The following is a 57,671-nucleotide window of genomic DNA, read 5'->3' as shown; positions in this document are numbered from 1 at the left end:
TACTTATGCTGCCGCACTTAGGTGCTAGTACCAACGAAGCAGAACAAAACTGCGCGGTGATGGCGGCTAGGCAGCTTATTGATTTCCTAGAGAATGGCAACATTCATAACTCTGTAAACTTTCCTAATATTAAGCTCAGCCGCACTGAGGGCTTCCGTATCGCTTTTGCTAACGATAATGTACCCAAAGTACTCAGCAATGTATTAGCTTTGCTCTCAGACATGGATATTAACGTTATCGATATGTTGAACAAGAGCCGCAACGATATTGCTTATACCTTGATGGATATTGCCACGCCTGCTACCCAAAGCTTATTAGACGCCATTGCCGGCGTAGAACATGTATTCCATGTGAATGCGATTGGAGAGCACGCTTAAGGCTTGTGCTGTTGTTTACGAATTTCCCGGTTTTGCAGCTTCGATAGTGTAAAACTGGGAAACCTTAAGTCCAGCTCAATGGCTAGAATGCGCAACAAAAAGGCTGCTCCACTCGATAGCAATATATTGGTTAACTCTGGTGCTTCAAAATACCCCAGCACAACATAACTAACACTGCCTAACAGGCAGGCTGTTACATAAATTTCCGGTTCAAATATCACTAGCTTGGTCTGTAGCATTAAGTCTCGAATGGCCGAGCCTAGGGTTGAACTAATCACTCCCATCAATATGGCTACCAAAGGCGCAACCTCATAACTTAAGGCTTTGCTGGTGCCTAACACCGCGAACAATGCAATGCCAGCACCGTCCATCCACAGCAAGATGCGGTCAATTTTGATTACCCAGTGGGCAAAGAAATAAGTCATTACCGAGGCAACAATGCACACAGTTAGGTAGCTTGGATCGGCTATCCAGAAAATGTGGTCTGCACGCAGCAGTAAATCACGAATCGTGCCGCCACCAATGCCGGTGACGATACCAACAAATACAAAGGCTAAAATATCTAGCTCGCGCTTGGCAGCAGCTAAAGCGCCTGTTAAAGCAAATACAAAAACAGCAATTAAGCCAAATTGATACAGCGTGGAGTGAAAATCTAAAGTCATTGTTAAGTCGTGAGCTAGCTAAAAACCGCTAAAGTATAGTGGGCTAACGCTAATCAGGCTTTGATTTTTAACAATTGAAGCCTAGCTGTTTTGAGCGTAATTAGATTAGAGCTGATGACTCTCTAGGTTCAGCTATTCTCTTAAATCATGCCCATTAAGGCGGCTTTTACTGTTGCAGCAGTTTTATTTACTACATCGAGCTTTCGCATAGCCTGACTAATATGAAAATTAACAGTGCGAGCCGTGATATTAAGAATAGTGGCAATTTCTTCAGCGGTTTTACCGTCGGCAGTCCATTTCAGCATTTCCAACTCGCGCATGCTTAAATCAGGCATGTCTATTTTCTCAGTGGTAATTCGTGAAGAAAGACCATGGTGGGCAACCTGAGTTAACCATAATAATTGATAGCGGTAACGTTCTAGTTCTGCGGGGGTAAGCATGTCTGCGGAGCGAGCTAATGTGAGCATTCCAACGGTTCCGTTGGCTTGGCGAGAGGACTGAGCCCAACCATACTCCAATCCAAAAGCGCGAGCATCTTCCATTAATTCAGGCGCTTGAGAAAAAACTTGGTCGCTCCATACAATCGGCAACTGTGAGCTCATTCCATGATGAACCGTAGGATCTACCGTTAAATAATTTTTGGCCTGGTAGGTCTGCTGCCAGATGGTGGGGTAGTTATTGAGCATTTCTGTGCGAGGGGCAGATAGGGGATAAGGAACTCGCAAGCCGTACGCACAAAAATCAAAACCTAAAGCATTGGTAATTTTTGATAACTCTTTAAAAAAGGCATCGCTAGAACCTTGAGTCTCTAACAAGCAGAATTGTTCTTCTAACCAAGCTTCCATGAGCGGGCTATCATCTCCTAGTTATGCATATATTGAGCATAATCATTTTGTTGTAGAGTAACCAGTATAGCGCAACTGTTAATGTTGACAATTGAAGCCTTGCCGTCAGAATGCTTTGATGAGGGAGAGTTCAAACAAATAAACAAAAAATATTATGAAAACACAGGCAAGTGTACAGAATGTAATCGATTCTGAGAGATATCAGGTAGTTCCTTCTGGCGATGGATTAGTCAGAATTACGATCGAACAACTCAGCGTACTAAATTTTAGCCATATCATCTCTGGCTTAGATAACATTAGCGCTGATGATTTTAATAGTGAACATGCAAAATTTACCGGCTATACCGAATGGTTATTCGAAAGCGTTAGCGCTATTACCATAGGTTGGGACTGGCATTGGGTGTGGAAGAATGGCGCAATGAAATGCTGCTTAAAAGATCTTCCGCGCAGTAATTTGCAGCTTCAAGAAAGCGGCTTTGACGTTAGCCCAAGGCGTAATGATCAATTATTAAAGCAGGCAATTGAACAGTTTTCATGGCAGGCAACAACTGCAGCAGCGATAAGAAATCGCTACCGCGAGTCACCTATGAACAACTATTAAGTGATATCGATGTAGCAGGCAAATAGCGCGTAACCGTTTATTATTTTTGGTGGTCCTGCTCGGTGATAGCGAAATCCTGCATTGCGCAGCATTCGCTCAATACCTAAAGGCGAAACTGATATTAAGCGTTTTGCTCCGTGTTTCTTAGCGCATTCAATTGATGCGGTTAGTAACGCTAAAGCGTCGCTCGACATGAGTTGAGTGGGTGCTTGGCTGTGGTTGTCAAAATCGACAGCCGCAAAGCGAGACAGCTCCCATGTGTCATTATCTTTGGGGCATGCAAGGCCATTAAGCAATTCTGGAAACACTTCCTCAAGCAAGTAAGGTTGAGTGGTGGGTAATAGTCTTGCACAGCCACTAATATGCTGTTGGTCGTTTTGAGCGATGACATATACCGTGTCTTCACGGTCAAATTGATCTTGTTCTATGCCTTCTGGGGTATCAAGTTCCCAGCCGAGCATTTCTACAAATACTTGATGACGGTAGTGATTTAGGTGTTGGAATGTTGAGGGTGTAAGTTGTTCTGCAACGCCGTTAACAAAGTCCATTAGCATCTCTCCCTTGGTGATGATGCTATGAGTACAATCCAGCTTGCTCACATTTTAAACTGTCAAACCTAACAGCTAGCTAAGCGCTTTAAATTCAGCTATGGCTTTGTTTTTGTTGAATTTATCAATTGAAGCGACCTCGTTTTATTTCTCATTCCGTTAAAAAATTAAACTTATTGGAATTCAATTAGCTAGCGTAGCACCTCACCATTTTGGTGAAGTGCAGTTCTACATTCTTCGATTAAAATATTAGGGAATTGACGGTAATCAGGGTAGGGAGTGAGATAAATATTGGGCGGTAAAAAAAGCCATGTTTTTTGACTTAATTCACCTTTGTTAGCGTTCAAATGATCAAACCTACACCAGTTATTTTTGCCTGCAATGATGTGTGTTGTTGCTTCTTTAACCAAACTAGCATCAAAGTGAATCTGGTTTTCGCTCAATAACTTAGTGTGTAAATGGTTTCGCCAATCTTCATTTGGCGCCGTTAATTTTGCGTAAATGGTGAGTATTTTTCGCCAATTATTATTATTGTTTTGCAAAATCTCTTGGCTTAGTTGAGCTGGCGCTAATTGTTGATAGTTAAGCGGCAGCTGAGGGGGCTGACAATTCAAATATAAAACGGCCTTGGGGCGTTCACTGCCTATCATCACCTAAATTCCTTTTTAGTGTTTAGCTTTTAGCATATTTGTCTCTAGCTTTACGCTGATTCCCTGTCATACAACTGCCATAAAATTGTTGCTTCTTTGTCACGTTCTACTTCTAGCCTAACGGCGAATAGAGGGAGAGAGCAATGATTTCAGCGCAGCAGGTACTTAACCAACATTACCCCAGTTTGTCACAGCATCCGCGACGTTATTCACTTGCCAAGTGGTTTTTTTCAAAAGTGTTATTTGAAGATGAGTTTCAATCATTTGGGGAAAAACATCCACACCTCAAAGGGGTTGCTTTTATCGACCAGGTGTTTACCGAGCTCAATATAAGCTATCGAGTAAGCCAAAATGAGCGTGAGCGGATCCCAAGTGAAGGGCGCGTAGTGATAGTGGCTAATCACCCTATTGGTTCCATTGATGGCCTCGCATTGCTGCACCTAGTTAGCCAAGTGCGTAAAGATGTAAAAATTGTTGCTAATGAAATCCTTTCCGAAATTAAACCCTTAGATGACTTATTACTGCCAGTAGATAATATGCGTCGCAATAGCCAACGTAAGCAGCTTAATGCGATTAAAGACTTATTAGATGAAGAAGGCGCGGTAATAATTTTCCCGGCTGGTGAAGTGTCTCGTTTAAAGGGAGTTAAGGTTCAAGACGGCAAATGGACCAAAGGTTTTGTCAGCATCGCTAAAAAAACCAATACGCCTTTACTGCCCATTTGTGTAAAGGCTAAAAATAGTCACCTGTTTTATTTAAGTTCTTTTATCTATCGTCCTTTGTCGACTCTGTTGTTGGTGAAAGAACTATTTTTTCACCGCAACAAAGTGTTCTCAATGGTGGTTGGCGAGCAAATACCGGTTAAAAGCTTTGGCTTAAGTGGCCTCGATCGTTCCACTCAGGCGCAGTTAATCAAAAAGCATTTGTATCGCATTGGTAATAACAAAAAAGGTCTGTTTCAAACTGAAGCCGCTATTGCTCATCCTGAGCAACGCTTAGCGTTAAAGAAAGCCATAAAGCAGCTAGAGAAGATAGGCGAAACGCCAGACGGGAAACAAATTTGTATTTGTTATGGCAATTCCCAACCGTTGATTTTGTCAGAACTAGGGCGCTTGCGTGAATTAGCTTTTAGAGCGGTTGGCGAAGGAACCGGGCGACGTACTGACACCGACAAATATGATGCTAATTATCTGCATCTCATATTGTGGGATGCTGAACAACTAGAGATCGCCGGTGCTTATCGCTTTGCAGATACCAAGCGTTTAATTGAAGAACAAGGCATTAATGCTCTTTATAGCCATTCCTTGTTTGAATATGATGTAGATGCTAGTCACTTTCTTGAATCAGGAATAGAACTAGGCCGCAGCTTTGTTCAACCTAAGTATTGGGGAAAGCGCAGTTTAGACTATTTGTGGCTAGGTATTGGTGCGTTTCTCGCACGGAATCCGCAGTACCGTTATCTATTTGGCCCGGTGAGTATTAGCGCGGCGATGCCAGAAGCAGGACGAGATTTACTGATTCATTTTTATCAGACCTACTTCCCCGCAACTAACAATTACGCGCGGTCTCGCCAGCCTTACCAATTGGCTAAGCAAATCAAAAATAGCATCAATATGTCGTTTAGTGGTGACGACTACAAAGCAGATTTTGCCCAGCTTAAAAGCGCGTTAGCCAGTATGGGCACAGCCGTACCTACCTTGTATAAGCAATATACTGAACTATGCCAACGTGGTGGTGTTCAGTTTATTGATTTTAACGTAGATCCCGATTTCAATCAGTGTATTGATGGCTTGGTATTGGTGGACTTACACCAACTTAAAGACAAGAAAAAAGCCCGTTATATTGATGCCCACTTAGAAGACGCCTAGAAAGAAGGCGGCATTAAGCCGCCTTTTAGAATCAACCATAGTGAGCGTTACTTACGGCGAAGCATCACCAAAATCGCTACCGCGGCCAAGAACATTGGGTACCAAGCCGCACTTACCACCACTATTGGGCTTAACGAGAATAACGAACCTATTAACAGTGCTTGCGCGCCATAGGGAATTAAACCTTGAATGACACAAGCAAAAATATCCATTAGGCTGGCGCTTCGCGCCGCTTCAATCTCGTTTTCTTTGGCTAATTGTTTAGTCAAATCGCCGGCCACTAAAATGGCTACGGTGTTGTTAGCTACTGCTAAGTTGGTGAGCGCAGTAATTAAAGCAATGCCGTTTTGTGCGGCAAAAGAACGCGACTTAGCTTTGTTTACTCGGTTCCCAACCCATTGTTGAATGAAGCGTAAGCCACCCTGTTCGCGCATTAGCGCACTTAAACCGCCAATGAACAATGACAGTAGAAAGATTTCCTGCATGCCACTAAAGCCCGTATAAATGTCTTTACCAAAGGTTAATAGTGGGTAATCACCCGACAGCATGGCTGTACCGCCAGCTAGCACAATACCACTGAACAAGACCACAAATACGTTCACCCCAAAAACTGCCATTAGCAAGATCACGAGATAAGGCAAAGCACTTAAAGGGTTGTTTATTGGCAGGCTTTCTAATTGTGCACTGTCATTTAACACAAACAATAGAACGATGGTGAGCAAGGCTGCAGGTAAAGCTATCCCTAGGTTTTGCCTAAATTTATCCTTCATCGCACAACCTTGGGTGCGAGTGGCAGCAATAGTGGTGTCAGAGATAATCGATAAATTGTCACCAAACATAGCGCCGCCTAATACGGCACCGGCCATGTAAACTGGGTCAATTTCAGCGGTTTGGGCAATGCCCAAGGCAATAGGGGCAACTGCTGCTATGGTGCCCATAGAGGTGCCCATGGCGGTGGCAATAAGCCCAGCTACAACGAATATACCAGGTAGTAAAAACCAACTAGGTACGCCATTTAAGGCAAGGTTTACCACTGCTTCTGCGCCACCACTGGCTTTTGCTACCGCACTGAATGCGCCAGCTAATAAGTAAATCAAACACATGGTGATTATATTGTGGTTAGACATGCCCCCTACAAACTGTTCTATGGCTTGGTTGATATTGTGCTTGCTAAGTATTATCGCCAATACAATGGCTGGAATAATCGCAATAGACGCGGGCAGTTGATAAAAAGCAAACTCAACCCCCTGCCAATGCAAATAGCTGCCTACACCAATAAATAGGCATAAGAACAACATAATTGGCAGTAATGCGCGCGCTGAAGCAGGGGCTTCTTGGGAATTTGAAGGTAACATTAGAACAACACTCTGAAATAGTAAGAGCGTTTAGTGTAATGAATTACAGAGCTCTGTCAATCTAGATGGCTAAACGTCTTTACCTCTTTTTGAAAGAGCTAAAGACGTTTAGTTTGTTTAGCCGCTAGCTAGGCTTTGTTGCATTACCGTGGCTAAACGAATGACCGCTTGTTCTAAGTCCTTACTGTCTAAAGCAGTAAAGTTCAAGCGAATAGCTTGGTCGTTTACTGTTGAACGAGCAGGCCAAAACTCATCACCAGGAACTATAGCCACCTTAGCTTTTAGAGCCGCCGTTGCAATGTGTTGGGCTTGGTGTTGCTTTAAACGACACCAAACAAACATGCCTCCTTGCGGTACTGCAAAATCTACATAGTCGCTTAAGTGTTTTTGTAAGGCGCTTACTAGCGCATCGCGACGGCTGCAGTAATGGGATTTAAGTTGTTCAAGGTGCAGGCCAAAGTCTGGATGACTAATGGTTGATAGCAACATTTTTTGCATAGGCAGTGCCGAGTGAAGATCGCTGGCCTGTTTTACTTTTATGAGTGGAGCCAGCAGAGGCTTAGATGCCATAGCATAACCAACACGCATACCTGGGGTCGCTATTTTTGAAAATGAGCCTAAGTAAAAAGCATCGCCTTTACACAATTCGGTCACTGTAGCTAAGGGTTCTCCTTCGTAACGCAGTTCACGATAGGGCGCGTCTTCCACAAACGCGACTTTATATTTTGCCAGTAAATCCGCCACCGCTTGTCGTTTAGTCAGACTCCAACAGCAGCTGCTGGGATTTTGAAAGTCGGGCACTGCGTAAAAGAATTTAACGTTGTTGGCTGCAAGTACTTGTTCGAGGTGGGCTAAATTCGGCCCATCTTTTTCGCTATCAACAGTTAAGGTTTCTGCTTCCGCTAAGTCAAAAATCTGTAGCGCTCCCAAATAGCTTGGCGTTTCACACAATACTTGGTCGCCGGGGTTTAGATAACAGCGAGCAATTAAATCTAAGGCTTGTTGAGAACCGCTGGTAATAATTACTTCTTCGGCGAAGGGTTTACTGGCGAGAATAAACTCTCGCAACTCTGTTAATCCTTCGGTAGCGCCATATTGGTAGATGCTTGGCTGGTTGGCTAATTCCGCCGCAGCTTCAGCCAGAATAGATTGTGGAAATCGGTGAGCATCTGGTAGGCCACCTGCCAACGACAACATACCGGGTTGTTGGATGACTTTTAATATATTACGAATGTAAGACTCTTTAGTGTGTTTTACTCGATTGCTTGGTTCTATCATGTGTGCTCAGTTGCATTAGGCATGCTGTGTATTTGAGTTGACACAATAGCGAGATTGCAAAATGTAGGTCTTAGTATTTATGTGCAAATACTTGTCCATTTGTGCTAATTTTTGAGACTTGCCAAGATACACAAGTGCCAGGAAGAGCGGTGTCGCTGAATACAGAGCTAAATAGACAAAGTCGAATAAATGATGTGTTGTATCATATCCATCAAACTATTTCTGAGCCGCAAAGTGCGACTGAATTGGCGAAAATTGCTGCTTATTCAAGGTTCCATTTTCACCGTTGTTTTAAGCAACTTACTGGCGAAAATGTTAACGACTATATTCGTCGTACTCGCCTAGAACGTTGCGCTAACATATTGATCTTTTCTCCCGGCCTTACTGTGCAGGATGCGGCACTTCAATGTGGCTTCCAATCTCCGGCCTCTTTTTCTCAAGCATTTAAAAAGCACTTTGGCCGTTCGCCTAAGCAATGGCGAGATGGTGGTTATGACGATTACAGTCGTAATAATTACCAGCAAAGCTGGAGCGAAGAGTTGCAACAGCGAATGCAACATGCCAAGCAACTATCATTGCCTACAGTCACTATTCAGCGCTTAGCACCACAAACTGTGGCTTATGTTAGACATCAAGGTTACGGCCGCAGTATTCGCCAAGCTTATGAAAAGCTGCAAATGTGGGCCGATAACCAAGGCCTTGAATGGCACCAGAATAGACTCTTAGGTTTGTACCATTCTAATCCTGATATCGTACCTGCCCCATTGTGTCATTATGTTGCGTGTTTAGCGGTAGACGTACCAGTTTTGCGAAGAGGCCCGGTGAGTTGTTTAACCATTCCAGGTGGAATGCATGCCACTTTAAATCTGTCTGGACAATACGGTGAACTGCTACCGATGTTGCACAAGTTTTATGTTGAGTGGCTGCCAGATAGTGGTTATCGGCTAGGTGATATTCCGGCGTTTGTGCGCTACCAACGTTGTCAATTTATTGATAAGGATGAATTATTTGATTTACAACTTTGTGTTCCTATCTCTTTGTAGTTAAAAGATTTTACTTTTTGTTGTTATCGTTTTTGTTGTTTACCATTCTTTTTTAACATAATTGTTATTGTCATATTTATGTCACATCACGGTCATAAAATCTTCGCCCAATTTGGAGCCTAATAAGGCTCCTCTCAGGGAAGAATGCAGATTTCATTTAATGAACTGCTATTGGAGTTTTTATGCGCGTATCTCGATTCTCTCGGTTGTCGGCCTTTGTGTTATTGGCTGTTAGTGCAGTGCTCATTGTTGCGTTGTACTTTTCATTAGTTGAATTGTCTGTCTCAAATCAGCAATTACAAAACTATCAATCTCTTAAGTCTCAATTTAACAGCCAGCTAGTGGCTAAGGTAAATAACTACCTCAACACCGGGAATACCTTGCAACTAAGCGAAGCTGAAAGCTTACTCGAGGCCCTAGTTGAGCGGTCAAAACAGCAGCAACTTAGTGGTTTATCGGTAATGCTTGAAGAGTTACTCACAGCTCTTCAGGAGCGTTACCTTGCCTTAGGTAAATTGAGCGGAAATGAACAAGGTCTATTGATTAATGCCGAGCGAGAAATGTTGGGCTGGGCCGATAGCACTGTGGATTACGGCTTAAAAGCGACGGGAAGCGACGCTACCGCTTATATTCAAAATGGCAGTGAATTAATGAATGCCTTAGTGAGCCTAGCCATGCAGCGCAATCGCTATTTCTCTCATCCGAGTGATGTTAGCAAATTGGCTTACGATGATGCGTTTGCCCAAGTGAGTGAATACGCGGAGGCGATTAACCGCCTACCTTTGCTGGGTGTGATGAGCGAAGTTGAGGTGGATGAGTTTGCTTTAGGTGACCCTGAAGAGGCCAGTGATTTAGCTGAAGAGCTAAGAGGCGAACTACTGAGTTTGAGCCAGCGCTATCCAAGAGAGTTGCAATCAACCAACGCGCTGATTGAGCAACGGCTGGTATTACGCAGTGCTTTAAGTGCCGACATAAAACAATTAACGCAGCAAATCTCTCAGGCCGAACAAGGCGTGATTGAACAAAGAAACATGGTGATGGCAAGCGTAGAAATAACCTTGTATAGCGTGGCTGGACTCATTTTATTACTGGCCTTTGTTATGCAGCTAGTCATGCAAACAGCGGTGCTTAAACCACTTCGCGAGCTGCGTAATGGTTTTGCGTTGTTGGTTGAAAACGGCAGTATTCAACGCTTACAAGTACGCCGAAAGAATACCGAAATCGGCGAAATCGCCACTTTCTTCAATCAACTTTTAGCTAAACAAGGTGATCTTGAAGAGCTTAAAAATCAACAATTGTCGGTTGTTTCTAGCTCCTTAGATTCAGTTTCAGAACAAGTTCGCCAAGTTTATTTAACCTCAGAGCAAACGGATCTGCAGGTGGCTGAATCACAGCAATTGATGGAGCAGTTACGCGCGCTAACAGAACAGTTAAACCAAGTATCAAGTGATGTTGAAGACAACGCCAACGCTACTAAAAATGCCATGAACGAATCGCAGCAAGACGTTGAGCAAGTTATTAGCGCCAGTAAACGTACAACGGCCTCGGTGGTAGAAGGGCGTGAATCACTGGCTACTCTGGTTACCGCCGTTACAGACGTAAGTGCCATTTTAGATGTGATTCGCGGCATTGCCGAGCAAACCAATTTGTTGGCACTAAATGCTGCGATTGAGTCGGCACGAGCAGGCGAGCATGGCCGCGGCTTTGCGGTAGTCGCCGATGAAGTACGTACCTTATCGATGCGTACTCAAAGCTCTTTAGAAGAAATTACCGGTATTTTAAATCAACTTAAACAGTCATCTAATAGCTTAGAAAACAATATTGGTGGCATAGAAGAAGCCAGCGAGCATCAACAGTTGATTTCCTCCAAGCTGATGGAAACCACTCATCAAGTACGTGAACAGGCCCAAACTTCAGCCAATGTTGCTCACCAAGCCAGCGAGTACATTCGAGAGCAAAGTGAGCATGTCGGCAGTTTTACCTCGAAGATGAATACAGTAAAAACGCAGGTAGAATCGGCCTACAAGCTAGCCACTAAAATTGAGTCAGATGTAAGCCTGCAAGTTACTACCATTGTGAATACCCTTAAACCCGCGTAAACAATAAAGCTAAGGGCTTATTGCCCTTGGCATGTTATACTGCAATATTGGCTCAGTTGGGGCCTATTGCATGCGAAAAGAGAGTGAAAATGCTAGAAATTGGACGCCTTAATCAATTAGCCGTGATTGAAATGGCTGACTTAGGTGCCTACCTAGACGGTGGCGAATTTGGTGACATACTGTTGCCCACTAGAGAGCTTAGTCCTGAGCTGGGTATAGGTGATGAGCTAGAAGTCTTTGTTTATCGAGATGGTGAACGAAATTTATTAGCCACTTTGAAAAAGCCACTGGTTCAGGTGGGTGAGTGCGCCAACCTACAAGTTAAAGAAATTAACGATGTAGGCATTTTCCTTGATTGGGGCTTAGACAAAGATTTGTTCCTGCCGTTTAGCGAACAACAGCAACCAATGGAAGTGGATCGCCATTATGTTGTATACGTTTATTTAGACAATGAACAGCGTATTGCCGCCAGCAATAAGCTGGATCGCTTCATTGATAAATCTGACCACAAATATACGCGCGGCGAAAAAGTTAACTTATTAGTCGCTGGGCGTACCGAGCTAGGTTACAAAGTGGTAGTGAACAACCTGCATTGGGGCGTGTTGTATTACGACCAAGTCTTTAAACGTATTCGAGCTGGCTACGCGTGTACCGGTTATATTCAAAAAGTACGTGAAGACCAAAAGCTTGATCTCAGTTTAGAGCCGATTGGTATTCAAAAAGCGATTGATATTGGCGATAGCATTATTGCCAAATTACATGAAGAGCAGGGCTATTTAGCGCTTAGCGATAAAAGCTCACCTCAAGCAATCTCTGCGATTTTTGGCGTGAGTAAAGGCACCTTTAAAAAGGCTATTGGCAAGTTATATAAAGACGGCTTAATTACCATTAGTAAAACCGGTATTGTGCTTAACGAGAAAGACTAATTTCGGCAGATATTGAGTTTAATAGCCCGCTTATGCGGGCTTTATTGTAAGGCTAAACCCTAAAAAGCTTCTTCAAAGTTATGCTCAGTCACTTCACCAGCAATCACCGTTAGTTCAACGTCTTGGTCTTGTGGGTCTGCAATGGCAATAGCATCATAAAGTTCTGGGTCATCATCTACTGCGCTACAGCTAAAAGCCAGCGTATAGTCGCCAGCGGGAAGGTGAGCAAAGCTATAGCTATATAAGCTGGTTTCACTGTCTTGCTGAACCATTTTTGATGAATAAGGCGCAACGATGTCAGTGGGTACCTCGGTATCAACTTCTGGGTCATACTCATCACCCAACACAGAAAACCCATCAATCGGTTGATTATATAAATAAACAACGTTGCCAGTATCGGCTTGGCAATCTCCCGCTGAAAGCAGGTTTGGGTCAATGTAGCCAGAAATCTCGCCGACAGTGGTATTGTCAACAATAGTGACACCATGTGGTTTGAGGTTATAGCTTTGTCCATTGGCGGTGCTGACTAAAGATTTTCTTAAGTTAAAGTCAATGGTATAAGCTTGAGTGCCTTCGGTGGTCACTGTAAAACCGCCAAGACGCAGTTTGTTGCTAGGTGTCTTAAGTGGCAAAGTAGCATTGGAATCTTCCACTACATTACAAAACTCAGTGCTCCCATTTTGATTTTGAGGACATTCAAAAGTATTGATGATTAATTCTCTATAATCACCCACTGGCAGCTCTGTATCACTTAGTACAAGTAGACTTTCCCCGTTTTGGTAGTCGAGCAAATTAATCGTGATAGGGTCGCCATTGTCATCAACGATTGGCAGTTCTATATCGTCTTCCCCTGTGCGCTGTAGGGTGATTGATGTATAACTCACATTTACTTCTGCAGCGCTATCCACCGGTGCATCTGCTATTGAAAACGACACCTTTGCAGTGCTTGGTGGAGTAATATCTGAGCCGCCATCGCCTCCGCAGGCAATTAAACTAAGCGTTAACGACGCAATAAGCGATACCTTGAAAGTATTTTTCATCGGGAATTCTCTATCTAGCGTTTAAACCTGAATATGCGTGGTCTAGTTAGTTTTTGTTATCTCGCCTTTAAGTATAGTTTTGTTGGCGATTCTCGCTATTTTTACACAGTAAATACTAACTTATTTTGTATGTTGAGGAGCTGCTATTGGGGATAAAAAAAAGCCCAAACGATGTAGTTTGGGCGAACAATTGCAGTTAAGAATTACAGACTATAACGAAGCTTTAACTCGCTAGGGTGAGGGGCTAAATAGGCTTGTTTTGCCACATAGTGTTTTGGGTGCTCACGCAAATAGTGTTGAATAAGGCTAATTGGCACCAGTAGTGGCATTAAACCTTCACGATATTGATGAATCCGCTCAGACAGTTCTTCACGCTGTTGTGAACTTAGGTCGCGCTTGAAGTAACCTTGCAAATGTTGCAATACATTACAGTGATTTTTGCGGCTGCAGTTATGTTTGAGTATTCCCATAAAGCCTTCAATGTAAGCAGCAAAACCATGCTGGTTTTTATTGCTTAAACTGGCCACCAAGGGGCCTAGTTCACGGTATTTGGCAGGGTGATGCGCCATTAAGAGGTACTTAAACTTAGCGTGAAAGGCTTGTACTTTAGCGACCGTTAAACCCTCATGCTCCATGGTTTTCCACTCATGGAAGGCAAATACTCGGTTTACGAAGTTTTCGCGTAGCACTGGGTCGTTTAAGCGGCCATCTTCTTCTATTGGAAGCAGTGGATAAGCCTCCATTAATTTGGCAGTGAACAAACCTACGCCCTCTTTGCTGGCGTTGTTTTTTGCAGGAGAATATACACTTACCCGCTCCATGCCGCAGCTAGGTGACTTAGCTGCCACCACATAACCACTTAAATGACCAAGCTGAGGTAGGCGGCGGTCGGCGTAGTTGTTCATCTTTTCGCTAACATCAAAGCTGCCATCGCTAGCTTGAAGGCTAATCACGTCTTCATGTTGAACTAAGCGAATGGTTTTACGAGGAGTGCCCATACCAATGGCCATTTCTGGACAGGTAGGTTCAAAATCAAAGTAGTTGGCTAACTCGGTTCTGCAAAAGCGAGATTGTTTGTGGCCACCGTCGTAACGTACTTCTTGGCCAAGTAAGCAGCTGCTAATTCCTACTGAAATTTTGTCGCTTGAGAATCGGTTCATAATGGCATCCCATGAGAGTATTATTTAGTATTACGTGGCTCAGTGTTTTGCGATCACTATGAGTGAAATTATTTTTCAGTTTGTTGTAGCAAGTAGCTGGTTAAGCTTGCTGGCGAGTCTAGTTCCGGCGCGCATTAGTTGTCTCTCGAGGCTTGAGCGGTGTTGCTCGGCATATTCATCAGCCAACTTGATGCTGGAGAACTGGTAAGCTGCGGGCACTAAGGCACGAGTTTCTTTTAGCCAGTCTTCATAACTACCTTGAGTGTTTGTTCGCGGATAATTTCGTGTCAAATATTGCGCATATTGCTCTACTGAACCGTGTTTAGTATCAAGCAGTTGGGTATCCCATATTCGGTGTAAATTAGAGGTTTTTCCGTACCATTTTACTCTTGTACTGTTCCCACCACGATCTTTGGCGTAGGCAACATGCAAGGGCTGGTGTAAATCGCCAACAAAGTGAATGAAAAACCTTAAGGCTTGTTGGCGCTCTTCATTGTTTGAAGTTTGATCTAGCAAAGTGCTTTCAAAGTACTTAAGTTGACTTAATACATCGCCCTTACTGCTGCGTTTAGCTTGCTGAAGGCTTTGTCCTTCTGGAATGTTTATGTAATGCCAAGGTCCAGTATGCTTCCATAAAGCGGTTCTGCGTGCTTGGTCTGCCCAGGTTGAAACGTTAACCAATGACTGCCCATCAAGTAGCAGCTCAATCTGATGGTTTGCTTGTGGGGTTAGTTGTTGCTGAGCGATATAGGCAATGAGCTGATGCCCAAGCACTCCAAAGGCATGGCTAGGTAAGCTAATGAGGGTAACAATGAAGAGTAAGGTTAAGCGGTTCACATAACATCCTTGAAAATAAGAAGGCGCTAGGGCGCCTTCTCAACAAGTTTATAATAAACTTAGAATAGTCTCAGCACTGCTTGCTTCAAAGCTCTTAGCCTGCTCAACATTAACAGTGCTAACGGTTAAATCATCGATGATGATGGCGTAACGCTGTGAACGAACGCCACCAAATCCTGCAGTGTCCATTTCCAAGCCAAGGGCTTTAGTGAAGCTGGCATCGCCATCACCCAACATCATTATTTGCTCTGCATTTTGGGCTTCGCCCCAGGCATTCATCACAAAGGCGTCGTTTACCGATACGCAGGCAATAATATCTACGCCCTTGGCTTTAATGTTGTCGGCTAATACCACAAAGCCTGGTAGGTGGGCCTCGGAGCAGGTGGGCGTGAAGGCACCGGGCACTGCAAATAACACTACTTTTTTTCCTGCGAATAGCTGGTGAGTTGAATGGTTTTGCATACCTTCTTGGTTTAGCTCGGCAAGATTTGCTTCTGGAATGGTTTGACCTACTTCAATCATGTTGCTCTCCATGTGTTGTTGGATACATCGTATTTTTCGTAATAACTTTTAAGCGCGGCTTTAGCCTAGAGCGAATAAGCGCAGCTCGCAAGTTACTGCCTATTATGGTTCGCAGCAGGCTAACAACTGCTCATTAAGGTACGTTTGATCAAGGGCTTGCGAGGTAATCAGCTCGATGCGATTTTCTTCACTGGGCGCCAAGGTTTGTAACTTACCTTGGCCGTTAACTTGATTAATTAGTAATGTGGCTTGTGGCGTTTGTAACACCGCTTTACAGCGTAATAAATCTAAAGATTCGAGCCAAGTGAGCAGTGCAGTTTGCTTAAAACGAGTGTTAGCAGGAAACTGCCAACCCAGCGAATAAACACCATCTTGATGATGCTGCTTAACGGCAAAGGGCTGCGGTTCCCCAGCAATTTCTGGGCTATCTTCAACCCTTGGAGTGGCGATTGAATTTGCAGTGAGCGACCAAGGCTTTAATTGGGGGGATAGCTTAGCTACTGGGCTCAATAACACTCTCATATCTAATTGGCCGTGTTGGCTATATACAAGGGGTTTATCTTGCAGGCCTTGGCGGTGTAGGTAATTGGTTAAGGTAAGCTTGTCTTGCGCTTGATACAAGTCGTTTTTACTTGCCACAATAGCGTCGGCAATGCTTAACTGCGCCGGAAAGTTCTCGTGTTCAGTGTAACGTTTATCGGTTAATACGCGCGCGTCAACTAAGGCTAAGCTTGTCCCTAATTGAATGGTACCTTGGTTAGCCAGCTGTTCTAAACGTTGCTTAATATTGATCGGGTGCCCTAAACCGGTGGGCTCTATGATTAAGCGTTGCGGCTTAGCCAGTTTGAGTAGTTGGTTTAAGGCGACTAGAAAAGGTACACCGGCAGCGCAGCATAAACACCCTCCGGGAACTTCTTTTATAAACACATCTTGTTGCGGTTGTTGGGCTTCTAGTAAGGCTGCATCTAAGCCTATTTCGCCAAACTCATTGCTCAGCACAGCCCAGCGCTCATGCTTGGGTTTGTTCGCCAATAAGTGCTGAATTAAGGTGGTTTTTCCTGAGCCCAAGAAGCCACTGACTAAATGGCAAGGAACGGCATCAGCAATAATTTTCACGCCAGTTTACCTACATTAAGTATCTAAATATTCGTTAATTTACAGTAACACAGTTAATGCGAAGATTAGCCTTGGCTGGAGTAAGGGTAATGGTTTATTTGAGCTTAGTGGGTCACGTTTAATCGGTAAAATGTAGATTGAACAAAGTCTTCTGCCTGGTCGGATTTTTTCTAACCATACACAGCCGCTTTGAAATACATATACTGACCACCTTCGTCGTGGTCACTGCCTAACATGTCGACTTCTTGGTATAAATCAGCTTTACCTGGGCGGGTAATGGTGACAATTAGTTTGTTATTTTCTACTTGGATGCGGTAGCTCATGGCTGTTGCCTTTAAGGGGGCGTGGGCAAAGTAAATTGAGTCCATTTCATGATGCGGTAATAAAAACGAATAAGCTCATCTTTATTAGGGCGGAACTGACAATAGTTACGCGACCTGTTTGTCAGTTTTCGCCGGTATGTCTTATTGTAAAAATTGTATCAAGCTTCGCTACTATTCATAAAATACTTCCCCTTCTGCGCTACCTGCTAGCCTCTTCAGCTTGTTGTACTTTTTCACATATATACTGAGCGATTGGGAATGCTGAAGTAGCTGCTGGTGAAGGCGCGTTGCAAACATGTAGGCTGCGTGGGCTATTAGCAAATAAAAAGTCATGCACTAAACTGCCATCTTTTAGCACCGCTTGTGCCCTAATGCCCGCTGGGTAGGGGCGTAAATCATGAATGTTTAAACTGGGACAGTACTTCCTTACTCGTTGTAAGTAGCCTGATTTAAACAAAGAGTCCTTTGTTTCCTTAAAGCCACTGCCTAAATGCTGTTTAGCCACTTTCCAAAAACCGGGGAAGCTCAGCATTTGTTTGGTATCGGCTAAGTTAAAAGAGGCTTTGTTATAACCCTCTCGTGACCAGCCTTGCACTGCGTTTGGCCCAACCGTTACCGTTCCATCAATCATTTTAGTCAGGTGCACCCCCAAAAATGGCAATTCGGGATCAGGAATGGGGTAAATGAGGTGTTTGATTAGCTGGTTGTGGCGGGGCTGCAGTTGATAGTACTCGCCTCGGTAGGGAATGATTTGGAAGTTGATATCAATGTTTAGCATTTTACATAAACGGTCTGCCATAAGGCCACCGCAGCTAACGAGATACTTGCCGCTAAACTGGCCATGTTGTGTATTCACAGTTATTTGGGAGTCGCTCTCTGTTAGCCCGTTCACCTGATGTGAAAGTTTAACTTCACCACCTTGCTGGGTAAACAATTCAGCTATTTTTTGGCAAATTTGCGGGTAACTCACAATACCAGTATCGTTAACCTTAAGCGCACCTAAGCCTGAAATATTTGGTTCCAGTTCAGTTAGTTGCTGGGCTGATAACTGGCTTATTGCTATTTCGTTTTCTAAGCAACGAGCGGCTAAATCGTGCATACGGTTTAATTCGAGAGGGGTCGTCGCAACCAGCAATTTCCCGCACTGAAGGTAAGGTATGTCGTGTTGTTGGCAAAACGCGATAGTTTGCTTCAAACCTTGTTTACAGAATTGCGCTTTTAAACTGCCTGGCGGGTAGTAAACCCCAGCGTGAATGACGCCGCTATTATGCCCGGTTTGATGAAAAGCTAGCGAAGGCTCTTTTTCTAGAACCACTATTTTGGCTTCGGGGTGATTTTGCTTTAGCTGCCAAGCTGTGGCTAAACCCACAATTCCGCCGCCAATTACAATGTAGTCGTAACTCAATGGATAATCCTTTTGACTCATTACTCAAGGTGTTAGGCCTAGTTATTTTGGCACAAAAATCCGAAGCTTAGACTAAAGATATCAATCTGCTGCTGAATTCCAGCTAATGCAATGATAAGGTCAAACTTATCAATGCCCTATAGAGAACTGTAAATGGACTTTACTATTTATCATGGTGTGTTACTGCTGGTGGTAGGGCTAATCGCTGGTGTGATTAACACCTTAGCAGGCGGCGGCTCCAATTTAACCTTGCCAGCGCTAATGGTAATGGGGATGCCAGCAGAAGTGGCTAATGCCACTAATCGAGTGGGCATTTTTTTACAATGTTTAACCGGTGTTTTGGGTTTCAAGAAGCACGACAAGCTTGATACTGAAGATGTCGTTCCTATTTTGTGGCCCACCTTAGTGGGAGGATTAGTGGGAGCGGTCGCTGCTTCCTATTCACCAGCTTGGATTATTAAATACCTGTTACTGGGGGCAATGTTGGCAATGGCGGCATTAATGCTGTTTAAACCTAGTGCCGTTGCGCCAGAACCGGGTACCCTTGCTCGCAAAATGGATGATACGCCCTCAGCCAAGTGGAGCTTAGGTTTAGCAGGGTTTTATGGCGGCTTTGTTCAGGCCGGCGTAGGGTTTATTTTGATCGCAGCATTGGCCGGCAGTTTGCGCTACGATTTAGTAAGAGCGAATGCGCTTAAATTAGTGTGTACCTTATCTTTTACCAGTATTGCTCTGGTGGTGTTTATTGCTAGGGGGCAAGTGTTGTGGTTGCCGGGTTTAGTGTTAGCGGTGGGTTACATTATTGGGGCTCATTATGCAGTGAAGTTTGCTATAAAAGCGGCGACTAATACGCTTAAATGGTTTCTGTTTGTTATGACTTTGATTGGCTGTATTGCCGCCTTATGGTTTTAGTTGAAAGGATGTACTAATGAAAAAGACAGTTATTTTTGTTGCCGTATTGTTGATAAGTGCATGTAGTGGCAAACCAGAAGGCATAGAGCCGGTGAGTAATTTTCAGTTACAAAAGTACTTGGGAACTTGGTATGAAGTTGCCCGTTTAGACCACTCATTCGAGCGTGGCATGAGCCATGTGACCGCAACTTATAGCTTACGTGATGACGGCAAAGTAACGGTATTAAATAAAGGCTTTTCTGAGCAGGAACAACAGTGGTTTGAAGCCGAAGGCATTGCTCAGTTTGTTGACTCACCAGACATTGGGCATCTCAAAGTATCCTTTTTTAGACCATTTTATGGCGCTTATGTTGTGTTTGCCTTAGATGAGCAAGACTACCAATACGCGTTGGTAGCTGGCCCGAACCGAAAATATTTATGGTTGCTTGCTCGAACGCCTGACTTAGCTCACCAAGTGAAAAGCGACTTGGTTCATCAGGCTAAAGACTTAGGCTACGATGTAGATGCGTTGATTTATGTCGATCATCACTCTGAAGTGATTACTTCTCAAGAATAAGAATTTGTCTTAGTAAAGGAACAAGTATGTGGACTGAGGGTAAAGTAATTGAACGTATTGATTGGAATGATGAGCTATTCAGTTTACGAATTAAGGCCGATATTACGCCATTTGTCGCTGGGCAATTCATTAAATTATCAGAGTTAAGAGAAGGCAAGCGCGTAGCTCGTGCCTATTCATTAGTTAATCCTCCTGATACCGATTGCCTAGAAGTGCTTGCGATTAAGGTAGAACAAGGCTTGCTGTCACCTAATCTTCATCAATTGAGTGTTGGAGATACCATCGATGTCTCAAGCAGTGCCGCAGGGTTTATGGTGTTGGATGAAGTGCCCGAGGGGAAGCATTTGTGGTTAATTGGCACCGGAACTGGAATAGGACCATATTTCTCAATGTTAGAAACGGCACAAGCTTGGCAACGTTTTGAGAAAATAGCGTTGGTCTACGGCGTGAGAAAAGTCAAAGATATCGCTTATAAAGATCTTATTGATAAATACCAAGCAGAACACCCCACACAGTTCCAGTTTCAAGCCATGGTTACTCGTGAAGACTGCGAAGGTGCGCTTAAAAGCAGAATCCCTGAAGCCTTAGCGAATGGGTCGTTGGAGCAAGGGCTTGGCCTTAAATTAAGCGCAGAGTATTCCCAAGTGATCATGTGTGGTAACCCCGAAATGATCACCGATGCGCAAGTAATCTTAGAGCAAAAAGGTTTGAAGAAAAATTTACGACGTAAACCAGGGCAAGTAACGGTGGAGCGTTACTGGTAGTGCGTTTTATGAGCATTGATGTTAATCTGCTCGCATCAAATTTTTAGCTCCTGAACATCAACCTAGTTTTTAGTGGTTACAAAAGCAACGCTTATTGTCAGTTTTCTTTACAATGTTACAGTTTTACTGAATTTTTGAACTGTAAAGTATTGGAAATAAAGACTTAATTTTATTGGCTTGTTTATTGCTTTGTGTTGGTTGGGACGGTTTTTAAATAATATACAGAATGCTATTTTGGGGGCGCTGTGTTTAAACAAATTTTATTGGTAGCAACGTGTGCTGTGTCTATGTCAGCTTTCTCTGCGGAGCAAGTTTGGGATTTTGATGATGGTTCACTATCCGGCACTGGAAACGGTAACTCTCTGGATATGTCTGGATTAAGTGTTACTGGTTGGTCGGATACCGCCAACCCTAATGACGGACGTATTAGAAATACCAAACTTAGATATTCGAACTCATATGGCTTGATGTCTGATAACAGAGATGAGCCGAACAATACTCCGCAACATTCTATCGATAGCTACGGCAACGATTTTGATATGGTTTTGCTAACTTTTGATGAAGCGGTAAATCTAGCGGGCTTCACTTTAGGTTGGGCCAGTGAAGATCACGGAACTAATAGGCAAGCTAGTCACGCAGATGTTTCAGTATTGGCTTATTCGGGTAGTGATGTTGCAACTGTGAATAATCAAAGATGGGCTGATTTAGCTGGTTTAGGTTGGACAACTGAAGCCGAAGTAAGTAATGCCGACGATTACGCTTATCAAGCTATTGATTCAGATGCTGTGTCTAAATATTGGTTGATTGGTGCTTACAACCCTATATTCGGTAACTTGAACTGGTCTGCTAACAACGATGGATTTAAGCTTGCTGGTGTAAATACCGAAACACCTCAGTTTGCTGCTACTGTTCCAGAACCAGGTACAGTACTGTTATTTGCAGCGGGCCTATTTGGTATTGCACTACGTACCAGAAAGCGCCAAGCTTAAATACAAAATTCCTTTTCCTGTTTAACGAAAAATACGAAATACTCTGTATTTCGTATTTTTTTGTCTTTTTTTTGCCTCTGGTTCATTAGATACTGTTTGTCGGTTAATTGATTGACCCTCGCAGTAACAAGGAACCTGTTTGCCAATGAAAAAGTCTTTTCTCCCTTTCTTACTTTTGTGTGTTGCCGGCTTTAGCTCTGCTAATGAGCAAGCAAATGAATACGAGTTGGCCGTTAAAGCCTTTCATAGTGGGGAAGAAAACGAAGCTTTTATTCATTTAAAAAATGCCTTAACGGCTAACCCTGAACATCTTTCTTCAAAGCTGTTACTCGCAAAGGTGTATTTCAACGCCAATAATTTAGGTTCAGCTGAAAAACAACTGGAGGAAGCACTCAACCTTGGTGCTGATATTAATTTAGTATTGCCAATGCTTGGTAATGTTCTATTGCTGCAAGGAAAGACCTCCGAAGTATTGGCTTTTGAAGAACGAGCGAGCGAGTTTTCGCGACAAACTCAGTTTGAGTGGAAGCTGTTGCGTGGACGGATCTACTTATTAAACTCCCAAGCTGATTTAGCGCGTAAGGAGTTTGAGCAAGCGACGAAGTTAATCCCTAATAAACCTAGTGCAATGAATACCTTGGCTACTTTATATCTGCAGCAGAAAGAGTATGTTCTGGCTGAGCAGTGGATTAAACGTTCTTTAAGCATTGCTGAAAACAATGAGCGAACGTGGCTATTAAAGGGAAACTTAGAAGCGAATCAAGGCCAGATGAGCGCCGCGCTAGAAAGTTATCAGAAAGCCTATAGTTTAGATCCTGAAGACCCTAAAGTTTTACGTAGTTTGGTGATGACTCACCTTAAAGCTAATCAGCTAGAAGAGGCTAAGCGCTACTTAAAGAAAGTCCAAGAACAGACTCCTAACGATCCTACCGCTATTTTAATTAGTGCTACCTTGTTAAGTGATGAAGATAATGCCGAGTTGGCTGAGCAAGCGCTTACTGAATTATCTCAAAAGGTATCAGCTGCAGAAGGCGAAGAACTGACTGATGTAAATACGCTGTTGTTTATTCAAGGTGCCTCAGAATTTATTTTAAAGAATGATGAAAAAGCCCAGCAGTACCTGAGCCAGTATTTACGGCAGAAACCCAGTGATTTAGGCGCAACAAGAATGCTTGCTAAGGTGTATTTGCGTTCGGGCGAGCCTTATAAACTGCAGCTACTCCTTCAAGAAAACTTTGATTATATTATTCGCGACCTCGGTTTGTCGGTACAGTTGGTATATCTCTATATAGACGCAGGGCGGTTACGTGCCGCGCAACAGGCTTTCGAGCAAATTCGCGCTTATCATAGTGATTCAAATTATGTAGTTATATTAGAAGCTGAGCTAGCACGAGCGAGTGGTGAAGCAGAGCGAGCTTTAAGTTTGTTGCAAACTTTACCTTATAGCGAAGTAGACGCCCCGATAAAGTGGCTACAGTTGAAAGGTGAGTTGGCTCTACAAGTTAATAATTATGCCCAGGCTAAACTAGCAGTAGAAGAGCTGATTGGCCGAAATATTAAAACCAGCCCTACGCAAAATTTAATCGCTGCTTACTACATTAAAACTCAGCAGTTTGATCTGGCACTGCGTTATCTTGATGACGTTTTAGCGAGCAGCCCACGTAATTTGGGCGCACGTTTTAATAAAGCTTTGGTGCTAAAAAGCCAAGGTAATCCCGAACAGGCTTTAGTATTGCTCAAGCAAATTCTTACAACGCAAAATGACCATGTGGCGAGCTATTTGCTGGCCGCTCGTATCTACTTGCAGCAGCAAGACTACCCACAAGCTATTGAGCAATTAGATAAAGTACTGCTTTATCAGCAAGACAATAGAGTGGCTAGGGAGTTGAAGCTAGATACATATATGCAAACTCAACAGTGGTCTTTGGCATTAGTCGAGGTTGAAAAACTAAATCGTGAGTATATTTTAAATGAGCAATATTTAAGCTCTTATGCTGAAGTATTAATTCGTTTAGAGCGTTACGACGATGCCGCTTATCCTATTGGATTACTGGACAGTATTTGGAAAGAGCAACCGGAAAACTTAATTACTTTGGCTCAAATGCAGATTCAAGCAAAGCAACTGTCTGCTGCAAAAGCGAGCTTGCTTAAATCTCACGAACTTGACCCTAAAATAATGACAACGTTAGTCTTGTTAGCCAAAGTTGAATTGGCGCAGCAACAGATTGAAGACGCCGAGAAAACGGTCGTTAAATTACAGCAGTTGTTTGGTGATAGCAGTGAGTTATATGCACTAAAGGGCGATATCTTGCTGCGTAAAAGTCTACCGCTTGACGCTCAAAAACAATATAGCCAAGCGGTGGCCTTAAACCATTTCAATCGCGAAGCAGTGGTGCGTTTGTATCAATTGTCTAAGCAAGGCGTAGCAGTGAAGGCATTTCATCAGCAACTAGAAGCCTTGTTGGAAGATAGCACCAAAACAGCTTGGCATCGCCGTTTATTGGCAGACAGTTATTTGCAAGACAAGCAATTGAGTCAGGCGCAGACACACTATGAAGCCTTACGAACTATTCCCGAATTAGAAAACGAGCCGGGCATCTTAAATAATTTGGCTTATATCTACTCTAAAACTGATTTAGACAAGGCTTACAGTACTATTGCTATTGCGGTAGAGCAGGGCTCTAAGAATGCGGCAATTTTAGACACCATTGGGTGGATTGAAATACAGCGAGGAAAGTTTGACCAAGGTTTAGTGTTTTTGCGCGAAGCCTACACAATGAATTCTTCGGATGCTGCGATTCGTTACCATCTAGCTTTTGCGTTGAATAAGTTAGGGCGAAAAGCAGAGGCTAAGCGAGAAGTACAAGAAGCCTTAGAATTAGACCAACAATTTTCTGAGTACGAAGACGCTAAGGCCTTATTAGATAGCTTAAGCTAAAGGTTTCGCTTCCAATAATAAAGCCACCTGTAGGTGGCTTTTTAGTTTCACAAATTAGCTTATTCGTTTGTATTTTATACGATGAGGCTGTGCCGCTTCTTCGCCAATGGTTTCTTTAAGCCAAGCTTCATACTCAGTAAAGTTACCCGCATGGAAGTTCACTTGGCCTTCATCGCGGTAATCAAGAATATGAGTTGCGATGCGGTCTAAGAACCAGCGGTCATGCGAAATAACCATGGCACAACCAGCAAACTCTAATAAGGCGTTTTCAAGTGCACGTAGTGTTTCTACGTCTAGGTCATTGGTTGGTTCATCTAGGAGCAATACATTGCCACCGGTTTGAAGCAGCTTAGCTAGGTGCAAACGACCACGCTCACCCCCAGATAACTCACCCACACGTTTTTGTTGATCGCCACCTCTAAAGTTAAAGCGACCCACATATGCACGACTTGGTACTTCAACGTTGCCAATTTTTAGAATGTCAGAGCCACCAGACACTTCTTGCCAGACTGTGGCTTTGTCATCCATTGCATCACGGAATTGGTCTACACTGGCGATCTGAACCGAGTCACCCACTTCTACAGTACCTGAGTCTGCTTGCTCAGCGCCGGTTATCATCTTAAATAAGGTTGATTTACCCGCGCCGTTAGGCCCAATAATGCCTACTATCGCGCCCTTAGGGATGCTGAATGATAGGTCATTAATAAGAACTCGGCCGTCGTAAGATTTGCTTAGCTTAGTGACATCAATCACCTTGTCACCTAAACGCTGAGCGGCTGGAATGAACAGTTCGTTAGTTTCATTACGGCTTTGGAAGCTTTGAGTATTAAGCTCTTCAAAGCGTGCCATACGCGATTTGCTTTTGCTTTGACGACCCTTCGCGTTAGAACGAACCCATTCTAATTCTTTCTGAATGGATTTCATGCGAGCTTTCTCTTGAGACGCTTCTTGGCTTAAACGGTCTTCTTTTTGTTCTAACCAAGATGAGTAGTTACCTTCCCATGGGATACCTTCGCCGCGGTCTAGCTCTAAAATCCAACCTGCTACGTTATCTAAGAAGTAGCGATCGTGAGTTACTGCTACAACGGTGCCTTCATAGTCATGTAGGAAACGTTCTAACCAAGCAACAGATTCAGCATCTAAGTGGTTGGTAGGTTCGTCTAGTAACAACATGTCTGGCTTTTCAAGCAATAAGCGACATAGCGCTACGCGGCGGCGTTCACCACCTGACAGCTTCTCAATTTTTTGGTCCCACTCCGGTAAGCGCAAGGCATCAGCTGCTCGCTCTAACTGGTTCTCTAAACTGTGAGAATCGTGAGTGGCTAAAATAGCTTCCAATTCGCCTTGTTCTTTCGCAAGTGCATCAAAATCAGCGTCTGGTTCAGCATATTCTGCATAAACTTGATCTAAGCGAGTTTGGGCATTCTTAACCACCGCTACCGCTTCTTCTACCACTTCACGAACAGTCTTGTCTAAGTCCATTTGTGGTTCTTGCGCTAAGTAACCGATTTTGGTACCAGGGTTGGCGCGTGCTTCCCCTTCAATTTCGGTATCAATGCCAGCCATAATACGTAATAACGTAGACTTACCTGAGCCGTTAAGACCTAACACACCAATTTTGGCGCCAGGGAAAAAGCTTAAAGAGATGTTCTTTAGAATGTGCTTTTTAGGGGGGACGATTTTACCGACGCGGTTCATCGTATAAATAAATTGGGCCATTTGCCGTTCCTATAGAATGTCAAAACTAGTGTTTGGTGCAGCTAAAGCATACACCCAAATCAGATTGTTTTTATCTTCCGCTATGATACTGGCTTCCTTGCTGGATGCTAGCTTTGCCAATCACTTTATTCAGCCTGTTGTTGATGTTGTCACTGTTTTATATGAAAAGCGGTTAAATCTGCTGTTGGCCACCGTTGATAACCGAGTGGGTGATGGCTTCGAGTCGAATTTGCCAATAATTAATGCTATGTTGCTGTTATCACTATTTGAAGTAACTGACTGATGAAAAGATTGTTGTTAGCTTGCATGGCCCTTAGCTTGGCGTTTACGGCCTCTGCCTTAACTTATGACCTACCTAATGACGGTAGCCGTTTATTAGGGGGGAACCAGTGGCACCGGATCCAAAAAGGTGAAACTATCGCACTAATTGCTGAGCGTTATGGCGTAGGCTTTTTGGCTGTAATGGCAGCCAATAAGGGGGTGGACCCTTTTTTACCTGAAGTGGATAGCCAGCTGCTTATTCCCACTCAAATATTACTACCTGATGTTGAGCATAAAGGTGTAGTGGTTAACTTGGCTGAACTACGATTGTACTACTTTCGACCAAACAGCCATCAAGTAGATGTATTGCCAATTGGCATTGGTCGAATTGGTCGTGAAACACCTGAAATGAGTACTTATATTAGCCAGAAACGAGAAAAACCAACTTGGACACCAACTCAGAATATTCGCAACGAATACGCTGCAAAAGGCATCATTCTGCCGCAAGTGGTTCAAGCTGGACCTGAAAACCCATTAGGCGAATATGCGCTGCGATTGGCTTATGGTAATGGTGAGTATTTGATTCATGGCACTAACAAAGAATTTGGGGTTGGCTTACGAGTAAGCTCTGGTTGTATTCGCTTGTTCCCGAGCGACATAGAGTATTTGTTTTCTCAAGTTAATGTGAAAACACCCGTACGTATTATTGATCAATCGATTAAACATTCCTTAGAGCCAAGTGGTGAGTACTTGTTAGAAGTGCATCAGCCGCTAAACCGTTCACAAGAAGATGTAAGCCAAGCAACTTCATTAAAGCTAAGTAGGGATGATATTAAGTTTATTACTCAAGCGGGAGTTGATTCTTCGGTTGTCAATCAAGCGCTGAAAAACCAGCAAGGCATTGCTTTAATGGTGGGTGAAAATCAGGGATAAAAAAAGGAGATGCCGTAGCATCTCCTTTTTTACATCGGTTTAAACTTACTTAGTGTAAGAAGAAGCGATGTTGTCGATACGCTCGTTAGCGCGCATAGCTTCAGCTTTCGCTTGGTCAGCACTCATTTGAGCTGACTTGATGTCACCACTCAAAGAGCTTTGCTCTGCACGAAGAGCTGCAACTTCGTTAGATAGTGCATCAACTTTGTCGCTTAGAGATTGTACGTTGTTTTCTAAAGCGGTAGTGTTTGAAGAACAACCCGCTAGTAAAATGGTAGAAGCAATAGCGCCTGCAACTAAAAACTTATTCATGGTAAGTCCGTCCTTTATGTTCAAGTCTAACGAATGATATCAATCGTCAATTCGTATTAAGCAAAGCCATTCACTGCGTTGAGTGAGCCGCTGATATGATTATGGCTCAATATTATTAAGCTGCAAGCCCTAGATAGTAAAAGTAAAAGAAAAATATGGTGATAACAGGGATTTAAGTTGTTTTGTTAACATTTTTGCAACAAAAGATGTCGCCTAGTAGGGACATTTCAGGATTATTGCTAGCCTGCTGTTAGTTAATGCTTTTACATTGTTTATTAGAGCGCTGCTTAATATGTTGGTATTCCGCCTTGCGGTTGTCCGCATTTTGGTAACGTTTGGGTAAATTTAACACCACGATAAGGTAGTCCCCCTTAGCTTGTTGCTCTTCTATAGAGAGTGCTAAAAACTCTTGCTGACTGACTGCAACCACTGAGCTTATTTTTGAATTTGGTAAACGTTGTTGCACCCGTGAGTAGGTGCCTTGCTTTTGTTCAATATGAAAATTACCCACAATGTGCATGACTTGCTGGTTTGTTTCATTGCCTAAGTGAGCGGCAATAGACTCAGCCATGGTCTCGTCCCAGGCTAACATGGCTAGAAAATGATTTTGGCTTTGTTGGCTGTCGCCATGATGAGCATTTCCGAATAAGCGCTGCTGGTAAGCGGGATCATCTACGGTAAATTCTTGGCTCAACAAAAGGCGCTGCTCCGAGTCTAGTGTGTCTAAATAGGCCAAACCCTCGCTACCTATACAAGTCACATGCGTTTTAGGGGCGTTGGCGGCAATAACGTTTAAGTGCTTAGCCTTTGAAAACTCAACTAAGGGCCGATAATCGGAACGGTAATTTGGCCAAGCGTTAGTTTGCTTAATCAACCATTCTTCACCGATATCATTGTTTAAATACTCGTTTACTAAAGCTTGTTGGCTGCGATCAAATTGTTCCATAGATAAGCTTAATTGAGCGTGTTGTGCATGCAGAGATTGGAATAAGCGTAACTGCGCTAAATGGATCCCTGGATGACTGTGGTACTCACCAAATAACACCACGTGTGAATCTGCAAGCAAACTGGCTAGCGTTTCAGTATCGTTGAGAACTTGCTGAGCATGTGGGTCAAAAAGGATGTAATCATAATAAGTCTCTAACGGCGCGGTGGTGCTCGCTTGTTGAAGGCCAGTGTTTGGTTGGCTAGTACTGCAGGCCGCTAGGCTGACCAAGATAAACAGAAAACTTGAAAGACGAAATAACATAGGGGTCAATACTCTAAATGTAGATGATAATCATTATCATCTTAGCCTTTATTAAACCTAAAAGTAATGCTTAAATTAACGTGAATTTATTTCATAAAGATCAAAGCAGGTGGTGAACGAATTGCAAACAAAGTACGTAACATTCACTATCTCACTTCGATAAGCCATAACGGGTTTATGTTAAGTTTATGCGATTACGCTAAACCCGCAGCTTAAAATTTTGCTGTGATCTGAAAAGGACTCAGGTTAGAATGCGCCTTCGAAAAATCACCCACCAACATGTAACAAAAGAGTCAGGAGATACTGATGTTAAAGCGTGATATGAATATCGCCGATTACGATGCCGAGTTATGGCAAGCCATTACTAAAGAAGAAGTTCGCCAAGAAGAGCACATTGAGCTGATTGCTTCTGAGAACTACGCCAGCCCACGGGTAATGGAAGCGCAAGGTTCTTACCTTACTAATAAGTACGCCGAAGGTTACCCTGGCAAGCGTTACTATGGTGGTTGTGAGTATGTAGACCAAGCTGAAGTACTTGCTATTGAGCGTGCTAAACAGCTATTTGGTGCAGACTACGCAAACGTGCAACCTCATGCAGGTTCACAAGCTAACTCAGCTGTTTTTATGGCATTACTAAATGCTGGTGACACCGTGCTAGGCATGAGCCTTGCTCATGGTGGTCACTTAACTCACGGTGCCAGCGTAAGCTTCTCAGGTAAAATCTACAACGCTGTTCAGTACGGAATTAATCCGGAAACTGGCGAGCTAGATTACGCTGAAGTTGAAAAGCTAGCTAAAGAACACAAACCAAAAATGATTATTGCTGGTTTCTCAGCATACTCAGGTGTGGTTGACTGGCAGCGTTTCCGCGATATCGCTGACGAAGTAGGTGCTTACCTATTTGTTGATATGGCACACATTGCTGGTTTAGTGGCTGCAGGTTTATACCCAAACCCAGTTCCTATTGCAGACGTAGTGACTACCACTACGCATAAAACCTTAGCTGGCCCACGTGGCGGTTTGATTTTGGCTCGTGCTAACGAAGTTATCGAGAAAAAATTAAACTCTGCAGTATTTCCTGGCGGCCAAGGCGGTCCTTTAATGCATGTTATTGCAGCTAAAGCGGTAGCCTTTAAAGAAGCTATGGAGCCTGAGTTTAAGCAATACCAACAAGCGGTATTGGATAACGCAAAAGCGATGGTGGCGGTGCTACAAGAGCGTGGTTACAAAATTGTATCTAACGGTACTGAAAACCACTTGTTCTTAGTTGACCTTATCGACAAAGACATTACTGGTAAAGACGCTGACGCAGCACTAGGCCGCGCCAACATCACTGTTAACAAGAACTCGGTTCCAAACGATCCTCGTTCACCATTTGTGACCAGTGGTTTGCGTATCGGTACGCCTGCGATTACCCGTCGTGGTTTAGATGTAGCTGCTGCTAAAGACTTAGCGGGCTGGATCTGTGATGTACTAGATAATTTACAAGATGATGCAGTTATCGAACGTGTTAAAGGCCAAGTGTTAGAACTTTGCCAGCGTTTCCCGGTCTATGCTTAAGTAAGCAATCTATAGTCAGGGATTGACGAGATAAATGAAAGGAGGCTTATGGCCTCCTTTTTTGTATCTGTTTTTTAGTCGAACTTAGGATTTTTACGGGCTAAATGTGAATAGGAACACAAACCAAGGAGGGATAGTTTAGATCTACGCTTAACAAACATGCAGTTGGTATTGTTTTTGCTGAGTTTTTAGATCTAATTGATAAGTCAAATTACCAGCATTGTTGGTAGTTTCAAAAGAGAGAGAATAACAATGGACATGAATCCAGTGACCAGCGCAAAAAGAATGGTTTTTCTACAGTTTGTAATTTGGGGAAGCTTTATGCTGTTAATCATTGCTCAATAGCGATGACTACACAGTGTTATGGGCAAAGGATTTGCCTGCTGTTTGCTCAATAGAACCTTGATGCAGCACTAAGCGCTTGCCCTGATTTAAATGGGTAGTACAGGCGACCCTTAGCAATGAAGTAAAATTGCCCACTTTGCCTTCTCGCTGCAAAACTTCATGGTAAATCTGAGTTAGAAAACCTGCTAGGCTCAGTTCCGCTTCATCGGCTATTTGCTCTAATAGCTGCCAGAAAATCGCTTCTAAACGAACACTCGTGACCACACCGTCTAAACGCACCGAACGCGACTTTAATTCAAACAATTCGGCTTCAGTACCTGAATAGATCTCACACATAACAAATCTCACCATGATTAGATCGAAGTCTAATCATGGTACAAAACGTCAAAACTTGCTCTTTCATCTGGGCTATTTTAACAAGGCGTTAAATTGAGCTAGCCATTGAGGGTGGGCGGGCCATGCGGGAGCGGTGACCAAGTTTCCGTCTGTTATTGCTTGGTCTACGGCAATATCAGCATAGTCGCCGCCGGCTGCGGTTACTTCTGGCGCACAAGCAGGGTAGGCAGAAATGTGTCTGCCAGAGGCAATACCTGCCGCCGTTAACAATTGGGCACCATGGCATACCGCCGCTATGGGTTGCTGCTTATTGGCAAAGGTTTTGATGATCTCTAGCACTTGAGGGTTTAAGCGCAGGTATTCAGGCGCACGGCCGCCAGGCAACAATAGGGCGTCAAAATCATCGGCAACTATTTCACCAAAGCTGCCGTTAAGGGTAAAATTGTGCCCTGGCTTTTCGCTGTAAGTTTGGTCACCTTCAAAATCGTGAATCGCAGTTTTTATCTGCTCACCTGATTGCTTTTCTGGGCAAACAGCAACAACATTATGCCCTACCATTTGTAGTGCTTGAAACGGCACCATCAATTCATAATCTTCAACAAAATCGCCCGCAATAATAAGTACTTTAGCCATCACTCTCGCCTTAACAATTTATTTACATTTCATTGGCAGGATAAGGGCTAGCAGAGTGTAAGGGGTAGTAATTGGTTACTACACTACACTTGGCAAACAACGAAACTAATAAAAGTCTATTTTATTCAACAATTTATATTTGGCCGTTTGGGATTATAATTTTTAGATATTTAAAGCAAACTGAGCTTTGGTCTTCGCTTTTCACTTATTAAAAAGACAGTGCTAATAAAATGTTACTTGTTGCAGAGCACTCGTCCATTAATCCTTAAGTTTTCAGCGCTTAAGTTTTTTACTGATCTGTACCTTGGCCTGTTAAGCAGATAAAATCGTTACATATCTGACTAAAGGAACACCCATGCATTGTCCATTTTGCTCCGCCCATGAAACTAAGGTTATTGACTCACGTCTAGTGGCTGATGGCCATCAGGTGAGAAGACGCCGTGAGTGTTCAGAGTGCCATGAGCGCTTTACTTCATTTGAGTTAGCTGAATTGGTCATGCCTCGAGTCATTAAAGGTAATGGGATAAGAGAACCTTTTAACGAAGAGAAAATGCGAGCAGGCATGATGCGAGCGCTAGAGAAGCGTCCGGTGAGTGTTGACCAAGTTGAGCAGTCAGTAAATAAAATTAAGTCTCAACTTCGCGCCACCGGCGAGCGTGAAGTAGAAACCAAGTTCATTGGTAAGATTGTGATGGAGCAGCTGATTAGCCTCGATAAAGTGGCTTATGTGCGCTTTGCTTCGGTATACCACTCCTTTGAAGACATTAAAGAGTTTAGTGACGAAATTGCAAAGTTGGAAAAATAAGTGAGCTTTAGCCCTCAAGATTGCCAATACATGGCAAGAGCGCTACGCCTTGCTGAGTTAGGAACTTACACTACCGCGCCCAATCCAAATGTGGGTTGTGTACTGGTAAAAAACGGTCAGATTATTGGTGAAGGTTATCATCAAAAGGCTGGCGAGGGGCATGCAGAGGTTAATGCCGTTGCAAAGGCTAAAGAAGCTGGCTATAGCGTAGTGGGTGCACTTGCCTATGTCACCCTAGAGCCTTGCAGCCACGTAGGCCGAACGCCCGCTTGCGCAAGCATGTTGATTGAAGAGCAAGTCGCCGAAGTGATTATTGCGATGGTTGACCCTAATCCGCAAGTCGCTGGCCGAGGCATTGGTATGTTAGAACAGGCGAGCATTAAAGTTCGCTCTGGCTTAATGGAATCAGCGGCGAGGGCGCTAAACCCTGGCTTTTTATGCCGAGTGGAACGTAAGCGCCCATTTGTACGTTTAAAGCTGGCAGGCTCGATTGATGCCAAAACCGCTTTATCGAATGGCGAAAGTAAGTGGATTACTTCTTCTTATTCACGGAGCGATGTTCAACGTGAACGCGCTCGCAGCCATGCTATTTTGTCTACCGCTACCACTGTGCTTAGAGATAACGCGAGTTTAAATGTTCGCCATCATGAGTTAGGTAGTTTAACCCACCAACTAGAGCAACAGAGCTTACGCCAGCCATTGCGTATTGTGGTGGATCGTCAGCAACGTTTATCTGCGGCTTCTCAATCTTTAAACATATTCAAACATCCCAAGTCACTTTGGCTAGCGGGAACCCATCTTCAGCCGCAAGTAGCCGCTGATAAGCAATTTATCATAAGTGATTCAGACCAGAGCTTGAGTGAGTTGATGCAACAGCTAGCGGAAGCTGAAATCAACGATGTGTGGGTGGAAGCAGGAGCAAATTTTGCGGCTGCACTAATTAAAGCAAAGCTGGTCGACCAGCTAATTTGTTATCAAGCAGGTAAGTTGATGGGCGCCGATGCACAAAGCTTAATAGGCCTAGAGGGTTTTACTGAGATGAATCAGTTAAATTCTTGGCAATGCCTTGAAACCCGCCGCGTAGGCCCCGACATTAAAACTATCTGGATCCCACAAGCAAAGGGTGCACAATAATGTTTACTGGAATTATCGAAGCCCTTGGCATTATCAAGAGCATTGAAAAGCGCAGCGGAGACGTGCGTTTACATATCGCCTGTTCCAGTTTAGACATGGCTGATGTGCATCTGGGCGACAGTATCGCCGTAAATGGTATTTGCTTAACAGTCGTTGAATTTGGTAGTGATTACTTTTGCGCCGATGTTTCCACCGAGACTCTTAGTTTAACCTCTTTGGCTAAATGTAAGCAGGGCGATAAGGTGAACCTAGAAAAAGCTATGCTCGCCACTAATCGTTTTGGCGGCCATATTGTTAGCGGCCACGTAGATGGCTTAGCGGAAGTGGTAAGTATTAGCCCTAGTGCTAGGGCAGTAAACATTTGGTTAAAAGTTCCTAACGAGCTGGCTCGCTACATTGCTCATAAAGGTTCAATAACCGTAGATGGGATTAGTCTTACGGTAAATGAAGTTCAACAACAGCAGCTGCGTTTAACCATTATCCCCCACACCGCAGAGCAAACGACTATCTCGCAATGGGCACCAGGGCAAAAAATTAACCTAGAGGTTGATGTGATTGCCCGTTATGTTGAGCGCCTAATCGGCTATGCTGAAGAGAGTAAAAACGAATCAAACATCAATACTGCATTTTTGGCGCAACATGGCTTTTTAAAGTAGCCAGTAGCAATAATGAAATGCACTAATAACTATAAATAACACCCCTTAGGTAAGAAAGGTTTTGCTATGTCACTAAGCAGTATCGAAGAAATTATTGAAGATTTACGCCATGGCAAGATGGTAGTACTCATGGACGATGAAGATCGCGAGAATGAAGGCGATTTAATTATGGCTGCTGATATGGTGACGCCTGAAGCCATTAACTTTATGGCCACCTATGGGCGTGGTCTGATTTGTTTACCAATGACCAGAGAGCGCTGCCAGCAACTTAAGTTGCCGTTAATGGTTGACGTAAATACCGAGCAATTTGCCACTAATTTCACGGTGTCTATAGAAGCCGCTCAAGGGGTCACCACCGGTATTTCTGCTGCCGACCGCTCACGCACCGTTCAAGCGGCTGTTGCTCGCGATGCCAAACCTAGTGACATCGTTATGCCTGGGCATATTTTCCCGTTAATGGCACAAGAAGGCGGAGTATTAACGCGTGCTGGTCACACTGAGGCCGGAACTGATTTAGCCCGTTTAGCTGGGCGTGAACCTGCCGCAGTGATTGTTGAAATTCTTAACCAAGATGGCACCATGGCGCGTCGTCCTGATCTAGAAGTGTTCTGTAAAGAACACGACTTAAAAATGGGCACGATTGCAGACCTTATCGAATACCGCAATAACAACGAAACCACTATTGAGCGAGTGGCAGAATGTAAAATGCCAAGCCGCCATGGTGATTTCAAGCTGATTACTTACCGCGATACTATCGACGAGAAAGTACACTTTGTGATGCAAGCTGGCGAGGTTAAAGAAGACCAAGCCACTTTGGTTCGTGTGCACTTGCACAATACCTTTAGTGACCTATTAGGCAGTGACCGAGCCGGAAAAATGAGCTGGCCGCTGGATAAAGCATTAGAAAAGATCGCTAATGAAAATGGTGTTTTGGTGTTGTTAAGTACCGATGACGATGCTGAAAACTTGATTGAACAAGTCAAGGCCTTCGCGTTGCAGGACCGTGGCGAAACACCACCACAAAAACGTCAGCAAAGTGCCTCTCGCACCGTAGGTGTAGGCTCTCAAATATTGGCTGATTTAGGGGTGAGTAAAATGCGTTTGTTAAGCTCTCCGAAACGCTATCACGCGCTTTCTGGCTTTGGTCTTGAAGTTGTTGAGTACATTGACCAAGAATAATTTCCGATGCGCTTTGGCGTAAAATTAAATTAAGGGTCTATCACTTTAGTTGTGCTAGAATGGCGCGATTTTTTTGATGGACTCAAAGAATAGGCAGAACAACCATGAAAGTAATTGAAGCAAATTTGGCGACTCCAAACGCTAAAGTAGCCATTGTTATCGCCCGTTTTAATAGCTTTATTAATGAAAGCTTATTATCTGGTGCAGTAGACACGCTAACCCGTCAAGGCGGTGTAAGCGATGACAACATCACTGTTGTTCGTGTGCCTGGTGCGGTAGAGATTCCGCTAGCAGCTAAGCGTATTGCAGCGTCTAAAAAATACGATGCTATTATTGCTTTAGGTACGGTAATTCGTGGTGGAACTTACCACTTTGAATTGGTAGCCAATGAATGCCACAAAGGTTTAGCGCAAGTGATGATGGAGTACGATATTCCAGTAACATTTGGCGTGCTAACCACTGAGTCTATTGAGCAAGCGATTGAACGCGCTGGCACTAAAATGGGTAATAAAGGTACCGAAGCCGCCCTAAGCGCTTTGGAAATGATTAACTTAGTTAATCAGATAGAAGTTTAATTTGAGGAATTCTCTGTGAAACCAGCTGCACGTCGTAAAGCTAGGCAATTTGCTACCCAAGCAATTTATCAATGGCAAGTGACCAAGGACAGCGTTGCTAACATCGAACATCAGTTCTTAACCGAACAAGACATGAGTAAGGCTGATGTTCCTTATTTTTCTACTTTAATTTCTGGTGTAGTGGCTAACCATGAAAAACTAGATAAAGCGATGAGCTCTTCGTTGTCGCGTAAGTTAGAAGAATTAGATATCGTTGAGCATGCGATTTTATTAATCGGTGTTTATGAGTTATTGATGGTGACTGACGTTCCGCCAAAAGTTGTCATTAATGAAGCCATTGAACTGGCTAAATCATTTGCTGCTGAAGATAGCCACAAGTTTGTGAATGGTGTACTAGATAAAGTTCTACGCCTACAGCAGTTTAAGTCTTAATTAATGTCGTCTCAGCCGTCACTGGGTGAATTCGATATTATCGACAAATACTTCCAGAAAAGCGCGCCTCGCCAAGATGTAATTCTTGGCGTAGGTGACGATGCTGCGGTAGTTGCCTTACCCGATAATAGTCACATTGCCATTTCAACCGATACCCTGGTTGAAGGCGTGCATTTTTTTGCAGATATTCCCCCACGCGCCTTAGGGCACAAAGCATTGGCTGTTAACCTTAGCGATATGGCCGCCATGGGGGCAGAACCGCGCTGGGTGACTTTGGCGATTACCTTACCCGAAATAAATGAAGCGTGGTTGGCCCAATTTAGCAAAGGCTTTTACGACCTAGCAGAGTACTTTAATGTGAGCCTGATTGGTGGTGATACCACCAAAGGTCCGCTTAGCATTACTGTTACGGTGCATGGAGTGGTGCCGCATGGCAAAGCCCTGCGTCGAGATGGAGCTAAACCCGGTGATTGGATCTACGTGACCGGTAACCTAGGTGATTCGGGTTTGGCCTTAGCGCATTTACAACATCAGCTAAGCTTAAGTCCGCAGCAATTAGAGTTGAGTTTAAAGCAGCACTATTTCCCTCAACCGCGGGTATTAGCCGGCTATGGCTTGCGTGATATTGCCTCTGCCACAATCGATATTTCTGATGGTTTATACAACGATTTAGGCCACATCTTAAGAAAGAGCAGCTGTTCAGCGACTTTAAAACTTGAGCAATTACCTTTATCTGAAACCATGAACGAAGCCGTAAGTATTGACCAAAGCATTGCTTTTGCCTTAAACGGTGGAGAAGACTACGAGTTGTGCTTTACCGTGCCGGAATCTAATAAAGGCTCGGTGGACACTTCGCTATCGTTTAGCGGCATACAATATACTTGTATTGGTCAGTTAGCGCCGGGTAAGGGCGAAATAAAACTACAATATAAAGACAAGCCTTATCAGCTAGAACAAGCTGGTTGGGACCATTTCGTATAAGCAAGCTATTCACGAGAACCAACAATGGATAAGGCTTTAGCCCGTTTAAATTTGCGTAACCCCTTACATTTGTGTGCGGTTGGTTTTGGTAGCGGCTTAGCCCCTAAAGCGCCAGGCACTTTTGGTACTGTGGCAGCTATTCCCCTCTATTTACTGCTCGCACCGTTATCGTCATGGTTATATATCACGTTGGTTGTGTTGAGCTTTATATTTGGCGTGTGGTGTTGTCAAAAAGCCAGTGACGCTATGGGGGTTCATGATCACGGCGGCATAGTGTGGGATGAGTTCGTTGGTTATTGGATTACTATGTTTATGGTGCCCTTGTCACCGCTGAATGTATTGCTTGGTTTTGTGCTATTTCGCTTTTTTGATGTATTAAAGCCCTGGCCGATTAAAGTTTTAGATAAAAAAGTTCACGGCGGCTTTGGTATAATGATAGACGACGTATTAGCTGGTGTTTTTGCCGCCATCTGTTTGCAAGTTGTGCTGTTTGTTCTCGCTTAATTAATCAAATTCTCTAGTTCCTCAATTCTACTGCCCCTCAATCTAGTTGAATCTGCTTATGTAAATCACGCATAAGCTTATTCTTTTCTGCATAAATATGACAATATATCGACTTCCTAATCACTTTAACTGGCTCGGCTTTGATTTGGTTTATAAAATGCTGTTTATGCTATTTACAGTGGCAGATAAAAATACTAGTTTATTACGGGCAAAAAGCGGATCAGGCTTGTTTAGGTCTTACTCAGTTCACAAATGTTGGTGTAATACCGACAATTTGCAGAACAGGGTCTAGATTTATCAAGAACAATAATTATTAGTCTATTCGCAAACACACCGGAAATGCGGCCATAACGGCGGCGTACATGACAAGATGTCACACGGAGAATCATAATGAAAAAAGGATTAGCTAAGCTGTCTATCGCACTTGTAGCAAGTGCAATAGCGATGAGCGCGCAAGCTAAAACACAAACGTTTGTCTTCTGTTCAGAAGGCAGCCCAGAAGGTTTTAACCCAAGTTTATACACCGCAGGCACCACATTTGATGCGTCTTCTAAGACCATCTTCAACCGTTTGGTTGAGTTTGAAGTAGGTACAACCAATGTTGTTCCTGGCCTAGCTGAATCTTGGGACGTGTCTGAAGACGGCCTTGAGTATACTTTTCACTTACGCAAAGGCGTAAAATTCCATACTCAAAAGAAAGGCTTCAAACCTTCTCGCGACTTTAATGCTGATGACGTATTGTTCACCTTTGAACGTCAAGATGATCCAGAACATCCTTACCACAAAGTGTCTGGTGGCTCTTACGAGTACTACAGCGGCATGGGCATGAACGAGCTTGTGAAAGATATCGTTAAAGTTGACGATTACACCGTGAAGTTTGTATTAAGCAAGCCAGAAGCGCCATTCATCGCTAACATGGCAATGGACTTTGCATCGGTATTTTCAGCTGAGCAAGCCGACGCGATGCTAGCCGCAGGTACGCCAGAGAAATTAGACTTAGACCCAGTGGGCACAGGTCCTTTCCAAAAAGTACAATACCAAAAAGATTCAATCATTCGTTACGTTGGTAATGCTAACTACTGGCAAGGCGCTCCAGCCATTGACCGTTTAGTATTCTCAATTACACCGGATGCTTCAGTACGCTACGCCAAGCTTAAAGCGGGCGAGTGTCATGTAATGCCTTATCCAAACCCTGCTGATGTTGAGCAAATGCAAAAAGATGCCGACATCAACTTGCTTAGCCAAGAAGGTTTGAACGTTGGTTACTTGGCGTTTAACACTCAAAAAGCACCGTTTGATAACGTTAAAGTGCGTCAAGCATTGAGCCTTGCTGTTAACAAGCAAGCCATTATTGATGCGGTTTTCCAGGGCAGCGGCAAAATTGCTAAAAACCCAATTCCACCAACAATGTGGTCTTACAACGAGAAAACTGTTGATTACGCTTACGATCCTGTAAAAGCCAAAGCTTTATTAGCTGAAGCGGGCATTACTGATCTTAAGACCAATATCTGGGCTATGCCGGTTCAGCGTCCTTACAACCCTAATGCACGTCGTATGGCTGAAGTAATTCAAGCTGATTGGGCCAAAGTAGGTGTAACCGCTGAGATTGTTAGCTACGAATGGGGTGAGTACCTTAAGCGTTCTAAGCAAGGTGAGCACGACACAGTATTATTAGGTTGGACTGGTGACAATGGTGACCCAGATAACTTCCTAAGCGTATTACTAGGTTGTGATGCTGTTGGTGGTGGTAACCGCGCTATGTGGTGTCATAAACCATTTAATGACGTGATCATGAAAGCTAAGCAGATTTCTGCTCAAGCCGAACGTGCTCCGCTATACGAAGAAGCACAGTTGATTTTCAAAGAGCAAGCTCCTTGGATCACTATCGCTCACTCAGTTGCTTACAAGCCTATTCGCAAAGAAGTTCAAGGCTTTAAGGTTGACCCTCTAGGCGGTCACCACTTCTACGGCGTGTCGCTAAAATAAACATGCTTAAGGGGCTGGCAACAGCCCCTTTCCTTCCTTCTGACACAGAGCTGTAGTTATGTTCCAGTTTATTATAAAAAAATTGATGTTGGTGATACCCACCTTCATCGGCATTACTCTTTTAACTTTCACCTTAATCCGCTTGATCCCTGGCGACCCGATTGAGGTAATGGCAGGAGAAAGAGGCGTGTCACCTGAGCGCCACGCAGCTTTGCGTGCCGAATTGGGCTTAGACCAACCGTTATTGGTCCAATATTTTGATTACGTTAAAAACATTGCGAGTGGTGATCTTGGCCGTTCATTAATTACCAAGACACCGGTAACCGAAGAATTCTTAACGCTGTTTCCCGCAACTGTGGAACTGGCGTCTTGTGCTGCTTTATTTGCCATTTTAGTGGGGCTGCCCTGTGGCATTATAGCGGCGGTGAAACGAGGGTCGGTATTCGACCACTCAGTCATGACCTTTTCCTTAACCGGCTATTCGATGCCCATATTCTGGTGGGCACTACTGTTAATGCTGGTCTTTTCAGTGAACCTAGGGATAACTCCCGTCTCCGGTAGGCTTGATGTGACTTATTGGATTGATGAAGTCACCGGTTTTATGTTGATTGACACTTTGCTGTCTGGCGAAGAGGGGGCATTTGCTTCTGCTTTGCACCACTTAGTGCTACCAAGCATTGTGCTGGGTACTATTCCAATGGCGGTTATTGCCCGTATGACCCGCTCATCTATGTTGGAAGTACTAGGCGAAGATTATATCCGTACTGCGCGCTCAAAAGGCATGGCGCCAATGCGAGTGATTGTGGTGCATGCGTTGCGTAATGCGCTTATTCCAGTAATTACCGTTATTGGTTTGCAGGTAGGTATTTTGCTCTCTGGAGCGATTTTAACCGAGACTATTTTTGCATGGCCTGGCATTGGCAAGTGGCTTATTGAGTCTATTGGTCGCCGTGATTACCCGGTAGTACAAGGCGGTATCTTAATCGTTGCCACCATCATTATTGTAGTTAATTTGCTAGTAGACATTATGTACGGCGTGGTTAATCCACGGATCCGTCATAGCAAATAACGGAGCATAATTTAATGTCAGAACAAACAACTAGTCCTGCCACGACAGGGCCGCAAGTTCAAACACCTTTACAGGAGTTTTGGGGCTACTTTAGCCAAAACACTGGGGCGGTGATTGGCTTGGTTTTTATTATTTTTATTCTAATCGTAGCGATATTTGCCAGCGTTATTGCGCCGCATTCACCGATTGAGCAATATCGTGATGCCTTGTTACTACCTCCTGCTTGGTTAGATGGTGGCAACAGTGCTTACTTGCTGGGCACCGATGACGTAGGCCGAGATATCCTGTCGCGCCTTATCCACGGTGCGCAGTTATCACTATTTATTGGTGTATTGGTAGTGACTCTTTCACTAGGCCTAGGAGTAATACTGGGTTTAACCGCTGGATTTTTCCGTGGTGCAGTAGAAACCGTGATTATGCGTGCCGTAGATATCATGCTAGCAATGCCAAGTTTGTTGTTGGCTATCGCTATTGTGGCAATCTTAGGTCCAAGTATCTTCAACGCTGCCATGGCGATTGCCATTGTATCCTTGCCGCACTATGTACGTTTGACGCGTGCCTCTACTATTGCCGAACTAAACAAAGACTACGTAATATCTTCTCGCGTAGCGGGTGCCAGTTCGTTGCGTTTAATGTTCATTACTATTTTACCTAACTGTACTGCACCACTTATTGTGCAAGCGACCTTAGGTTTTTCTAACGCTATTTTAGATATGGCTGCTTTAGGCTTCTTAGGTTTAGGTGCTCAACCACCGACACCTGAATGGGGAAGCATGTTGGCGGATGCCTTACAGTTTGTACAACGCGCCTGGTGGGTAGTAACCTTCCCAGGCCTTGTTATTCTGTTAACGGTATTGGCCTTTAACTTAATGGGTGACGGCTTACGCGACGCACTCGACCCTAAATTGAAGCAGTAGGAGATTAGTTGTGTCTTTATTAGAAGTTAATAACCTCACTGTTGAATTTGGTGATGGCGATAATCCGTTTCGCGCGGTAGACCAAGTGGGTTACAGCGTAGAGAAAGGTGAAATTGTTGGCATTGTAGGCGAGTCTGGCTCTGGCAAGAGTGTAAGCTCATTGTCTATTATGGGCTTGATTGAATACCCTGGTAAGGTAAAAGCCGATACGCTTAAGTTTGAAGGTCAAGATCTATTGGCCATGTCAGAAAATAAGCGCCGTGCGATTACCGGTGCCGAAATCGCGATGATTTTCCAAGAACCAATGTCTAGCCTTAACCCTTGTTATACGGTTGAGTATCAGATTAGCGAAGCGCTCAAAATTCACCAAAGCGGTGATAAAAAATGGCGCCGTCAGCGAGTGATTGAATTGCTTGACCAAGTGGGCATTCCTGACCCTGAATCACGTTTGAAAACTTACCCGCACCAGTTGTCTGGTGGTATGAGTCAACGCGTGATGATTGCGATGGCGATTGCTTGTGATCCTAAACTATTGATTGCTGATGAGCCTACTACCGCATTAGACGTGACTATTCAGGCGCAAATTGTAGATTTGTTATTAGATCTGCAAAAGCAAAAGAACATGGGCTTGGTGTTAATTACTCACGATTTGGCATTAGTGGCAGAAGCGGCGCATCGTGTGATTGTGATGTATGCCGGCCAAGTAGTTGAGACGGGCCCGGCGGAACAGATTTTTTCTAAACCTAAACATCCCTATACTCAAGCGCTATTGCGTTCGTTGCCTGAGTCATCACTGGGCAAAGACCGCCTAGATGCACTGCCAGGTGTAGTGCCGGGCGCATTTGACCGCCCGATAGGTTGTTTGCTTAATCCACGTTGCCCTTATGCCACAGAGCGTTGTCAGAAAGAACAACCCACTATGCAGGGAGAGGGCGTTCGTCAAGTGCGTTGTTTTACGCCACTTGATGAAGCAGGGAGACCAAGCGCATGAGTGACACTATTATGAAAGCGGCTGCGTTAGATTCAGAGCAACCCGCGAATCAAGAGCAAGAGTCGGTATTGTCTGTAAACGGGGTGAAAAAACATTACCACGTTAAAGCGGGCATGTTTAAGCCAGACGCTACAGTAAAAGCCCTTGACGGGGTAAGCTTTAGTCTTGCAAAAGGGAAAACCTTAGCGGTAGTAGGAGAGTCTGGTTGTGGTAAATCAACCTTGGCTCGCGTGCTCACTATGATTGAAACACCTACCGCTGGTGAGTTGTGTTTTGATGGCAAAGATATCTTAAGCTTGGGAAAAGATGCCGCTAAAGCATTACGCCAAAAAATCCAGATTATCTTCCAAAACCCTTATGGTTCACTTAACCCTCGTAAGAAGGTGGGAACCATTTTAGAAGAGCCCTTGGTCATCAATAGCGACATGAGCAAAGCTGAGCGTAAGCAAAAAGCCCTAGCGATGTTGGCCAAAGTAGGTTTACGCCCAGAGCATTATGACCGTTATCCGCATATGTTTTCTGGCGGTCAGCGTCAGCGTATCGCTATTGCTCGCGGTTTGATGCTAGACCCTAAGGTTGTGGTAGCCGATGAGCCTGTCTCCGCCTTAGACGTGTCTGTGCAAGCTCAGGTGCTAAACTTGATGATGGACCTGCAAGAAGAAATGGGCTTAAGCTACATTTTCATCTCGCATGATTTGTCGGTGGTGGAGCATATTGCCGATGAAGTGATGGTAATGTATTTGGGGAAAGCGGTTGAATACGCTTCTTGTGAAGAGTTGTTTGCTAACCCTAAGCACCCATACACTCAAGCATTGTTGTCGAGTACACCGCGTTTAGACCCAGCCCATCGCCGCGAAAAGATTAAACTAGAGGGTGAATTGCCTTCGCCACTTAATCCGCCGCAAGGTTGTGCGTTTCATGCGCGCTGTCGTTACGCCAACGATCGCTGCCACAAAGAGCAGCCAGCCTTAGTTCGCGAAGCTAATGCACAAGTGGCATGTTTTGCGCGAGAAGAGGGGCGAATCGCCTAAGTATCTCGAAACCAAACAAAAAGCGGGCCTGTCCCGCTTTTTTTATTGCCTCATCCCGTGTAAGTTAGCTGGATAAACTTACCAAGGACTCTTCACGTTGGCACTGTTAGATAAAACCAAAGCTAAAATACACAAAATAGCGCTGTTATTGGTGTTAATTGTAGGCTGGGTAAATGTTTCACCAGCCAAAACCTTGGTTTGGGGAACGGCTTTTCATGCTGAGCCCAACGTAATTGTTGAGGAAGTGGATGCCAACAGTAATTTTATCAACCACTTGTTGTTCGACCCTTTGTTTTTACTTGATCAACAAGGAAGAGTCGCCCCACGCCTGGTGACCAAGTGGAAGATAATATCGCCTACTCAAATTCAGTTTGAGTTACGTAATGATGTTGTTTTTCATTCAGGAAATCCGCTTACGGCTGAAGACGTAGAGTGGACCTTTAACCGCATTCAGCAACAGCCTCACTTACAAAGTTTGTTTGCACCGATTAAAAGCTTAAAAGCTTTAAATAGTTCGCAGTTTGAAGTGCTCACTTACCGACCATTCTCAGAGTTGATTCAGCGTTTAAGTTATATATTCCCAGCAGACAAACAGTTTTATCTAGCAAATAAGGAATTAGAAAACACCGAGATAGTCTCCTCTGTATCGGGAACTGGACCTTTTAAGTTGGCCCGTTACATACCGGGCATTGTGACCGAGTTTTCCATCAATCCTGAATATTGGCGTAATAAGCGCAGTAATATTACGCAAATTAAAGTGGTGCCAATTGTGCAGTCTGAAATGCGCATGGCGAGCTTGTTTTCCCGCGATGTGGATGTGGTAGACCATGTACCCGATAACTATGTAGAGCTGTTAAATAAAGACCCGCAACTATCCGTTATTCAGACCGAGGGTCTAAAGTGGTTGGCCATTGAATTAAATCAACGCCATCCCGCGCTGGCTAATCGGCGGGTACGCCAAGCGTTAAACTTGGCGATTGATAATGTTAGATTGGCTGAAGTGTTAGGGCCTTACGCTTTAGCGTCTACCCAGTTAAGCATCCCTGGTCTTCCTGGTTACAATAAAGAATTGTTGCCGCGCTATAACTTACTACTGGCGCATCAATTGCTGCAGCAAGCGGGTTTTGAAGATGGCTTTACGCTTACTATAGCAGTCCCCAAACAGCTATTTGGCGAGCAGTCTAAAGTGGTACCGCAACTGGTGTCGATGTTAGATCGGGTCAACATCACCCTCGTGCCAGAATGGTTAGATGAACAAGAGTATCAAGCCAATATTGAAAACTGCGCAAGTGATGTGATGTTAACGCGCCGCCAAAGTGATGCTGGTGACGTATTAAGTATTGCTCGTTCTATGTTCATTGAGGATAGTGGCACAAGCCTGCAAACGGCTGGTTGCTTGTCTTACCGGAATGAAAAGGTAACCCAGCTTATATTGGCTGGCGAGCAAGAGCTTGATGAAGAAAAGCGCGACAAGATTATTCAATACCTTGAGCAGCAGTTATACCAAGAAGCGGTGTTTGTGCCTTTATATTGGCAACGAAAGATATGGGCATTGAACCAGCGGATTAATATTGAAAATATGAATCGGGCTAGTCCATTCCCATTGTTTGAACGTTTACAGGTGTTAGATTAACGCGAAGGCTTATTGTTAAAGTCTTCGATTTTTTGTTGAATGCCCACGCTGTCTAAACCTAGTAGTTGGTATATTTCATCTTGGCTACCTTGCTCAACAAAATTGTCGGGTAAGCCAATATTAAGTACTTTTACTTGGTTTAGTTGTTCAGCAAATAAAAACTCGTTTACTGCCGAACCGGCGCCACCCAAAATGGCATTTTCTTCAACCGTTACAATTAGCTCATGGCTCTCGACTAACTGGCGAATACAGTCTTTGTCTAGCGGCTTAACAAAGCGCATGTCTACCAGTGTTGCATCGAGGTGTTCGGCTACAGGAGCGGCTTTACATAACAAGCTACCAAAGTTGAGAATGGCAATTTTTTTACCTTCGCGTAATACTCTGGCTTTACCAATCTCTATGGCGCTCATTGCATTGTTGATTGGCGTATTGTCTGCGCCGCCACGAGGGTAGCGAACCGCAGCAGGCCCCTGATGTAAATGGCCTGTGTAGAGCATTTGCCTACATTCATCTTCGTTGGCGGGTGCCATAATTACTAAGTTAGGCACCGCTCTTAAGTAGCTTAAATCAAAAGCACCTTGGTGAGTTGGGCCGTCTGCGCCAACAATGCCGGCGCGGTCGATAGCAAATAACACCGGCAAGTTTTGAATGGCTACGTCATGAATCAACTGGTCGTAGGCACGCTGTAAAAAGGTACTGTAAATAGCCACAACCGGTTGGTAACCTGCAATGGCTAATCCAGCTGCAAAGGTCACTGCGTGCTGCTCAGCGATGGCTACGTCGAAGTATTGTTCAGGGTACTCTTTAGAAAAGCGCACCATGCCCGAACCTTCGCGCATCGCTGGGGTAATCCCCATTAGCTTTTTATCTTTGGCGGCCATGTCACATAACCAATCGCCAAATACCTTAGAGAACGTAGGCGCGGCACCTTTGCTTTTAGGCAGGTTACTTTGGCTAGGGTCAAATTTAGGCACGCCGTGGTAACCAATAGGGTCTTGTTCGGCGGGTAAATAGCCTTTCCCTTTTTTGGTCATTACATGCAAAATTTGCGGACCTTTTAAGTCACGCATATTGCTTAATGTGCGCACTAAGCCTTTTACGTCATGGCCATCAATAGGGCCAATGTAGTTAAAGCCAAATTCTTCAAATAAAGTGCCCGGTACTACCATGCCTTTAAGGTGTTCTTCAGCGCGGCGAGCCAGCTCTTTAATCGGCGGCATACCGCTGAGTACTTTTTTCCCGCCTTCACGGAGCGAAGAATACAACGAGCCTGAAAGAATGTTTGCTAGCGAGTTATTGAGTGCGCCAACGTTTTCCGAAATCGACATCTCGTTGTCATTTAAAATCACTAACATGTCGTTGTGGATTGCGCCCGCGTGGTTTAGCGCTTCAAAAGCCATACCGGCGGTCATGGCGCCATCACCAATCACGGCCACCACTTTACGGCCTTGCTGTTCTTTTTCAGCGGCTATCGCCATGCCTAAGGCCGCACCGATTGAGGTGCTAGAGTGGCCTACGCTTAATACGTCGTACTCACTTTCACCACGCCATGGGAAAGGGTGTAAACCTTTAAACTGACGAATGGTCGACATTTTTTCACGGCGACCAGTAAGAATTTTGTGCGGGTAAGCCTGATGGCCAACATCCCAAACCAATTTATCAAAGGGGGTGTTGTATACGTAATGCAAGGCAACAGTGAGTTCAACTGCGCCTAAGCCTGAGGCTAAATGGCCACTCGACTGGCTAACACTGTTAAGTAGATACTGGCGAAGTTCGTCACATAGTTCGGGAAGCTGCTGTTGCTCTAGTTGGCGTAGCTGCGGAGGCAGGTCTGCAAGAGCAAGAGTTGGGTAATCTTTAATATTCAGTGTCATATAAAATGCTTATCATTATTTTTATTGTTGACGACTAGTTGTTTCGATGCACGACATAATCAGCCAATGAGGCTAGCAACTCACCATTGTAAGGCAAACTCTCTAAAGCTAACAGCGCTTCTTTACCTAGTAATTCAGCCTTTTCTATGGCGCCGTCCAATCCTAGCAAACTTGGGTATGTGCTTTTGTTTAGCGCCTCATCAGAGCCTTGAGGTTTACCTAAAGTATCGGTATCACTAATTATATCTAAAATGTCATCTCTAACTTGAAAAGCTAAGCCTAACGCATCGGCATAACGAGCTAAAGCTTGTTGTTCATTTGGCTGGGTAATATTGGCGCATATTGCGCCCAGCATCACCGCCGCTTTAATAATAGCGCCGGTTTTATGTTGGTGAACGGTTTCTAACTGCTGCAAGCTTATTGTTTGATTGGTTGCTGCAATATCTAAGGCTTGTCCGCCACACATGCCATTGTATCCGGCTGCTTGGCTTAACACTTTTAGCATAGCGACTTTTTGCGCATCACTGGCTGGAGCATCAGCAATTAAACTAAACGCCAAACTTTGCAGGGCATCACCGGCTAAAATTGCTGTGGCTTCGTCAAAGGCGATATGGCAAGTTGCTTGACCGCGGCGAAGATCATCGTCGTCCATGGCAGGTAAATCATCATGAATAAGCGAATAAGCGTGAACGCATTCAACGGCTGCTGCTGCAGTATTAAGTAGCGCTGTTGAAGCCCCGTTCAATTGACCCACAATATAAACAAGCAGCGGGCGAACTCTTTTTCCACCTAGCAATAAACCATGGCGCATAGCGGCCAGTAAACGCGGGTCGTTTACTGTTTGCTGCTCTAATATTTGGTCTAAGTGCGCATTAATTTGTGATTGATAGTCAGCGATGGAGCTGGCTAAAGTAGTATTCACTCAGAAGACTCCTGAGACAGCGGTTCCAAAGTATCGCCGTTTGGACCTTGACGAAGTATCTCAACCTGTTGCTGAGCTTGCTGCAGTTTTGCTTGTCCAGCGTTAGCAAGGCCGATGCCGCGCTCAAATTGTTTGAGTGAATCTTCGAGGCTTAACTCACCTTGTTCTAATTGTTGAACAATGTCCTCAAGTTCATTTAAAGTCTCTTCAAACTTCATCTTTTCTGGTTTTTTTGCAACCACAGCCAAGGCCTCTCTCATACTTATGCTGGCGCAAAGTTACCCTAGGCGTATAGGTAGGTCAAACATGCGACTCAAGTATTTTTATTTTGGTCGATAAATATAGAAGAGCTTGGTGTGTCAAGATATTGATATGAGAACACAAAATTACCTTCGATTCTGTTTTGGGAGTAGACTAGTATTAGTTTAATTAGAATCTCTAGGCTACAGGTTAAAAGGAAAAAGCAGTGGATTTAGCAACGCTGATTGGGATTATCGGCGCCTTCGCGTTTGTTGTAATGGCGATGGTGATGGGGGGCGGGATTGAGATTTTCATCGATATCCCTTCGGTACTGATTGTTTTTTGTGGTTCGTTATTTGTTGTATTGATGAAATACAACCTCGGCCAGTTTTTGGGTGCAATTAAAATTGCGGCCAAAGCTTTTATGTTTAAGGCCGACAAACCCGATGATTTAATTGAGCGCTCAGTTGAAATGGCTGACGCTGCCCGTAAAGGGGGCTTTTTAGCTTTGGAAGAAGCTGAGATCACTAATCCCTTTATGCAAAAAGGCATTGATATGCTAGTTGATGGTCACGACGCTGACGTAGTGCGTGCCACCATGGAGAAAGATATCTCTCTCACTTCTGAACGCCACGAGTTTGGCGCTGGCATATTTAAAGCACTTGGCGATGTGGCGCCGGCAATGGGTATGATTGGTACGCTAATTGGTTTGGTAGCGATGTTGTCTAACATGGATGACCCTAAGTCTATTGGCCCTGCCATGGCGGTAGCCTTGTTAACGACCTTGTACGGTGCCATTTTAGCTAATATGGTGGCGATTCCCATTAGTGAGAAGTTATTGCTGCGTGCTGGTGAAGAAAAGCTAAATCGTAGTCTTATTTTAGATGCGGTATTAGGGATCCAAGATGGGCAAAATCCGCGTGTGATCGAAGGCGTGTTGAAAAACTATCTGCCGGAAGGTAAGCGCTCTCTTGGTACAACCGACGAATAGGTGACGCAGTAATGGAAGAACCTTGCAAATGTCCCCCCGAAGGTTTGCCCGCATGGATGGGCACCTTTGCCGATCTTATGTCTTTGTTGATGTGTTTCTTCGTATTGCTATTGGCATTCTCGGAGATGGACGTATTAAAGTTTAAACAAATCGCTGGGTCGATGAAGTATGCCTTTGGTGTGCAGAACCTGTTGGAAGTAAAAGATATTCCCAAAGGAACCTCGGTGATTGCCCAGGAATTTCGCCCTGGTCGCCCAGAACCCACACCAATTGAAACCATCATGCAGCAGACCATTGACATGACTCAGGCCAAGCTGGAGTTTCATGATGGTGAAGAAGCCGATGCGGGCGGGCAGCAAAAAGCTGCAGGCCAACAGACCGGCGGCCGCGCCTCTGCTACTCAAGCTCAATCTTCACAAAGCCAATCAGAGACTCAAGCTCAGCAAAATGAAACCGCCAAGCGGATTGCTCAACAATTGCGAGACCAAATTGAAGATGGCGCGATTGAAGTGGAGTCATTAGGCCAGCAAATTATTATTCGAGTCCGAGAAAAAGGCGCATTTCCTTCTGGTTCGGCATTTTTGCAGCCTAAGTTTAGGCCAGTAATTCGCCGCGTGGGCGAAGTGATTAAAGATATTCCGGGTATTGTTACGGTGTCTGGGCATACCGATAATCAACAAGCTGAATCGGAGCTGTATCGTTCCAACTGGGATCTTTCTAGTCAACGCGCGGTATCGGTGGCACATGAGCTGATTAAGGTGCAAGGATTTGCCGAAGAACGCTTGATAGTAAGTGGCGTGGCAGATACTCAGCCACTGCTTAAAAACAATACCTTGGAAAATCGTCGCCGCAACCGCCGTGTAGAGATAGGCATTATGCAAGGTAAAGCCTCTCAATCTGGTGAGATAGCAGTCTCCGATGCGCAATAGTTATTTACCTCGCCGCTAATACCGGCGAGTTTCTTTTTTTGTCCTCTCTTTTTTGCTTCGCTTTGCGTTTTATTCAGCAAAGTATTGCACTTGTTCTTAGCCTAAAATAAACAAGATTGGCTCACTGCCATAACTCGCGGTATAATTCGCGCCCAAATTTATCAAGGCCCCAGAGTTATGAAGTTCATCGTTAAACTATTTCCAGAAATTGCTATGAAGAGTAAGCCGGTTCGCAAGCGCTTCAGCAAAATCCTGCAAAGCAATATTCGTAATGTAATTAGTCCTATCGATGAAACGATTCGTGTACGCCTAGACTGGGATCGAATGGTGGTCACTTCGCGTAACGAAAGCGAGGAAAACCGAGCGGCGGTTATCGAAGCCTTGTCGTCTACACCGGGAATAGTGCATTTTCTTGAAGTGTCTCAGCATACTTTTACTGATCTACACAGTATTTATGAACTGACTCATGAGGTATGGAAAGACCGCTTAAAAGGTAAAACCTTTTGTGTTCGAGTAAAACGTAGCGGTAAACATGACTTCTCATCAATTGAAGTAGAGCGTTATGTTGGTGGCGGCCTTAACCAGCATTGCGAAAGCAATGGGGTGCGCTTAAAGAATCCAGATGAAACGGTAAAACTAGAGATATCTGACGAAGATGTTTATCTGGTTAAGGCCAAACATGAAGGCCTAGGCGGTTTCCCGATAGCCACACAAGAAAGTGTACTGTCACTCATCTCTGGCGGCTTTGACTCTGGTGTATCGAGTTACCAGCTCATTAAACGTGGCGCCAAGGTGCATTATTGTTTCTTTAACCTTGGTGGGCGTGCTCACGAGCTAGGTGTTAAACAAGTTGCTCATCATCTTTGGAAACGTTTTGGCTCATCTCATCGGGTGAAATTTGTCGCCGTAGATTTTGACCCAGTGGTAAACGAAATTCTTGAGAAAGTAGACAACGGCCAAATGGGTGTTGTGCTTAAACGAATGATGGTACGGGCTGCTTCTGAAGTGGCTAAAAAACTGGATATTCCAGCCTTGGTGACCGGCGAAGCGGTTGGCCAAGTGTCTAGTCAAACCTTAGTAAACTTAAGCATGATTGACCGGGTATCTGAAACCTTGATATTGCGCCCGCTTATCGCTACCGACAAGCAAGACATTATTGATGTTGCTAAGCGCATTGGCACCAATGATTTCGCGGAAACTATGCCGGAGTACTGCGGTGTTATTTCAAACAAACCTACGGTGAAGGCGGTTGAATCTAAACTGCTTATTGAAGAAGAAAAGTTTGATTTCTCTATACTCGACAAAGTGGTTGAAGATAGCCGCATTACCGATATTCGCGATATTGCTAAAGAAACCGACGAGCAAGTCACCGAAGTTGATAGCGAAGAGGTTGCGCAAGATAAAGAAGCGGTAATATTGGATATTCGCTCTATGGAAGAACTAGAGCTAAAACCCTTTGCAATGGATGGCGTTGAAGTGAAACATATTCCCTTCTTTAAATTAGCCACCCAGTTTGGCGATTTGGATCAAAGCAAGCACTATATGTTGTACTGTGATCGCGGTGTAATGAGCAAACTACAAGCCTTGTACTTACAAGATGCTGGCTTTAAAAATGTTGGTGTTTATAGCAACAAATAGTTCATTTAGCCCTGCTTGAATTAAGCCGACTTTCGTCGGCTTTTTTGTCTGCTAAATAGTTAAAAGTCATTAAAAAATATGAATTTTTGCTACCAGTTAGCATTTTAAACAGCTTTTACTGATAATTGCCTCAAACTAGGAGTTTTATCACACCGTTCACTCTCAGGTGGTATAAACTTAGAGTAGGTTTTAGCACAAAAAGGGGTAGAAGTATGAGCGCTCTATTTTTAGTTACCGCAGTGGGCGAAGATAAACCCGGTACGCTAAATCGCTTAGCCGATATAACGCATTCTCAGCAGGGAAAGTGGCTAAGCAGTCGCGTAGTTAACCTCGATGGGCAATTTGCCTGTATCTTCAAAGTTCAAGTTCCACAAAAAAATAGCCAAACCTTACAAGATGCGCTTCTTAATGTAGAGGGTGTACAGCTTGATATTCACGATTGTAAACCTGCGCATCTATCGCAATCAGAATCTCTGCGCTTAGTGATTGATGCCGAAGATAGACCAGGACTGATTAACGATATTACACGTTTGTTGGTGGGGCATGGGGTGAACGTTAATAAGCTTGAGTGTCATCGTGTTAGTGTGCCGGAGGCCGGAGGGAATGTATTCACTGCCGAGCTTGACCTCATGGTGCCAGACAGTGAAAACACGGCGAGCATTATTGCTGAGATTGAAAGTTTGCAAGCGCAAATGGTGGTGAACCAAGCTCACTAAATGTGCGTTAAGCGGGTAAGTTGTAAAGGGCGGCAATAAGCGGCCCTTTTTGTTATTTGCTACTTGAGATTAAACTCTTTCACCGCGTTAAGAATACTGCGAATACTGTATTGGCCAATAAACTTACCATTTTGCACTACAGGCATTCTGCGGCGTTTTTCCTTAATCAGTTTTTCTGCTACTGCCAGTATGTCCATGTCAGTGCCAATAACATCCACTTCTTCGGTCATAAAATCGGCAACACTTCCTCCAATCTCTCCGTGGTAAGTGCCTTTTAAAATCGCCTGTAAACAGTCTATTTCAGAAATGACTCCAACCACTTCACGTTGTTGGTTTATTACTGTGGCACCCGATACTTTTGCCGCAAGCATGATGTCGATAGCCTCAAACAACGAGGTAGTAGGTTGTACTGTTACCGGATTTTTAGTCATGTAATCGATCGCGCGAATAGAGGTTAACGCCATGCTTTCTTCCTTAAAATTGCAGGGTTTCTTTAAGATATGAATAAAAAAATCGCTTTTTGTCCAGTTGTTTGTATAAAAAACTAGTGCGAGTTAAAAAAACCAAGGTGACTTTAAAATAATTGTAGATGCTATGTTACGTAATAACCTGATTATTTAGCTTAAAGGCATTTTCGTTCAAAGGACTTACCCAGATAACACTCGGTAGACTGCGACCTTGGTAGTAGAGTGTAAATACTGTGAACAATGAATACCTTAGTCTTTTAAGATAAGCGTTACACTTAAGCCTAATTAGCTAAAAGAAAAAGCGAGACTGCTGGAATGAGCCAACGCAAATTGCATGACTTGTTTTCTCCAAAATCTATTGCGGTGATTGGTGCATCAAACCGTGCTTTACGCCCCGGCAACGTGGTGATGAAGAACTTGATGAGTGCTGGGTTTAATGGCCCAGTAATGCCGGTAACCCCTAAGTATAAGGCTGTGCTGGGCGTGCTTGCTTATCCGAGCATTGAGAAGCTACCGCAGCGGCCCGATTTAGCAGTGGTATGTGTGAACGCCACACGCCTGCCAGAGGTAATAGAAAAGCTGGGTCAGTTTGGCTGTAAGGCGGCCATTATTACTGCCGGTGGTTTAGACATAAATGTTGATGAACCACAGCAAACGGTTACCGAGCAAATACTCGCATTGGCTCAACGCTACGGTATGCGTATTTTGGGGCCGAACAGTTTAGGCATTATGCTGCCCCAGCTTGGGCTTAACGCGTCTTTTGCTCATGCCAATAGCCAAGTCGGGAAAATTGCTTTTGTGTCACAATCTGCTGCGGTGTGTACCACTGTACTTGATTGGGCTAATGATAAAGGCATAGGCTTTTCCTCGTTTATTTCCCTAGGCGATGCATTAGACATCGACTTTGGAGAGCTACTCGACTATTTGTCTCGAGATGCCAAAACCCAAGTAATTATGTTGTATATCGACTCGGTAAAAGATACTCAACGTTTCATGTCTGCGGCGCGGGCTGCCTCGCGCAATAAAGCTATTTTGGTGATTAAATCTGGGCGCAGTAGTGTGGGGGCCAAGGCGGCTTCTTTGCATACTGGTGGCCTAGTAGGCAACGATGCTGTTTACGATGCCGCTTTTAAGCGTGCTGGTATGTTGCGGGTTAAAGATTTACATGAGCTATTTGCCGCGGTAGAAACGCTGACCTATGCCAATCCTTTGCAAGGTGAGCGATTAGCCATTTTGAGTAATGGCGGTGGTCCAGCAGTATTGGCGGTTGATGCTTTGATGGAGCGCGGCGGTAAGCTAGCTGAGTTTTCCGAAGAGACCTTAGCGAAGTTGTCTGAAGTTTTACCTAGCGCATGGTCGGGGCAAAACCCCTTAGATATTGTTGGTGATGCCGATCCTTCTCGTTATGCCCAAGCCTTAGACATTGTCGCAAGTAGCGGTGAAGCGGATGCCTTGTTACTAATGCATGCGCCGTCGGCATTGGCGGGAGCCGAGTCTACCGCTGAGGCGTTAATCAAGGTGATTAAACAAGACAGTAAAGCGCGGCGGTTAAACATTCTTACTAATTGGATGGGGGAAGCCACGGCGTACCCAGGGCGGATGGCGTTTACCAAAGCGGGCATTCCCACTTATCGAACCCCAGAGGGTGCGGTGGGTGCGTTTATGCACATGGTAGAATTTAGACGTAATCAGAAACTGCTTTCAGAAACCCCAAGTACTACCGTGGAAACCGCTGTTGACCAAAGCGCGAAACAGATTTTGCAAAGTGCTCTAGAACAGCAAAAATTTGTATTAGAAACCCATGAAGCTAAACCTTTGCTGCAAGCTTTTGGTTTGCAAACTATCGATACATGGTTGGTGCATGATGTGGCAGAAGCTATCGCGTGTGCCGAAGATATTGGTTACCCGGTGGCACTGAAAATTCAATCCCCAGATATTTTGCATAAATCCGATGTACACGGTGTCAGTCTAAACATTAACAACCAACAAGAGCTTAAGATTGCCGCAGAATCAATGCTGGATAGGGTTCAGCAGGCTTACCCTCAAGCCAGAGTTGAGGGGATGGTCTTACAGCGCATGGCCTTAACCGCTGGAGCACAAGAGCTGCGAGTGGCAGTGATTAATGACCCGGTGTTTGGTCCTGCGATATTTTTAGGCGAGGGTGGCTCGGAGTGGGATGAAACCCAAGATGCCGCGGTAGCTTTACCGCCACTGAATATGAGTTTGTCCCGTTACTTGGTTATTTCTGCCCTTAAGGCGCAAAAGATTAGAGACCGGCGCTTGCCTAATGGGCTAAAAATGGAAGCCTTATGCACCATGCTCACCCGCTTATCTGATTTAGTGATTGATTGCCCAGAGATTGCCCGTTTAGACCTTAACCCGGTACTGGCAGCAGGCGATAACATTACCTTGCTAGATGTAAACATGCGCTTGCAAGCGGCTGAGCAAGGCTTAGGGCAACGCTTAGCGATTCGCCCCTATCCCAAAGAGCTAGAAGAATATTGCCAGATTAAAAATGGTAGCAAAGTATTGCTGCGTCCTATTTTGCCAGAAGACGAACCCAAGCATTTAGCCTTTGATTCTTCCCTTACCGAAGAAGACCGTTACAAGCGGTACTTTGGCGCGAGAGGGCAGATGACGCATGAAGAGATGGCGCTGCTTACGCAAATAGATTACGCCCGCGAGATGGCTTTTATTGCGGTAGACGAGAGCGCCGAAGACGACCGAGCCATCCTTGGCGTAGTAAGGGCGAGCATTGATCCTGATAACCTAGATGCAGAGTTTGCCATGGTGGTAAGAAGTGACTTACAAGGTCAGGGTTTAGGCAAGCAGCTGCTGCAAAAGCTTATTGCTTATTATCAGGCAATGGGCACCCAAACCTTGAGTGGGATGACAATGATTCAAAACCGAGGCATGGCAGGTTTAGCCAAACATCTAGGATTTAGAGTGAAATTTGAACTGGAAGATGGGGTGATAGAAATGCAGTTAGATTTACAAACTGCTGAAGAGTAAAATCAGCCTAAGAGTGAATCCTTAGGCTGTAAAATGTAAAGCCTAAGGGCTAGAGACTAAAAGCAACAAACTGCTGCATTACAGCGCAGTTTGCATCTATCCGTTGGTCAAAGTCTTCCAGTGCAGGGGTTTCGCTACAAGCGCCCCTTTTCGCCCCTAATCTTACCAAGCAAGATTCAAACGAAGTATCGTAGTGGTTGTGGATTAAGCCCTTATCTAAGGGGCAACCATCGATACTGTTGTCCGCAGCCACTTCAAAAAAGGCCGCTAAGCTGTCGCGTAAACCAAGGCTAAATGCACCAGCGGCTTGTTCAGGCTCAAAAGAATAGACATAGCAGTTATGTTGCAGCACGTCTTCGTGGCAAGTGAGTATGCCATCTGTACTAAGTGCTTTTAGCAAGTCTTGTTGAGCAATCAGTAGTTTGCCTTCTACAGAGCTATCGGCACTTTCAAGTGCACGTCCGGCGGCAAACTCAAAACCTCGGTTAGGGTTTTCACCATATTGGTTGAAACGATGGCCAGCTTTAAACCCAGTAGGGTTTACCAGTGGCAGTAAACTAAGATTTATCTTGTTGAAAATCTCACTATCTAGCTGTGAGAGAAACTTTAACATGCCCCAAGGCCCAGCGGCTTCTTCACCGTGAAAACCAGCACTAATCAGTAGGTTTAGGCGTGAAGAGTGCGGGTTAGGAGATTGGTAAAGATCGAGTGGGTAAGCGTCTATTTCACCAAGTGTTTGCTGCTGCATTCCTAAACGCTGCATTTGCTCGGCGAGTAAAGAATAAAAGCTATCAATATCATTACTGGCACTTTTGAACTGGCTCGAT

56 protein-coding genes (2 of these 56 cut by a window edge) are annotated in these 57,671 nt (G+C 44.3%); 33 read left to right on the top strand and 23 right to left on the bottom strand.

The window, feature by feature from the left end:
- Positions 1–377, top strand: the 3' end of a protein-coding gene (locus tag Q4549_RS05850; protein ID WP_137671758.1) for a 3-phosphoglycerate dehydrogenase family protein. The gene continues 802 nt to the left of window position 1, outside the view; 377 of the gene's 1,179 nt are visible here — the last part of the coding sequence; its start codon lies off the left edge, out of view; the stop codon is at positions 375–377.
- Here the strand turns inward: Q4549_RS05850 and Q4549_RS05845 are convergent.
- Positions 374–1,039, bottom strand: coding sequence for a trimeric intracellular cation channel family protein (locus Q4549_RS05845; RefSeq protein WP_303550048.1), 666 nt, complete (start codon positions 1,037–1,039; stop codon positions 374–376). The two genes, Q4549_RS05850 and Q4549_RS05845, sit on opposite strands and share 4 nt — an antisense overlap.
- 140 nt (positions 1,040–1,179) lie before the next feature.
- Positions 1,180–1,884, bottom strand: a complete 705-nt coding sequence (locus Q4549_RS05840; RefSeq protein WP_137671756.1) for an autoinducer binding domain-containing protein — start codon at positions 1,882–1,884, stop codon at positions 1,180–1,182.
- Positions 1,885–2,038: 154 nt separating this feature from the next.
- Here Q4549_RS05840 and Q4549_RS05835 point away from each other — a divergent pair, with 154 nt between their 5' ends.
- Positions 2,039–2,485, top strand: coding sequence for a DUF4902 domain-containing protein (locus Q4549_RS05835; RefSeq protein ID WP_303550044.1), 447 nt, complete (start codon positions 2,039–2,041; stop codon positions 2,483–2,485).
- Here Q4549_RS05835 and Q4549_RS05830 read toward each other — a convergent pair.
- A complete protein-coding gene (locus Q4549_RS05830; protein ID WP_303510841.1) occupies positions 2,482–3,033 on the bottom strand; it encodes an acyl-homoserine-lactone synthase in 552 nt (183 codons plus the stop codon). The two genes, Q4549_RS05835 and Q4549_RS05830, sit on opposite strands and share 4 nt — an antisense overlap.
- 191 nt (positions 3,034–3,224) lie before the next feature.
- Positions 3,225–3,686 (bottom strand): hypothetical protein, encoded by a 462-nt coding sequence (locus tag Q4549_RS05825; RefSeq protein ID WP_303550042.1) that lies wholly within the window; start codon positions 3,684–3,686, stop codon positions 3,225–3,227.
- A 140-nt stretch (positions 3,687–3,826) separates the two neighbouring features.
- Between Q4549_RS05825 and Q4549_RS05820 the strand changes: the two genes are divergently transcribed.
- Positions 3,827–5,551: a lysophospholipid acyltransferase family protein gene (locus tag Q4549_RS05820; protein WP_303550040.1), complete on the top strand. Its 1,725-nt coding sequence runs from the start codon at positions 3,827–3,829 to the stop codon at positions 5,549–5,551.
- 47 nt (positions 5,552–5,598) lie between these two features.
- Here the strand turns inward: Q4549_RS05820 and Q4549_RS05815 are convergent, their stop codons facing one another.
- On the bottom strand, positions 5,599–6,906 hold the full coding sequence (locus Q4549_RS05815) for a Na+/H+ antiporter NhaC family protein (protein WP_303550039.1): 1,308 nt from the start codon (positions 6,904–6,906) through the stop codon (positions 5,599–5,601).
- Between the two features lie 117 nt (positions 6,907–7,023).
- Positions 7,024–8,184: a PLP-dependent aminotransferase family protein gene (locus Q4549_RS05810; RefSeq protein ID WP_303550038.1), complete on the bottom strand. Its 1,161-nt coding sequence runs from the start codon at positions 8,182–8,184 to the stop codon at positions 7,024–7,026.
- A gap of 149 nt (positions 8,185–8,333) precedes the next feature.
- On the opposite strand from Q4549_RS05810, the gene Q4549_RS05805 reads away from it, so the two are divergent.
- From Q4549_RS05805 to Q4549_RS05795, 3 genes are all read left to right on the top strand, one after another.
- Entirely contained in the window at positions 8,334–9,227 is an 894-nt protein-coding gene (locus Q4549_RS05805) for a GyrI-like domain-containing protein (RefSeq protein ID WP_303550036.1), read from the top strand.
- Positions 9,228–9,409: 182 nt separating this feature from the next.
- A complete protein-coding gene (locus Q4549_RS05800) occupies positions 9,410–11,326 on the top strand; it encodes a methyl-accepting chemotaxis protein (protein ID WP_303550034.1) in 1,917 nt (638 codons plus the stop codon).
- Between the two features lie 89 nt (positions 11,327–11,415).
- Positions 11,416–12,252, top strand: a complete 837-nt coding sequence (locus tag Q4549_RS05795) for a S1 RNA-binding domain-containing protein (protein WP_303510858.1) — start codon at positions 11,416–11,418, stop codon at positions 12,250–12,252.
- Between the two features lie 59 nt (positions 12,253–12,311).
- Here the strand turns inward: Q4549_RS05795 and Q4549_RS05790 are convergent, their stop codons facing one another.
- From Q4549_RS05790 to lhgO, 7 genes are all read right to left on the bottom strand, one after another.
- Positions 12,312–13,292 (bottom strand): DUF4382 domain-containing protein, encoded by a 981-nt coding sequence (locus Q4549_RS05790; RefSeq protein WP_303550033.1) that lies wholly within the window; start codon positions 13,290–13,292, stop codon positions 12,312–12,314.
- 203 nt (positions 13,293–13,495) lie between these two features.
- Entirely contained in the window at positions 13,496–14,452 is a 957-nt protein-coding gene (locus Q4549_RS05785) for a DUF523 and DUF1722 domain-containing protein (RefSeq protein ID WP_137671744.1), read from the bottom strand.
- Between the two features lie 75 nt (positions 14,453–14,527).
- The gene (locus Q4549_RS05780; RefSeq protein WP_303550031.1) at positions 14,528–15,289 is read right to left on the bottom strand and encodes a S1/P1 nuclease; all 762 of its coding nucleotides are present in this window, start codon (positions 15,287–15,289) and stop codon (positions 14,528–14,530) included.
- A gap of 48 nt (positions 15,290–15,337) precedes the next feature.
- Complete coding sequence (locus Q4549_RS05775; protein WP_303550030.1) at positions 15,338–15,811, bottom strand: peroxiredoxin; 474 nt, start codon at positions 15,809–15,811, stop codon at positions 15,338–15,340.
- 102 nt (positions 15,812–15,913) lie between these two features.
- Positions 15,914–16,927: a GTP-binding protein gene (locus Q4549_RS05770; RefSeq protein WP_303550028.1), complete on the bottom strand. Its 1,014-nt coding sequence runs from the start codon at positions 16,925–16,927 to the stop codon at positions 15,914–15,916.
- Positions 16,928–17,097: 170 nt separating this feature from the next.
- Positions 17,098–17,250 carry a polysaccharide lyase family 7 protein gene (locus tag Q4549_RS05765; RefSeq protein ID WP_303550024.1) on the bottom strand — a complete coding sequence of 51 codons (153 nt, stop codon included), beginning with the start codon at positions 17,248–17,250 and terminating at the stop codon, positions 17,098–17,100.
- Between the two features lie 199 nt (positions 17,251–17,449).
- On the bottom strand, positions 17,450–18,655 hold the full coding sequence (gene lhgO, locus Q4549_RS05760) for an L-2-hydroxyglutarate oxidase (RefSeq protein ID WP_303550021.1): 1,206 nt from the start codon (positions 18,653–18,655) through the stop codon (positions 17,450–17,452).
- Between the two features lie 153 nt (positions 18,656–18,808).
- Here lhgO and Q4549_RS05755 point away from each other — a divergent pair, with 153 nt between their 5' ends.
- The 5 genes from Q4549_RS05755 (at position 18,809) to Q4549_RS05735 (ending at position 24,814) form a co-directional block, all read left to right on the top strand.
- Positions 18,809–19,567, top strand: coding sequence for a sulfite exporter TauE/SafE family protein (locus Q4549_RS05755; protein ID WP_303550018.1), 759 nt, complete (start codon positions 18,809–18,811; stop codon positions 19,565–19,567).
- Between the two features lie 16 nt (positions 19,568–19,583).
- The gene (locus Q4549_RS05750; protein WP_303550017.1) at positions 19,584–20,123 is read left to right on the top strand and encodes a lipocalin family protein; all 540 of its coding nucleotides are present in this window, start codon (positions 19,584–19,586) and stop codon (positions 20,121–20,123) included.
- Between the two features lie 26 nt (positions 20,124–20,149).
- Complete coding sequence (locus Q4549_RS05745; protein WP_303550014.1) at positions 20,150–20,887, top strand: ferredoxin--NADP reductase; 738 nt, start codon at positions 20,150–20,152, stop codon at positions 20,885–20,887.
- A 245-nt stretch (positions 20,888–21,132) separates the two neighbouring features.
- The gene (gene xdp1 / locus Q4549_RS05740; protein WP_303550012.1) at positions 21,133–21,876 is read left to right on the top strand and encodes an exosortase-dependent surface protein XDP1; all 744 of its coding nucleotides are present in this window, start codon (positions 21,133–21,135) and stop codon (positions 21,874–21,876) included.
- A gap of 145 nt (positions 21,877–22,021) precedes the next feature.
- Positions 22,022–24,814, top strand: coding sequence for a tetratricopeptide repeat protein (locus Q4549_RS05735; RefSeq protein ID WP_303550009.1), 2,793 nt, complete (start codon positions 22,022–22,024; stop codon positions 24,812–24,814).
- A 54-nt stretch (positions 24,815–24,868) separates the two neighbouring features.
- Here the strand turns inward: Q4549_RS05735 and ettA are convergent, their stop codons facing one another.
- A complete protein-coding gene (ettA, locus tag Q4549_RS05730; RefSeq protein ID WP_303510892.1) occupies positions 24,869–26,533 on the bottom strand; it encodes an energy-dependent translational throttle protein EttA in 1,665 nt (554 codons plus the stop codon).
- A 16-nt stretch (positions 26,534–26,549) separates the two neighbouring features.
- Here ettA and Q4549_RS05725 point away from each other — a divergent pair, with 16 nt between their 5' ends.
- Together Q4549_RS05725 and Q4549_RS05720 are read left to right on the top strand one after the other, a co-directional pair.
- Complete coding sequence (locus Q4549_RS05725; protein WP_303550007.1) at positions 26,550–26,816, top strand: hypothetical protein; 267 nt, start codon at positions 26,550–26,552, stop codon at positions 26,814–26,816.
- Entirely contained in the window at positions 26,816–27,727 is a 912-nt protein-coding gene (locus tag Q4549_RS05720; protein ID WP_303550004.1) for a L,D-transpeptidase family protein, read from the top strand. Before Q4549_RS05725 ends, Q4549_RS05720 begins: the two co-directional genes overlap by 1 nt.
- Positions 27,728–27,772: 45 nt before the next feature.
- Here Q4549_RS05720 and Q4549_RS05715 read toward each other — a convergent pair whose 3' ends face one another.
- Positions 27,773–28,039, bottom strand: a complete 267-nt coding sequence (locus tag Q4549_RS05715) for an Lpp/OprI family alanine-zipper lipoprotein (RefSeq protein WP_016402681.1) — start codon at positions 28,037–28,039, stop codon at positions 27,773–27,775.
- A gap of 250 nt (positions 28,040–28,289) precedes the next feature.
- Complete coding sequence (locus Q4549_RS05710) at positions 28,290–29,288, bottom strand: ChaN family lipoprotein (protein ID WP_303550001.1); 999 nt, start codon at positions 29,286–29,288, stop codon at positions 28,290–28,292.
- Between the two features lie 306 nt (positions 29,289–29,594).
- Here Q4549_RS05710 and glyA point away from each other — a divergent pair, with 306 nt between their 5' ends.
- Entirely contained in the window at positions 29,595–30,848 is a 1,254-nt protein-coding gene (gene glyA / locus Q4549_RS05705; RefSeq protein ID WP_303510939.1) for a serine hydroxymethyltransferase, read from the top strand.
- 351 nt (positions 30,849–31,199) lie between these two features.
- On the opposite strand, the gene Q4549_RS05700 is transcribed toward glyA, so the two are convergent.
- Complete coding sequence (locus Q4549_RS05700) at positions 31,200–31,529, bottom strand: ribbon-helix-helix domain-containing protein (RefSeq protein ID WP_303549998.1); 330 nt, start codon at positions 31,527–31,529, stop codon at positions 31,200–31,202.
- A 72-nt stretch (positions 31,530–31,601) separates the two neighbouring features.
- Positions 31,602–32,162: a DJ-1/PfpI family protein gene (locus Q4549_RS05695; protein ID WP_303549995.1), complete on the bottom strand. Its 561-nt coding sequence runs from the start codon at positions 32,160–32,162 to the stop codon at positions 31,602–31,604.
- 355 nt (positions 32,163–32,517) lie between these two features.
- Here Q4549_RS05695 and nrdR point away from each other — a divergent pair, with 355 nt between their 5' ends.
- The 14 genes from nrdR (at position 32,518) to Q4549_RS05625 (ending at position 46,055) form a co-directional block, all read left to right on the top strand.
- Positions 32,518–32,967, top strand: a complete 450-nt coding sequence (gene nrdR / locus Q4549_RS05690; protein ID WP_137671727.1) for a transcriptional regulator NrdR — start codon at positions 32,518–32,520, stop codon at positions 32,965–32,967.
- Complete coding sequence (gene ribD / locus Q4549_RS05685) at positions 32,968–34,101, top strand: bifunctional diaminohydroxyphosphoribosylaminopyrimidine deaminase/5-amino-6-(5-phosphoribosylamino)uracil reductase RibD (protein ID WP_303549992.1); 1,134 nt, start codon at positions 32,968–32,970, stop codon at positions 34,099–34,101.
- Positions 34,101–34,757 carry a riboflavin synthase gene (locus Q4549_RS05680; protein ID WP_303549989.1) on the top strand — a complete coding sequence of 219 codons (657 nt, stop codon included), beginning with the start codon at positions 34,101–34,103 and terminating at the stop codon, positions 34,755–34,757. Before ribD ends, Q4549_RS05680 begins: the two co-directional genes overlap by 1 nt.
- Positions 34,758–34,823: 66 nt before the next feature.
- Entirely contained in the window at positions 34,824–35,936 is a 1,113-nt protein-coding gene (gene ribBA / locus Q4549_RS05675) for a bifunctional 3,4-dihydroxy-2-butanone-4-phosphate synthase/GTP cyclohydrolase II (RefSeq protein WP_303510952.1), read from the top strand.
- Positions 35,937–36,040: 104 nt separating this feature from the next.
- A complete protein-coding gene (gene ribE / locus Q4549_RS05670) occupies positions 36,041–36,511 on the top strand; it encodes a 6,7-dimethyl-8-ribityllumazine synthase (RefSeq protein WP_137671724.1) in 471 nt (156 codons plus the stop codon).
- 15 nt (positions 36,512–36,526) lie between these two features.
- Positions 36,527–36,943: a transcription antitermination factor NusB gene (nusB, locus tag Q4549_RS05665; protein ID WP_137671723.1), complete on the top strand. Its 417-nt coding sequence runs from the start codon at positions 36,527–36,529 to the stop codon at positions 36,941–36,943.
- 3 nt (positions 36,944–36,946) lie between these two features.
- Positions 36,947–37,924: a thiamine-phosphate kinase gene (gene thiL / locus Q4549_RS05660; RefSeq protein WP_303549987.1), complete on the top strand. Its 978-nt coding sequence runs from the start codon at positions 36,947–36,949 to the stop codon at positions 37,922–37,924.
- A 24-nt stretch (positions 37,925–37,948) separates the two neighbouring features.
- Positions 37,949–38,428 (top strand): phosphatidylglycerophosphatase A, encoded by a 480-nt coding sequence (locus tag Q4549_RS05655; protein ID WP_137671721.1) that lies wholly within the window; start codon positions 37,949–37,951, stop codon positions 38,426–38,428.
- 390 nt (positions 38,429–38,818) lie between these two features.
- Positions 38,819–40,414, top strand: coding sequence for an ABC transporter substrate-binding protein (locus tag Q4549_RS05650; protein ID WP_303549983.1), 1,596 nt, complete (start codon positions 38,819–38,821; stop codon positions 40,412–40,414).
- A 58-nt stretch (positions 40,415–40,472) separates the two neighbouring features.
- Positions 40,473–41,483, top strand: coding sequence for an ABC transporter permease subunit (locus Q4549_RS05645; protein ID WP_137671719.1), 1,011 nt, complete (start codon positions 40,473–40,475; stop codon positions 41,481–41,483).
- A gap of 14 nt (positions 41,484–41,497) precedes the next feature.
- A complete protein-coding gene (dppC, locus tag Q4549_RS05640; protein WP_303549981.1) occupies positions 41,498–42,400 on the top strand; it encodes a dipeptide ABC transporter permease DppC in 903 nt (300 codons plus the stop codon).
- A 10-nt stretch (positions 42,401–42,410) separates the two neighbouring features.
- Positions 42,411–43,391 (top strand): dipeptide ABC transporter ATP-binding protein, encoded by a 981-nt coding sequence (gene dppD, locus Q4549_RS05635; protein WP_137671717.1) that lies wholly within the window; start codon positions 42,411–42,413, stop codon positions 43,389–43,391.
- A complete protein-coding gene (locus tag Q4549_RS05630; RefSeq protein WP_303549978.1) occupies positions 43,388–44,422 on the top strand; it encodes a peptide ABC transporter ATP-binding protein in 1,035 nt (344 codons plus the stop codon). The genes dppD and Q4549_RS05630 overlap by 4 nt, the downstream gene beginning before the upstream one ends.
- A gap of 97 nt (positions 44,423–44,519) precedes the next feature.
- The gene (locus Q4549_RS05625) at positions 44,520–46,055 is read left to right on the top strand and encodes an ABC transporter substrate-binding protein (protein WP_303549973.1); all 1,536 of its coding nucleotides are present in this window, start codon (positions 44,520–44,522) and stop codon (positions 46,053–46,055) included.
- Here the strand turns inward: Q4549_RS05625 and dxs are convergent.
- The 3 genes from dxs to Q4549_RS05610 are packed head-to-tail and all read right to left on the bottom strand — an operon-like array spanning position 46,052 to position 49,111.
- Positions 46,052–47,929 (bottom strand): 1-deoxy-D-xylulose-5-phosphate synthase, encoded by a 1,878-nt coding sequence (gene dxs, locus Q4549_RS05620; RefSeq protein WP_303549970.1) that lies wholly within the window; start codon positions 47,927–47,929, stop codon positions 46,052–46,054. The two genes, Q4549_RS05625 and dxs, sit on opposite strands and share 4 nt — an antisense overlap.
- A gap of 34 nt (positions 47,930–47,963) precedes the next feature.
- Positions 47,964–48,851 carry a (2E,6E)-farnesyl diphosphate synthase gene (gene ispA / locus Q4549_RS05615; RefSeq protein ID WP_303549967.1) on the bottom strand — a complete coding sequence of 296 codons (888 nt, stop codon included), beginning with the start codon at positions 48,849–48,851 and terminating at the stop codon, positions 47,964–47,966.
- Complete coding sequence (locus Q4549_RS05610) at positions 48,848–49,111, bottom strand: exodeoxyribonuclease VII small subunit (protein ID WP_137671713.1); 264 nt, start codon at positions 49,109–49,111, stop codon at positions 48,848–48,850. Before Q4549_RS05610 ends, ispA begins: the two co-directional genes overlap by 4 nt.
- Before the next feature lie 206 nt (positions 49,112–49,317).
- Here Q4549_RS05610 and pomA point away from each other — a divergent pair, with 206 nt between their 5' ends.
- The 4 genes from pomA (at position 49,318) to Q4549_RS05590 (ending at position 53,365) form a co-directional block, all read left to right on the top strand.
- On the top strand, positions 49,318–50,082 hold the full coding sequence (gene pomA / locus Q4549_RS05605; RefSeq protein WP_137671712.1) for a flagellar motor protein PomA: 765 nt from the start codon (positions 49,318–49,320) through the stop codon (positions 50,080–50,082).
- 11 nt (positions 50,083–50,093) lie between these two features.
- Positions 50,094–51,011, top strand: a complete 918-nt coding sequence (locus Q4549_RS05600) for a flagellar motor protein MotB (protein ID WP_303510990.1) — start codon at positions 50,094–50,096, stop codon at positions 51,009–51,011.
- 177 nt (positions 51,012–51,188) lie between these two features.
- Positions 51,189–52,649, top strand: a complete 1,461-nt coding sequence (gene thiI, locus Q4549_RS05595; protein ID WP_303549965.1) for a tRNA uracil 4-sulfurtransferase ThiI — start codon at positions 51,189–51,191, stop codon at positions 52,647–52,649.
- A gap of 212 nt (positions 52,650–52,861) precedes the next feature.
- On the top strand, positions 52,862–53,365 hold the full coding sequence (locus tag Q4549_RS05590) for a glycine cleavage system protein R (RefSeq protein WP_303549964.1): 504 nt from the start codon (positions 52,862–52,864) through the stop codon (positions 53,363–53,365).
- A gap of 59 nt (positions 53,366–53,424) precedes the next feature.
- On the opposite strand, the gene Q4549_RS05585 is transcribed toward Q4549_RS05590, so the two are convergent.
- Positions 53,425–53,829 carry a CBS domain-containing protein gene (locus Q4549_RS05585; protein WP_137671708.1) on the bottom strand — a complete coding sequence of 135 codons (405 nt, stop codon included), beginning with the start codon at positions 53,827–53,829 and terminating at the stop codon, positions 53,425–53,427.
- Between the two features lie 318 nt (positions 53,830–54,147).
- Between Q4549_RS05585 and Q4549_RS05580 the strand changes: the two genes are divergently transcribed.
- Positions 54,148–56,844 (top strand): bifunctional acetate--CoA ligase family protein/GNAT family N-acetyltransferase, encoded by a 2,697-nt coding sequence (locus Q4549_RS05580; protein WP_303549963.1) that lies wholly within the window; start codon positions 54,148–54,150, stop codon positions 56,842–56,844.
- A gap of 49 nt (positions 56,845–56,893) precedes the next feature.
- On the opposite strand, the gene Q4549_RS05575 is transcribed toward Q4549_RS05580, so the two are convergent.
- Positions 56,894–57,671, bottom strand: partial view of a M14 family metallocarboxypeptidase gene (locus Q4549_RS05575; protein ID WP_303549962.1) — the 3' portion only. The gene runs 35 nt beyond the window's last position; 778 of the gene's 813 nt are visible here — the last part of the coding sequence; its start codon lies off the right edge, out of view — the gene reads right to left on this strand; the stop codon is at positions 56,894–56,896.

This window comes from Agarivorans sp. 2_MG-2023, assembly GCF_030548085.1.
Classification (GTDB): domain Bacteria; phylum Pseudomonadota; class Gammaproteobacteria; order Enterobacterales; family Celerinatantimonadaceae; genus Agarivorans.
Note: the sequence above shows the minus strand (reverse complement) of the source record. Positions and strands in the feature narration are given on the sequence as shown.

Coding starts and splice junctions, on each gene's coding strand:
- dppC (WP_303549981.1), top strand. CDS start 41,498: ATGTCAGAACAAACAACTAGTCCTGCCACGACAGGGCCGCAAGTTCAA.
- ribE (WP_137671724.1), top strand. CDS start 36,041: ATGAAAGTAATTGAAGCAAATTTGGCGACTCCAAACGCTAAAGTAGCC.
- Q4549_RS05725 (WP_303550007.1), top strand. CDS start 26,550: ATGTCAAAACTAGTGTTTGGTGCAGCTAAAGCATACACCCAAATCAGA.
- Q4549_RS05710 (WP_303550001.1), bottom strand. CDS start 29,288: ATGTTATTTCGTCTTTCAAGTTTTCTGTTTATCTTGGTCAGCCTAGCG.
- Q4549_RS05580 (WP_303549963.1), top strand. CDS start 54,148: ATGAGCCAACGCAAATTGCATGACTTGTTTTCTCCAAAATCTATTGCG.
- thiI (WP_303549965.1), top strand. CDS start 51,189: ATGAAGTTCATCGTTAAACTATTTCCAGAAATTGCTATGAAGAGTAAG.
- Q4549_RS05765 (WP_303550024.1), bottom strand. CDS start 17,250: ATGAGCTACCGCATCCAAGTAGAAAATAACAAACTAATTGTCACCATT.
- Q4549_RS05610 (WP_137671713.1), bottom strand. CDS start 49,111: ATGAGAGAGGCCTTGGCTGTGGTTGCAAAAAAACCAGAAAAGATGAAG.
- Q4549_RS05790 (WP_303550033.1), bottom strand. CDS start 13,292: ATGAAAAATACTTTCAAGGTATCGCTTATTGCGTCGTTAACGCTTAGT.
- Q4549_RS05650 (WP_303549983.1), top strand. CDS start 38,819: ATGAAAAAAGGATTAGCTAAGCTGTCTATCGCACTTGTAGCAAGTGCA.
- Q4549_RS05755 (WP_303550018.1), top strand. CDS start 18,809: ATGGACTTTACTATTTATCATGGTGTGTTACTGCTGGTGGTAGGGCTA.
- dxs (WP_303549970.1), bottom strand. CDS start 47,929: ATGACACTGAATATTAAAGATTACCCAACTCTTGCTCTTGCAGACCTG.
- thiL (WP_303549987.1), top strand. CDS start 36,947: ATGTCGTCTCAGCCGTCACTGGGTGAATTCGATATTATCGACAAATAC.
- Q4549_RS05600 (WP_303510990.1), top strand. CDS start 50,094: ATGGAAGAACCTTGCAAATGTCCCCCCGAAGGTTTGCCCGCATGGATG.
- Q4549_RS05585 (WP_137671708.1), bottom strand. CDS start 53,829: ATGGCGTTAACCTCTATTCGCGCGATCGATTACATGACTAAAAATCCG.
- Q4549_RS05785 (WP_137671744.1), bottom strand. CDS start 14,452: ATGAACCGATTCTCAAGCGACAAAATTTCAGTAGGAATTAGCAGCTGC.
- ribBA (WP_303510952.1), top strand. CDS start 34,824: ATGTCACTAAGCAGTATCGAAGAAATTATTGAAGATTTACGCCATGGC.
- ettA (WP_303510892.1), bottom strand. CDS start 26,533: ATGGCCCAATTTATTTATACGATGAACCGCGTCGGTAAAATCGTCCCC.
- Q4549_RS05645 (WP_137671719.1), top strand. CDS start 40,473: ATGTTCCAGTTTATTATAAAAAAATTGATGTTGGTGATACCCACCTTC.
- Q4549_RS05830 (WP_303510841.1), bottom strand. CDS start 3,033: ATGGACTTTGTTAACGGCGTTGCAGAACAACTTACACCCTCAACATTC.
- Q4549_RS05845 (WP_303550048.1), bottom strand. CDS start 1,039: ATGACTTTAGATTTTCACTCCACGCTGTATCAATTTGGCTTAATTGCT.
- Q4549_RS05630 (WP_303549978.1), top strand. CDS start 43,388: ATGAGTGACACTATTATGAAAGCGGCTGCGTTAGATTCAGAGCAACCC.
- Q4549_RS05800 (WP_303550034.1), top strand. CDS start 9,410: ATGCGCGTATCTCGATTCTCTCGGTTGTCGGCCTTTGTGTTATTGGCT.
- glyA (WP_303510939.1), top strand. CDS start 29,595: ATGTTAAAGCGTGATATGAATATCGCCGATTACGATGCCGAGTTATGG.
- Q4549_RS05750 (WP_303550017.1), top strand. CDS start 19,584: ATGAAAAAGACAGTTATTTTTGTTGCCGTATTGTTGATAAGTGCATGT.
- Q4549_RS05775 (WP_303550030.1), bottom strand. CDS start 15,811: ATGATTGAAGTAGGTCAAACCATTCCAGAAGCAAATCTTGCCGAGCTA.
- Q4549_RS05835 (WP_303550044.1), top strand. CDS start 2,039: ATGAAAACACAGGCAAGTGTACAGAATGTAATCGATTCTGAGAGATAT.
- Q4549_RS05810 (WP_303550038.1), bottom strand. CDS start 8,184: ATGATAGAACCAAGCAATCGAGTAAAACACACTAAAGAGTCTTACATT.
- Q4549_RS05720 (WP_303550004.1), top strand. CDS start 26,816: ATGAAAAGATTGTTGTTAGCTTGCATGGCCCTTAGCTTGGCGTTTACG.
- Q4549_RS05700 (WP_303549998.1), bottom strand. CDS start 31,529: ATGTGTGAGATCTATTCAGGTACTGAAGCCGAATTGTTTGAATTAAAG.
- Q4549_RS05745 (WP_303550014.1), top strand. CDS start 20,150: ATGTGGACTGAGGGTAAAGTAATTGAACGTATTGATTGGAATGATGAG.
- Q4549_RS05840 (WP_137671756.1), bottom strand. CDS start 1,884: ATGGAAGCTTGGTTAGAAGAACAATTCTGCTTGTTAGAGACTCAAGGT.
- Q4549_RS05735 (WP_303550009.1), top strand. CDS start 22,022: ATGAAAAAGTCTTTTCTCCCTTTCTTACTTTTGTGTGTTGCCGGCTTT.
- nrdR (WP_137671727.1), top strand. CDS start 32,518: ATGCATTGTCCATTTTGCTCCGCCCATGAAACTAAGGTTATTGACTCA.
- Q4549_RS05590 (WP_303549964.1), top strand. CDS start 52,862: ATGAGCGCTCTATTTTTAGTTACCGCAGTGGGCGAAGATAAACCCGGT.
- Q4549_RS05815 (WP_303550039.1), bottom strand. CDS start 6,906: ATGTTACCTTCAAATTCCCAAGAAGCCCCTGCTTCAGCGCGCGCATTA.
- Q4549_RS05680 (WP_303549989.1), top strand. CDS start 34,101: ATGTTTACTGGAATTATCGAAGCCCTTGGCATTATCAAGAGCATTGAA.
- Q4549_RS05655 (WP_137671721.1), top strand. CDS start 37,949: ATGGATAAGGCTTTAGCCCGTTTAAATTTGCGTAACCCCTTACATTTG.
- Q4549_RS05795 (WP_303510858.1), top strand. CDS start 11,416: ATGCTAGAAATTGGACGCCTTAATCAATTAGCCGTGATTGAAATGGCT.
- Q4549_RS05695 (WP_303549995.1), bottom strand. CDS start 32,162: ATGGCTAAAGTACTTATTATTGCGGGCGATTTTGTTGAAGATTATGAA.
- Q4549_RS05715 (WP_016402681.1), bottom strand. CDS start 28,039: ATGAATAAGTTTTTAGTTGCAGGCGCTATTGCTTCTACCATTTTACTA.
- Q4549_RS05820 (WP_303550040.1), top strand. CDS start 3,827: ATGATTTCAGCGCAGCAGGTACTTAACCAACATTACCCCAGTTTGTCA.